Annotated in this window: 56 protein-coding genes and 1 tRNA gene (2 of these 57 only partly in view); 23 read left to right on the forward strand and 34 right to left on the reverse strand. The window is 71.8% G+C overall.

Annotated features, from left to right (window positions below; genetic code table 11):
- Positions 1-513: the 5' portion of an MIP/aquaporin family protein gene (locus DEI93_RS08405; RefSeq protein WP_111009049.1), read on the reverse strand. Its footprint begins 213 nt before the window's first position; the window shows 513 of its 726 coding nt (coding positions 1-513); the start codon lies at positions 511-513; its stop codon lies beyond the left edge, outside the window.
- Positions 514-819: 306 nt separating this feature from the next.
- Between DEI93_RS08405 and dhaK the strand changes: the two genes are divergently transcribed.
- The 7 genes from dhaK (at position 820) to DEI93_RS08440 (ending at position 6,275) form a co-directional block, all read left to right on the forward strand.
- A complete protein-coding gene (dhaK, locus tag DEI93_RS08410; RefSeq protein WP_111013320.1) occupies positions 820-1,821 on the forward strand; it encodes a dihydroxyacetone kinase subunit DhaK in 1,002 nt (333 codons plus the stop codon).
- Between the two features lie 23 nt (positions 1,822-1,844).
- Positions 1,845-2,483: a dihydroxyacetone kinase subunit DhaL gene (gene dhaL / locus DEI93_RS08415; protein ID WP_111119351.1), complete on the forward strand. Its 639-nt coding sequence runs from the start codon at positions 1,845-1,847 to the stop codon at positions 2,481-2,483.
- Complete coding sequence (gene dhaM, locus DEI93_RS08420) at positions 2,480-3,187, forward strand: dihydroxyacetone kinase phosphoryl donor subunit DhaM (protein ID WP_111009052.1); 708 nt, start codon at positions 2,480-2,482, stop codon at positions 3,185-3,187. Before dhaL ends, dhaM begins: the two co-directional genes overlap by 4 nt.
- 110 nt (positions 3,188-3,297) lie before the next feature.
- Positions 3,298-3,612: a DUF4190 domain-containing protein gene (locus DEI93_RS08425; protein WP_111009053.1), complete on the forward strand. Its 315-nt coding sequence runs from the start codon at positions 3,298-3,300 to the stop codon at positions 3,610-3,612.
- Positions 3,613-3,864: 252 nt separating this feature from the next.
- A complete protein-coding gene (locus DEI93_RS08430) occupies positions 3,865-5,241 on the forward strand; it encodes an NtaA/DmoA family FMN-dependent monooxygenase (protein ID WP_111119352.1) in 1,377 nt (458 codons plus the stop codon).
- Between the two features lie 27 nt (positions 5,242-5,268).
- Positions 5,269-5,814 (forward strand): DinB family protein, encoded by a 546-nt coding sequence (locus tag DEI93_RS08435; RefSeq protein ID WP_111009055.1) that lies wholly within the window; start codon positions 5,269-5,271, stop codon positions 5,812-5,814.
- Positions 5,815-5,879: 65 nt separating this feature from the next.
- Positions 5,880-6,275: a VOC family protein gene (locus tag DEI93_RS08440; protein WP_111035869.1), complete on the forward strand. Its 396-nt coding sequence runs from the start codon at positions 5,880-5,882 to the stop codon at positions 6,273-6,275.
- A gap of 5 nt (positions 6,276-6,280) precedes the next feature.
- Here the strand turns inward: DEI93_RS08440 and DEI93_RS08445 are convergent, their stop codons facing one another.
- Together DEI93_RS08445 and DEI93_RS08450 are read right to left on the reverse strand one after the other, a co-directional pair.
- Positions 6,281-6,730, reverse strand: coding sequence for an NUDIX hydrolase (locus DEI93_RS08445; RefSeq protein ID WP_111119353.1), 450 nt, complete (start codon positions 6,728-6,730; stop codon positions 6,281-6,283).
- A gap of 12 nt (positions 6,731-6,742) precedes the next feature.
- Positions 6,743-7,513 carry an SDR family oxidoreductase gene (locus tag DEI93_RS08450; protein ID WP_111009058.1) on the reverse strand — a complete coding sequence of 257 codons (771 nt, stop codon included), beginning with the start codon at positions 7,511-7,513 and terminating at the stop codon, positions 6,743-6,745.
- Positions 7,514-7,697: 184 nt separating this feature from the next.
- On the opposite strand from DEI93_RS08450, the gene DEI93_RS08455 reads away from it, so the two are divergent.
- The 3 genes from DEI93_RS08455 to DEI93_RS08465 all read left to right on the forward strand — a co-directional run bounded on the left by DEI93_RS08455 (position 7,698) and on the right by DEI93_RS08465 (position 9,855).
- Positions 7,698-8,180, forward strand: a complete 483-nt coding sequence (locus DEI93_RS08455; RefSeq protein WP_111071551.1) for an NfeD family protein — start codon at positions 7,698-7,700, stop codon at positions 8,178-8,180.
- Positions 8,177-9,385, forward strand: a complete 1,209-nt coding sequence (locus DEI93_RS08460; RefSeq protein ID WP_111071550.1) for an SPFH domain-containing protein — start codon at positions 8,177-8,179, stop codon at positions 9,383-9,385. Before DEI93_RS08455 ends, DEI93_RS08460 begins: the two co-directional genes overlap by 4 nt.
- Positions 9,386-9,489: 104 nt before the next feature.
- Positions 9,490-9,855 (forward strand): RNA polymerase-binding protein RbpA, encoded by a 366-nt coding sequence (locus DEI93_RS08465; protein WP_111009061.1) that lies wholly within the window; start codon positions 9,490-9,492, stop codon positions 9,853-9,855.
- Positions 9,856-9,912: 57 nt separating this feature from the next.
- On the opposite strand, the gene lnt is transcribed toward DEI93_RS08465, so the two are convergent.
- The 8 genes from lnt to DEI93_RS08505 form a co-directional block, all read right to left on the reverse strand.
- Positions 9,913-11,559, reverse strand: a complete 1,647-nt coding sequence (lnt, locus tag DEI93_RS08470) for an apolipoprotein N-acyltransferase (RefSeq protein WP_111119355.1) — start codon at positions 11,557-11,559, stop codon at positions 9,913-9,915.
- 11 nt (positions 11,560-11,570) lie between these two features.
- Positions 11,571-14,069 (reverse strand): DEAD/DEAH box helicase, encoded by a 2,499-nt coding sequence (locus DEI93_RS08475; RefSeq protein WP_111009063.1) that lies wholly within the window; start codon positions 14,067-14,069, stop codon positions 11,571-11,573.
- Positions 14,066-14,821 (reverse strand): twin-arginine translocase subunit TatC, encoded by a 756-nt coding sequence (tatC, locus tag DEI93_RS08480; protein WP_111009341.1) that lies wholly within the window; start codon positions 14,819-14,821, stop codon positions 14,066-14,068. The genes DEI93_RS08475 and tatC overlap by 4 nt, the downstream gene beginning before the upstream one ends.
- A gap of 129 nt (positions 14,822-14,950) precedes the next feature.
- Entirely contained in the window at positions 14,951-15,919 is a 969-nt protein-coding gene (locus DEI93_RS08485) for a helix-turn-helix transcriptional regulator (RefSeq protein ID WP_111009064.1), read from the reverse strand.
- On the reverse strand, positions 15,912-16,958 hold the full coding sequence (locus tag DEI93_RS08490; protein WP_111119356.1) for a helix-turn-helix transcriptional regulator: 1,047 nt from the start codon (positions 16,956-16,958) through the stop codon (positions 15,912-15,914). Before DEI93_RS08490 ends, DEI93_RS08485 begins: the two co-directional genes overlap by 8 nt.
- Positions 16,959-16,993: 35 nt before the next feature.
- On the reverse strand, positions 16,994-17,905 hold the full coding sequence (locus DEI93_RS08495; RefSeq protein WP_111009066.1) for an FKBP-type peptidyl-prolyl cis-trans isomerase: 912 nt from the start codon (positions 17,903-17,905) through the stop codon (positions 16,994-16,996).
- A 63-nt stretch (positions 17,906-17,968) separates the two neighbouring features.
- Positions 17,969-18,982, reverse strand: a complete 1,014-nt coding sequence (locus DEI93_RS08500; protein ID WP_111119357.1) for a tRNA (adenine-N1)-methyltransferase — start codon at positions 18,980-18,982, stop codon at positions 17,969-17,971.
- Positions 18,979-19,716, reverse strand: coding sequence for an HAD family hydrolase (locus DEI93_RS08505; RefSeq protein ID WP_111119358.1), 738 nt, complete (start codon positions 19,714-19,716; stop codon positions 18,979-18,981). The genes DEI93_RS08500 and DEI93_RS08505 overlap by 4 nt, the downstream gene beginning before the upstream one ends.
- Before the next feature lie 158 nt (positions 19,717-19,874).
- On the opposite strand from DEI93_RS08505, the gene DEI93_RS08510 reads away from it, so the two are divergent.
- Positions 19,875-20,810 carry a proteasome assembly chaperone family protein gene (locus tag DEI93_RS08510; protein WP_111009342.1) on the forward strand — a complete coding sequence of 312 codons (936 nt, stop codon included), beginning with the start codon at positions 19,875-19,877 and terminating at the stop codon, positions 20,808-20,810.
- A 46-nt stretch (positions 20,811-20,856) separates the two neighbouring features.
- Here DEI93_RS08510 and mshC read toward each other — a convergent pair whose 3' ends face one another.
- Together mshC and DEI93_RS08520 are read right to left on the reverse strand one after the other, a co-directional pair.
- Positions 20,857-22,122 (reverse strand): cysteine--1-D-myo-inosityl 2-amino-2-deoxy-alpha-D-glucopyranoside ligase, encoded by a 1,266-nt coding sequence (gene mshC / locus DEI93_RS08515; RefSeq protein ID WP_111119359.1) that lies wholly within the window; start codon positions 22,120-22,122, stop codon positions 20,857-20,859.
- Positions 22,122-23,447, reverse strand: coding sequence for a M20/M25/M40 family metallo-hydrolase (locus DEI93_RS08520; RefSeq protein WP_111119360.1), 1,326 nt, complete (start codon positions 23,445-23,447; stop codon positions 22,122-22,124). Before DEI93_RS08520 ends, mshC begins: the two co-directional genes overlap by 1 nt.
- Before the next feature lie 168 nt (positions 23,448-23,615).
- Between DEI93_RS08520 and DEI93_RS08525 the strand changes: the two genes are divergently transcribed.
- Positions 23,616-23,701, forward strand: a tRNA-Leu gene (locus DEI93_RS08525).
- 99 nt (positions 23,702-23,800) lie between these two features.
- Here the strand turns inward: DEI93_RS08525 and DEI93_RS08530 are convergent.
- From DEI93_RS08530 to DEI93_RS08565, 8 genes are all read right to left on the reverse strand, one after another.
- Complete coding sequence (locus DEI93_RS08530; protein WP_111009071.1) at positions 23,801-24,388, reverse strand: hypothetical protein; 588 nt, start codon at positions 24,386-24,388, stop codon at positions 23,801-23,803.
- A 40-nt stretch (positions 24,389-24,428) separates the two neighbouring features.
- Complete coding sequence (locus DEI93_RS08535) at positions 24,429-25,577, reverse strand: zinc-dependent alcohol dehydrogenase (protein WP_111009072.1); 1,149 nt, start codon at positions 25,575-25,577, stop codon at positions 24,429-24,431.
- 138 nt (positions 25,578-25,715) lie between these two features.
- Entirely contained in the window at positions 25,716-27,044 is a 1,329-nt protein-coding gene (locus tag DEI93_RS08540; protein WP_111009073.1) for an NAD(P)/FAD-dependent oxidoreductase, read from the reverse strand.
- A gap of 120 nt (positions 27,045-27,164) precedes the next feature.
- Positions 27,165-27,368: a hypothetical protein gene (locus DEI93_RS08545; protein WP_111009074.1), complete on the reverse strand. Its 204-nt coding sequence runs from the start codon at positions 27,366-27,368 to the stop codon at positions 27,165-27,167.
- Positions 27,365-29,170 (reverse strand): DEAD/DEAH box helicase, encoded by a 1,806-nt coding sequence (locus tag DEI93_RS08550; protein WP_111119361.1) that lies wholly within the window; start codon positions 29,168-29,170, stop codon positions 27,365-27,367. The genes DEI93_RS08545 and DEI93_RS08550 overlap by 4 nt, the downstream gene beginning before the upstream one ends.
- A gap of 26 nt (positions 29,171-29,196) precedes the next feature.
- Positions 29,197-30,450 carry a DNA polymerase IV gene (gene dinB / locus DEI93_RS08555; protein ID WP_181435990.1) on the reverse strand — a complete coding sequence of 418 codons (1,254 nt, stop codon included), beginning with the start codon at positions 30,448-30,450 and terminating at the stop codon, positions 29,197-29,199.
- Between the two features lie 132 nt (positions 30,451-30,582).
- Positions 30,583-32,964 (reverse strand): FUSC family protein, encoded by a 2,382-nt coding sequence (locus DEI93_RS08560; RefSeq protein WP_111119363.1) that lies wholly within the window; start codon positions 32,962-32,964, stop codon positions 30,583-30,585.
- A gap of 55 nt (positions 32,965-33,019) precedes the next feature.
- A complete protein-coding gene (locus tag DEI93_RS08565) occupies positions 33,020-34,195 on the reverse strand; it encodes an acyl-CoA dehydrogenase family protein (RefSeq protein WP_111119364.1) in 1,176 nt (391 codons plus the stop codon).
- A gap of 23 nt (positions 34,196-34,218) precedes the next feature.
- Between DEI93_RS08565 and DEI93_RS08570 the strand changes: the two genes are divergently transcribed.
- Complete coding sequence (locus DEI93_RS08570) at positions 34,219-35,013, forward strand: SGNH/GDSL hydrolase family protein (protein ID WP_111035953.1); 795 nt, start codon at positions 34,219-34,221, stop codon at positions 35,011-35,013.
- A gap of 13 nt (positions 35,014-35,026) precedes the next feature.
- On the opposite strand, the gene DEI93_RS08575 is transcribed toward DEI93_RS08570, so the two are convergent.
- Both DEI93_RS08575 and DEI93_RS08580 read right to left on the reverse strand, forming a co-directional pair.
- Positions 35,027-36,259 (reverse strand): D-alanyl-D-alanine carboxypeptidase family protein, encoded by a 1,233-nt coding sequence (locus tag DEI93_RS08575; RefSeq protein WP_181434798.1) that lies wholly within the window; start codon positions 36,257-36,259, stop codon positions 35,027-35,029.
- 32 nt (positions 36,260-36,291) lie between these two features.
- Positions 36,292-37,113 carry a TrmH family RNA methyltransferase gene (locus DEI93_RS08580; RefSeq protein WP_111013294.1) on the reverse strand — a complete coding sequence of 274 codons (822 nt, stop codon included), beginning with the start codon at positions 37,111-37,113 and terminating at the stop codon, positions 36,292-36,294.
- Positions 37,114-37,171: 58 nt separating this feature from the next.
- Here DEI93_RS08580 and DEI93_RS08585 point away from each other — a divergent pair, with 58 nt between their 5' ends.
- Both DEI93_RS08585 and DEI93_RS08590 read left to right on the forward strand, forming a co-directional pair.
- Positions 37,172-38,032, forward strand: coding sequence for a Sir2 family NAD-dependent protein deacetylase (locus DEI93_RS08585; protein WP_111119365.1), 861 nt, complete (start codon positions 37,172-37,174; stop codon positions 38,030-38,032).
- Positions 38,033-38,084: 52 nt separating this feature from the next.
- Positions 38,085-38,726 carry a histidine phosphatase family protein gene (locus tag DEI93_RS08590; RefSeq protein ID WP_111009082.1) on the forward strand — a complete coding sequence of 214 codons (642 nt, stop codon included), beginning with the start codon at positions 38,085-38,087 and terminating at the stop codon, positions 38,724-38,726.
- A gap of 73 nt (positions 38,727-38,799) precedes the next feature.
- On the opposite strand, the gene DEI93_RS08595 is transcribed toward DEI93_RS08590, so the two are convergent.
- Both DEI93_RS08595 and DEI93_RS08600 read right to left on the reverse strand, forming a co-directional pair.
- Positions 38,800-39,891 (reverse strand): glycosyltransferase family 4 protein, encoded by a 1,092-nt coding sequence (locus DEI93_RS08595; protein ID WP_111119366.1) that lies wholly within the window; start codon positions 39,889-39,891, stop codon positions 38,800-38,802.
- The gene (locus DEI93_RS08600) at positions 39,888-40,805 is read right to left on the reverse strand and encodes an alpha/beta fold hydrolase (protein ID WP_111009344.1); all 918 of its coding nucleotides are present in this window, start codon (positions 40,803-40,805) and stop codon (positions 39,888-39,890) included. The genes DEI93_RS08595 and DEI93_RS08600 overlap by 4 nt, the downstream gene beginning before the upstream one ends.
- Before the next feature lie 130 nt (positions 40,806-40,935).
- On the opposite strand from DEI93_RS08600, the gene treS reads away from it, so the two are divergent.
- A complete protein-coding gene (gene treS, locus DEI93_RS08605; protein ID WP_181434796.1) occupies positions 40,936-42,684 on the forward strand; it encodes a maltose alpha-D-glucosyltransferase in 1,749 nt (582 codons plus the stop codon).
- Positions 42,685-42,894: 210 nt separating this feature from the next.
- Positions 42,895-43,635, forward strand: a complete 741-nt coding sequence (locus DEI93_RS08610) for an exonuclease domain-containing protein (protein ID WP_111009345.1) — start codon at positions 42,895-42,897, stop codon at positions 43,633-43,635.
- A 217-nt stretch (positions 43,636-43,852) separates the two neighbouring features.
- Here the strand turns inward: DEI93_RS08610 and DEI93_RS08615 are convergent, their stop codons facing one another.
- The 3 genes from DEI93_RS08615 to glgA form a co-directional block, all read right to left on the reverse strand.
- On the reverse strand, positions 43,853-44,101 hold the full coding sequence (locus DEI93_RS08615) for a type B 50S ribosomal protein L31 (RefSeq protein ID WP_111009085.1): 249 nt from the start codon (positions 44,099-44,101) through the stop codon (positions 43,853-43,855).
- 143 nt (positions 44,102-44,244) lie between these two features.
- On the reverse strand, positions 44,245-45,027 hold the full coding sequence (locus DEI93_RS08620; RefSeq protein WP_111009086.1) for an ABC transporter ATP-binding protein: 783 nt from the start codon (positions 45,025-45,027) through the stop codon (positions 44,245-44,247).
- Positions 45,028-45,101: 74 nt separating this feature from the next.
- Positions 45,102-46,298 carry a glycogen synthase gene (gene glgA / locus DEI93_RS08625; protein ID WP_111009087.1) on the reverse strand — a complete coding sequence of 399 codons (1,197 nt, stop codon included), beginning with the start codon at positions 46,296-46,298 and terminating at the stop codon, positions 45,102-45,104.
- A gap of 47 nt (positions 46,299-46,345) precedes the next feature.
- On the opposite strand from glgA, the gene DEI93_RS08630 reads away from it, so the two are divergent.
- Both DEI93_RS08630 and serB read left to right on the forward strand, forming a co-directional pair.
- Complete coding sequence (locus DEI93_RS08630; protein WP_111009088.1) at positions 46,346-47,587, forward strand: glucose-1-phosphate adenylyltransferase; 1,242 nt, start codon at positions 46,346-46,348, stop codon at positions 47,585-47,587.
- 64 nt (positions 47,588-47,651) lie between these two features.
- A complete protein-coding gene (gene serB / locus DEI93_RS08635) occupies positions 47,652-48,302 on the forward strand; it encodes a phosphoserine phosphatase SerB (RefSeq protein WP_111013289.1) in 651 nt (216 codons plus the stop codon).
- Positions 48,303-48,339: 37 nt separating this feature from the next.
- Here serB and fabG read toward each other — a convergent pair whose 3' ends face one another.
- Positions 48,340-49,053: a 3-oxoacyl-ACP reductase FabG gene (gene fabG, locus DEI93_RS08640; protein WP_111025620.1), complete on the reverse strand. Its 714-nt coding sequence runs from the start codon at positions 49,051-49,053 to the stop codon at positions 48,340-48,342.
- A 132-nt stretch (positions 49,054-49,185) separates the two neighbouring features.
- On the opposite strand from fabG, the gene DEI93_RS08645 reads away from it, so the two are divergent.
- Genes DEI93_RS08645 through DEI93_RS08655 form a run of 3 tightly spaced genes read left to right on the forward strand, consistent with a single transcriptional unit; the run spans position 49,186 to position 50,923 of the window.
- Positions 49,186-49,587 (forward strand): DUF3099 domain-containing protein, encoded by a 402-nt coding sequence (locus DEI93_RS08645; protein WP_111035886.1) that lies wholly within the window; start codon positions 49,186-49,188, stop codon positions 49,585-49,587.
- A complete protein-coding gene (locus DEI93_RS08650; RefSeq protein WP_111013286.1) occupies positions 49,587-49,874 on the forward strand; it encodes a hypothetical protein in 288 nt (95 codons plus the stop codon). Before DEI93_RS08645 ends, DEI93_RS08650 begins: the two co-directional genes overlap by 1 nt.
- Entirely contained in the window at positions 49,871-50,923 is a 1,053-nt protein-coding gene (locus DEI93_RS08655) for an SURF1 family cytochrome oxidase biogenesis protein (RefSeq protein ID WP_111035887.1), read from the forward strand. The genes DEI93_RS08650 and DEI93_RS08655 overlap by 4 nt, the downstream gene beginning before the upstream one ends.
- Before the next feature lie 39 nt (positions 50,924-50,962).
- Here DEI93_RS08655 and DEI93_RS08660 read toward each other — a convergent pair whose 3' ends face one another.
- Positions 50,963-52,561, reverse strand: coding sequence for an ABC-F family ATP-binding cassette domain-containing protein (locus tag DEI93_RS08660; protein ID WP_111013284.1), 1,599 nt, complete (start codon positions 52,559-52,561; stop codon positions 50,963-50,965).
- 189 nt (positions 52,562-52,750) lie between these two features.
- Between DEI93_RS08660 and DEI93_RS08665 the strand changes: the two genes are divergently transcribed.
- The gene (locus tag DEI93_RS08665; protein ID WP_111048804.1) at positions 52,751-53,371 is read left to right on the forward strand and encodes a biotin transporter BioY; all 621 of its coding nucleotides are present in this window, start codon (positions 52,751-52,753) and stop codon (positions 53,369-53,371) included.
- Between the two features lie 77 nt (positions 53,372-53,448).
- Here the strand turns inward: DEI93_RS08665 and DEI93_RS08670 are convergent, their stop codons facing one another.
- The 4 genes in view from DEI93_RS08670 to sufD are tightly spaced (at most 17 nt apart) and all read right to left on the reverse strand, a layout consistent with a single transcriptional unit that may run on beyond the window.
- Positions 53,449-53,778 carry a metal-sulfur cluster assembly factor gene (locus tag DEI93_RS08670; RefSeq protein WP_111009105.1) on the reverse strand — a complete coding sequence of 110 codons (330 nt, stop codon included), beginning with the start codon at positions 53,776-53,778 and terminating at the stop codon, positions 53,449-53,451.
- Positions 53,778-54,542 (reverse strand): Fe-S cluster assembly ATPase SufC, encoded by a 765-nt coding sequence (sufC, locus tag DEI93_RS08675; protein ID WP_111009106.1) that lies wholly within the window; start codon positions 54,540-54,542, stop codon positions 53,778-53,780. The genes DEI93_RS08670 and sufC overlap by 1 nt, the downstream gene beginning before the upstream one ends.
- A 17-nt stretch (positions 54,543-54,559) precedes the next feature.
- A complete protein-coding gene (locus DEI93_RS08680; RefSeq protein ID WP_111009107.1) occupies positions 54,560-54,886 on the reverse strand; it encodes a non-heme iron oxygenase ferredoxin subunit in 327 nt (108 codons plus the stop codon).
- A protein-coding gene (sufD, locus tag DEI93_RS08685; RefSeq protein ID WP_111009108.1) for a Fe-S cluster assembly protein SufD crosses the window boundary here: on the reverse strand, positions 54,886-56,102 show its 3' portion. It continues 37 nt past the right edge of the window; 1,217 of the gene's 1,254 nt are visible here — the last part of the coding sequence; its start codon lies beyond the right edge, outside the window; the stop codon is at positions 54,886-54,888. Before sufD ends, DEI93_RS08680 begins: the two co-directional genes overlap by 1 nt.

Below are 56,102 nucleotides of genomic sequence, written 5' to 3' on the forward strand. Positions count from 1 at the left end.
CAGGAAGGCCACGGGGATGGCGCCGAGCTCCGCGGGGGTCTTGCCGTTCGTGAAGGCGATGATGACGAAGACGAGGACGAACGTGCCGATGATCTCGGTCACGAGGTTCCAGGCGTAGTTGCGGATGGCAGGACCGGTGGAGAACACGCCGAGCTTGGCTGCCGGGTCCGGTTCCTGGTCGAAGTGCTGCCGGTATGCGAGCCAGCACAGCACCGCTCCGATGACCCCACCGATCATCTGCGCGAGCCAGTACAGCAGCATCGTGCCGAACGAGATGTTGCCGAGGATGAACTGCGCCAGACTCACCGCCGGGTTGAGGTGCGCACCCGACTTGTACGACACCGTGACGCCGGCGAACACGGCGAAGCCCCAACCGATCGTGACCATCAGGGTGCCGGCCGCGAACCCCTTGGTCTTCGTCAGGGCGACGTTCGCCACGACGCCGGTGCCGAGGAGGACCAGCACCGCCGTGCCCACCACCTCGGAGAGGAACTTGATCCCGATGCCGTCCATCGGCGACCTCCTTGTCATGAGGAGGAGGTGCGGGCGACCCGCCACTCCCCGTTGAGTGATTCTCGCCGAGCATAGCGGCGGGCGAGGGCTCCCAGGATGGCCGATCCGCGGCCGTGCGGACGGGTTGCACGAACGTGCAGGGGGAGGAGTGGGCCGCTCCTGCTCGACGACCGCACGAGGGTCCGACGATCCTGCACGTTCGTGCAGGCAGTCCTGCGGAGCCCTCGCGCTACATTGACGTCCAGCACCGGACGACGACGACCGTGACCACCCTCGTCGTCTCGGGCCGACCACGGGAGGCACCGCATGAAGAAGCTCGTCAACGATCCGCGCGAGGTCGTCACGGAGACGGTCCGCGGGTTCGCGCTCGCCCACGCCGGGGCCGTCGTCCTCCAGGAGGACCCCGTCCACCTCCGCCGCGCCGACGCGCCGGTCGCCGGCAAGGTCGCCATCGTCAGCGGTGGGGGGAGTGGCCACGAGCCGCTGCATGCCGGGTTCATCGGGTACGGCATGCTCGACGCCGCGGTGCCGGGACCGGTCTTCACGTCGCCGACGCCCGACCCGATCGTCGACGCGACGAAGGCGGTGGACGGGGGAGCGGGTGTGCTCCACATCGTCAAGAACTACACGGGCGACGTCCTCAACTTCGAGACGGCCGCCGAACTCGCCGAGGCCGAGGGGATCCGCGTCGTGTCGGTGCTCGTCGACGACGACGTCGCCGTGCAGGACTCCCTCTACACGGCAGGGCGCCGCGGGGTCGCCGGCACCGTCGTCGTGGAGAAGCTCGCCGGAGCGGCGGCGCAACGCGGTGACGACCTCGACGCGGTCGCGGACGTCGCCCGACGCGCGATCGCGTCGACACGGTCCATGGGGTTGGCGCTCGCGCCGTGCACGGTGCCGCACGCGGGGGAGCCGTCGTTCACCCTCGGGGACGACGAGGTCGAGCTCGGCATCGGCATCCACGGCGAACCCGGGCGCGAGCGCATCCCGATGGCCCCGGCCGACGTCCTCGTCGAGCAGGTGATCGAACCGGTGCTCGCGGACCTCGACGCACCGCGCGGTTCCCGCGTGCTCCTGTTCGTCAACGGGATGGGCGGCACGCCGCTGTCCGAGCTGTACATCGTGTTCCGCCGCGCCGCCGAGATCCTGTCGGACCAGGGACTCGAGCTGTCGCGTAGCTTGGTCGGGAACCACGTCACGTCCCTCGAGATGCAGGGGTTCTCGATCACCGTCACGGTGCTCGACGACGACTCCACCGCACTCTGGGACGCCCCGGTCGAGACCCCGGCGCTCCGCTGGGGCCGCTGACCGCCCCGACAGAGAGGAACGACATGCCGCTCGACACCGACTGGGCGACGCAGTGGATCCGCAGGACCGCCGACGTCATCCGGGACAACCGCACCGACCTCATCGCCCTCGACCGCGAGATCGGGGACGGCGACCACGGGGAGAACCTCGACCGTGGGTTCCACGCCGTCGTCGAGTCCCTCGATGACGGCGACCTGGCGACCCCCGGCGCGGTCCTCAAGCTCGTCGCCACGCGGCTCATCAGCACGGTCGGCGGCGCGTCGGGACCGCTCTTCGGCACCGCGTTCCTGCGCGCGTCGCAGGCGCTGGGGGATCGTGAGACGCTCGACGCCGACGCCGTGGTCGCCCTGCTGACCGCCGCGCGGGACGGCATCGTCGCCCGCGGCAAGGCCGAGCCCGGCGACAAGACCATGATCGACGCGTGGACGCCGGCCGTCAATGCCGGCACCGCCGCGGCGGCCGGGGGAGCGACCCCGGAGGCCGTGCTCGTGGCGGCGGCCGACGCAGCGGCCGAGGGCGCGGCGGCGACCGAGCCGCTCGTCGCGCGCAAGGGCCGGGCGAGCTACCTGGGGGAGCGCGCCGTGGGGCACCGCGATCCGGGCGCGCAGTCGACCGCGCTGCTCCTCCGGGCAGCGGTGGACGCATCGGGCGGCCCGGCGTGAGCGTCGGGATCCTCGTCGTCTCGCACAGCGCCAAGATCGCCGAGGGCGTCGTCGAGCTCGCGGCACAGATGGCCCCGGACGTCCGGTTCGCGACCGCGGGCGGCACCGACGACGGCGGCATCGGGACGAGCTTCGAGGCCGTCACCGACGGCATCGCCGCGCTCGGCGACACCGACGGCGTCGTCGTCCTGTGTGACCTCGGTTCGGCCTACCTGACGACCGACACCGCACTCGACTTCTTGACGGACGACGACCGTGGTCGGGTGCACGTCTCGCACGCGCCGCTGGTCGAGGGGACCGTCGCAGCCGCGGTCGCGGCGCAGACCGGAGGCGACACCCACGCGGTGGTCGCGGCCTCGGAGTCCGCCGGGGGAGCGGACACACCGGACGGGCCGGAGTCCCTACCGGACGGTGACACCCCGGCCGGACCGACCACGGGCGTCGTCTCGGCGACGGTCGAGCTCGTGAACGCCTCGGGACTCCACGCCCGACCCGCGGCCGAGTTCGTCAAGACCGCCGCCAAGTACGACGCTTCGGTCACCGTGAACGGCGTGGACGCCAAGAGCCTGCTGGCGATCATGGCGCTCGCACTGCCCCAGGGCGCGACCGTCGCCATCGACGCGACGGGGGAGGACGCGCGGGACGCGGTCGAGGCGCTCGTCGCGCTCACGGCCTCCGGGTTCGGTGAGCGGGACGCCGAGTAACCGTGAGCGAAAATCGGACAACGGCTGGGTCCGGCGACTAGCGTCCGCGGTGACGCGCGACGCCGCACTCCGACGGCCCCTGGGCGCGTCCCGTTCGAGAGGGACCCCGCATGTCCGAGAACTACCCGCCCGCACCGACTGAGCCCGGCGGTCCCGTCACCGCTCCGTCGCGCTCGAACGGTCTCACGATCGCCGCCCTCGTGCTCGGGGTCATCGGTGTCGTGTTCGCGCTCCTCGTCCCCATCATCGGGATCATCTGCGGCGTCCTGGCGCTCGTGCTCGGCCTCGTGGCGCGTCGACGCGGCGCTGCCGCTGGGCGCGGGCGCGGCATGGCACTGGCTGGCGTCATCCTGGGCGCCATCGCCATCGTCGCGGCGATCGTGAACATCATCGTCGCGGCGTCGATCATCTCGCAGCACATGTGACACTCCTGCGGATCGACGGATGGCCTCGGCAGAACGCCGGGGCCATCCGCCGTTCCGAGCAGGGCAGTCCGCGTTCCAAGCCGGCCCAGCACTGGCGCTTACCTGACATAATATGCATTATCGGCGCCCGTCAGAGTCGGCAGACCGGGTGTCCGGTCGGCAGCATCCACGGGTGTCCGGTCAGCAGCATCCACGGGTGTCCGGTCAGCAGAGTTCACCCGGGCGAAACACGATCCATGGCATCAATGGGACATGGACCCGCTCATCCTCGGCATCTTCCAGAGCCTCAGCCCGAACGGCACCGTCGGGTCGGCGTGGCAGCACCCCGACGACCGCTCGGCCGACTTCACCGACCTCGACCACTGGATCCGTCTGGCACGGATGTTCGAGGAGGCACGGCTCGACCTCCTGTTCCTCGCCGACAGCTACGGGTTCCCGGCGCTCGACGGCGAACTCATCCCGGCCTCGGTCAAGGAGGGTCGTGGGATCCCGGGCGGCGATCCGATGCCGCTCGTGACCGCGCTTGCCGCGGCGACCGAGCGACTCGGGTTCATCCTCACGGCCTCCACCACGGTCGAACCACCCGCGGCGAACGCCCGCAGGTTCGCCACGCTCGACCACTTCACCAAGGGCCGGATCGGCTGGAACATCGTCACCGGGTCCTCGGGCGCGACCGCGGCGGACCTGATGGGCAAGGCCCTCGTGCCGCACGACGAGCGCTACGACATGGCGGACGACTACCTGGCGCTCGACCTGGCGCTGTGGGAGGACTCGTGGGCCGACGACGCGCTGGTCCGGGACAAGGCGACGAACACGTACGCGGATCCGGCCGGGGTCCGGATGATCACGCACGACGGGCCGTACTTCCGCTCGCGCGGCATCCTCAACCTGCCGCCGTCGCCGCAGCGAACGCCGCTCCTCGTCCAGGCCGGGACATCGGGGCGCGGGATGCGGTTCGCCGGTGAGCACGCCGAAGCCGTGTTCGTCGCCGGCGGGGCACCGGAGCGGGTCGCACGGAACATCGCCGCGATCCGGCAGGCCGCGGTCGAGGCCGGCCGCTCCCCCAGCGCCGTCAAGGTCCTGGTCGGCGCGCTGTTCCTCGTCGGACCGACCGAGGAGGCGGCGCAGCGGACGCACCGGGAGATGCTCGCGATGTCGACGCCCGAGGGGGCCGCGGCGATCTTCGCCGGGAACACCGGTGTCGACCTCCTGGCGCTCGACCCGGACCAGCCTCTGGCGCAGCAGCGGACCGAGCTCGGGCTGTCGAACCTGCAGCGGTACCTCGGCCGTGACGGTCGCCCCGGCCCCACCGTGCGCGAGATCATCGAGGACTTCCGGGTGACGGGCATCAACGGCAGCGTCTTCGTCGGAACCGGCGCGAGCGTGGCGGACCAGGTCGAGGAGTTCGTGCGGACGACGGGTGCGGACGGGTTCCTCATCCAGCCCCACATGACGCCGGGCACGTACGAGGACCTCATCGAGTACCTGCTGCCGGTGCTCCGTGCCCGCGGTCTCGCCCGGGACGAGTACGTCGGCGACACCCTGCGCGAGCGGTTCTTCGGGCCCGGACACCGGCGCCTCCCCGCCGAGCTGCGCCGGAACGCGGGTGCCGTGACGACGGTGTCCTGACGCCGGGGACCGCGCTACCATCGCGCCATGGACGACGTCGTGGTCGATGCGGTGGGACGCCCCGAGCCGCCGGTCGCGGCCGACGAGGCCGCGACACTCGTCGGGTTCCTCGAGTACCAGCGCGCGACCTTCGCGTGGAAGACGTCGGGCCTCGACGCCGCGGGTCTCACGACGAGCGTCGGCGTCTCGACCATGACGCTCGGGGGGATGCTGAAACACCTCGCGCTCGTCGAGGACGACTGGTTCGACCACGTCGTGCTCGGGCACCCCGACCGCGCTCCCTGGGACGCCGTCGACTGGGACGTCGACCCGGACTGGGAGTGGCGGACCGCCGCGGACGACGACCCCGACGCCCTCCGGTCGCTGTGGACCGAGGCGGTGGAGCGCGCTCGCGGCGCCGTCGCGACCGCGCTCGCGGACGGCGGACTCGACCGGGCGTCGGCCGTGGCGTGGCCGGACGGGCGACGGCCGAGCCTCCGCTGGGTGCTCTGCCACATGATCGAGGAGTATGCCCGGCACAACGGGCACGCCGACCTGATCCGGGAGGCCGTGGACGGACTCGTCGGCGAGTGACGGGCGCGGGCGGAGAGCCGCCGCCAGCGCTTGTCGTCGCCCGCCGTGCTCGGCAGACTCAGGGCATGACCGTTCGGTGGTTCAGCGTCGTCGTGGATTGTCAGGACCTGCACGCGCAAGCGCGGTGGTGGGCGGACACGCTCGACTGGCGACTCGTGTACGAAGCCGACGACGAGGCGGTGATCGTGCCGCCTCACGCACTCGATCCCTCTCGTCTCGTGCCCCTGCACGAGCGGGGTCCGGGCCTCGTGTTCGTCCCGGTCCCCGAAGGCAAGACGGTGAAGAACCGACTCCACATCGACCTCGCGCCAGGACCGGAGGACGACCAGGCCACCGACGTGCAGGCGTTGCTCGACCGCGGCGCGACCCGCGCGGACGTCGGTCAGGACGACGACGTCTCCTGGGTCGTCCTGCGCGACCCCGAGGGCAACGAGTTCTGCGTGCTCTCCCCGCGCGACTGACCGCGTCAGGCGAAGCGGCGCACGAGCGCGGGCAGCTCCGGCGGTTCGAACGGCTCGGTCGTCGCCGCCAGCTCGTCGGCCGTCCACCAGCGCGCGTCGAGGATGTCGACGCGCTCCTCGTCGGTCCACTCCGCGTTCGACAGGGTGAACCCGGTGGTCCGCACGACGTAGAACTCGGAGTGGCCGCGGTCGTGGTCCGCCTCGTCGAAGTCCACCGCGAAGTCCCACGACCAAACGGACTCCCCCGGGTCCTCGATGAGGATGCCGGTCTCCTCGCGGAGTTCCCGGATCGCGGCGTCGCGGTGCGACTCCCCCGGGTCGACACCGCCGCCGGGCGTGATCCAGCGGTGGAAGCCGTCGCTGGACGGCGCTCGCGTGTCCATGAGGAACACGCGGCCGTCGGCGTCGAGCAGCAGGATCCGGGAGGTGCGGCGCAGGCCCGGCAGCGCGGTCACGACCGCGGTCCGCTAGGAAGCCGAGCCGACGAACTCGGACACGTCGCCGACGAGCTTCGTGTGATCGGCCGGGATGGGCTCGACCGCGGCGAGGGCGACCTCGGCCGCGAACTCGGCGACGTTGTAGAGCTTGCCGACGGACTCGCGACGCCCGCTGATCGCACCCGGGTTGATGCGCTCGAGCAGGGTCGCTGTGATCGTGCCCTCGATCATGTCGCCCGAGACGACCACGAACTCGATCCCGGCGGCGTCGAGCTGCGGGATGAGGTCACGGAGCGCGAGTTCCCCGGCCCGCTTGCTCTTGGCGACCGGCACGTACTCGGGCAGGGTCTCGGCGGTCTCGACGAAGTGCGCCTGGTGGCTCGTCACGAACACGACGCGCGACCCCGCCGGCATGAGCGGCACGGCCGTCGTGAGGACGTCGACCTGGGCGTCCCGGTTGAGGCGCAGCGCGTAGTCGTCGCCCATGCCGGCCTCCATACCGCCGGAGGCGTTGAGCACGAGGAGGTCGAGCCCGCCGAAGCGCTCGGCGATCGTGTCGAACATCGCCTGCACGGAGTCGTGGTCCGTGAGGTCGGCGCCGATGGCGATGGCCTCGCCGCCCGCGGCGGTGATGCGCTCCGCGATCTGGTCGGCGCGCTTGGCCTTGTTCCGGTAGTTCACGACCACACGGGCGCCCGCCTCCGCCAGGTAACCGAGGGTGTCCGCCCCGATCCCCCGGGACGACCCGGTGACGAGGGCGCGGGTACCGGCGAGTCGACCGGCGGCCAGGGGGTTGCTCACGTGTGGTGTCTCCTCGGATACGGGCCCGCGCCGCCGTCGGTTGGACCGCGCGTGACCGGGTCCGAGCCTAGCAACGCGGGCCTCCCGTCCCGCTGTCACCCCGCGCTGCTAGCGTGAGCGGCACCTGGATCGGACGGTGCGACGCACGCGCCGTCGGAACGCGACCCGAGGGAGGGCAGATCGCGTGGACGGTGTCATGTGGACCTGGGTGGTCGTGTGGATCGCCCTCGTCCTCGTGTTCCTCGTGGTCGAGGTCTTCACGCTCGACTTCGTGTTCGTGATGCTCGCAGCAGGGTCGGCCGGCGGTCTCGTCGCCTCGCTGCTCGGACTCCCGTGGTGGGCCGCCGTGCTCATCGCGGCGGCGCTGTCCCTCCTGCTCATCGCCCTCGTCCGACCGCGCGTCATCCACGCGCTGGGTCGGGGTGCCGATCCGCACCGCACGAACGTCGACGCACTCACCGGGATGCCGGGCGAGGTCGTCGTCGCGTTCACGGGCTCCGCCCCCGGCCAGGTCCGTCTGGCGAACGGCGAGACCTGGAGCGCGCGCATCGCCGCCGACACCGGCGCCGCGGTCCCGGTCCGCCCGCCCCTCGGCACGCCGGTCGTCGTGACCGGCGTCGAGGGCTCCACGGCGGTCGTCCGCCTCACCGAAAGGACAACACCATGACCGTCTCCACCGGGACGATCCTGCTCATCGCGCTCATCGTGGTGGTGGTCATCTTCGTGATCGTCGTGCTCAGCAGGGCGATCCGGATCATCCCGCAGGCGCGGGCCGGCGTCGTGGAACGGCTCGGCCGCTACCACAAGACGCTCACACCGGGTCTCAACCTGCTCGTGCCCTTCATCGACCGACTCCGCCCGCTGCTCGACATGCGCGAGCAGGTGGTCTCGTTCCCGCCGCAGCCCGTCATCACCGAGGACAACCTCGTCGTGTCGATCGACACGGTCGTGTACTTCCAGGTGACCGACGCCCGGGCCGCGACGTACGAGATCGCGAACTACCTCGGCGCGGTCGAGCAGCTCACGACCACGACCCTCCGCAACGTCGTCGGCGGCCTCAACCTCGAGCAGGCGCTCACCAGCCGCGACAACATCAACGGTCAGCTCCGCATCGTCCTCGACGAGGCCACGGGCAAGTGGGGCATCCGCGTCGGTCGGGTCGAGCTCAAGGCGATCGATCCGCCCGCGTCGATCCAGGACTCCATGGAGCAGCAGATGCGTGCCGAACGGAGCCGTCGTGCCGCCATCCTGCAGGCCGAGGGGACGAAGCAGTCCCAGATCCTCGAGGCCGAGGGCCAGCGGCAGTCCGCCATCCTCCGTGCCGAGGGCGAAGCGAAGGCCCGTGTGCTCGAGGCCGAGGGCGAGGCCCAGGCGATCGCGACGGTGTTCGGCGCCATCCACGCGGGCGACCCAGACGACAAGCTGCTGTCGTACCAGTACCTGCAGACCCTCCCGAAGCTCGCCGAGGGCAGCGCCAACAAGCTCTGGATGATCCCGAGCGAGTTCACCGAGGCATTGCAGGGCATCGCGCGCGGCTTCGGGGCGGGTCCGCTCGGAGGCGGCGGCCGACCCCATGTCGGGAGCGCGGGCAGCGGCGACGCCGGCCAGGACGCCCGCAACCAGGACTCCGGGAACGCTTCGGTCCGCCGCGCAGGCGGAACCGAGGCCGGCGGGTCGGCCGCTCCTGCCCTCATGGACCGCATCTCGGCCCTCGCCGCGGCGAGCCTCGCCGACACGACGCCCTCCTCGTCGGCGCCCGGAGCGGCGCTCGACGCAGCGGACGCCGCGCTCGACGCCCGGTTGGCGGAGTCGGATCGGAGTGTCGACGAGCACCTCGGCGCGAGCGACGGGAGCTCGCCGCAGCACGACTGACGGGCGCGCGGGGACTGGGAAGCCTCTGTGAAAGGCGAACATCGGAAACACCCGGGCGGGTAGCGCGGTTCCCATACACGGAAGCGATGCGGAAGGAGCGAACCATGGCTGATCGCAGTCTCCGGGGCATGCGACTCGGGAGCCAGAGTCTCCAGAGCGAAGAGGGCGTCGAGTTCTCCGAGCGCAGGCGAGCCGTCTACCAGACCGACAAGGGCACGACGTTCGAGGTCGTCTTCGCCGCCGAGGCGGAGATCCCCGACACGTGGCAGTCCCCCAGGAGCGGGCAGGAGGGTCGTCTCCTCGGTGATGACGGCGCTCCCGTCCCGATCGAGGAACACGACACGAAAGCGCCGCGCACCCACTGGGACATGCTGCTCGAGCGGCGGTCCCGCGAGGAGCTCGAAGAGCTCCTGCAGGAGCGCCTGACCTACCTGCGCGCCCGACGTGGCGAACAGAAGATCGGCGCCTGACACCGTCAGCGCCTGCGGACCGGGAGGGCCGTCCTCATCACGAGGGCGGCCCTCCCGTCATGTGCGGCGCCGGCGCCACGGCGCCGCGCCGAGCAGGACGAGCACGCCACCGATGACGACGACGGTCGTCAGACCGGTGCCGATGACGGTCGCCGGCGTGGTGCTCGTCCCCAGCGGCACGTCGGTCACCATCGACGTGGCCGTGTAGGCCGGAACCGAGTCGATGGTGCGTCCGGACGGATCGACGACCGCGCTCGCACCGACGGTCGAGATGTTCACGAGTGAGCGCCCCGTCTCGATCGCACGCATCCGGGCGATCGCGAGCTGCTGCAGGTTCTCGTCGGTGCCGTCGAAGTCGGCGTTGTTCGTCTGGGCGAGGATGAGCTGCGCATGGGCGGCCGTCATCTCGTCGGTCAGGCGGTCGTCGACGATGTCGAAGCAGATCGCGAGCCCGACGCGCACCCCCGCGACGCTGACGGTGTTCGGCTTCGTCCCCGGCGTGTAGTCACGGCCGATCAGCCCGATCAGGGACGGCGCGAGCTTGCTGTAGAACCAGCGGTCGGGCACGTACTCACCGAAGGGCACCGGATGGGCCTTGTCGTAGGAGCCCAGCCAGCCCTTGCCGGCCTGCCAGACGAAGGACGTGTTGTGGTACTGGCCACGGGCGTTCTCGGTGATCGCACCGGCGACGATCGGCGCGTGCGTGGCGGTGCTCAGGGCGTCGAGGGCCGCCGCCACCCCGGGCGAACGCCGAGGGTCGAACTCGGCCGACGCCTCCGGCCACACCACCATGTCGACTCCCTTGGCCGACGTGTCCGTCGCGTCGAGCTGGGACGACAGGACCTCGCCGGGCTGGGCGCCGTCGAAGTACCCCGCCGGACCGTCGCCCTGGACGCTCTCGACGCGGACCATGCCCGATGTCGTCGCGGGCCACGCCGGCACCGCGAGGACGACCACCACGACGCCGACCGCGAGCACGGCCCGGACGAACGGCCGCACACCGACCTCGACCGCGAGGGCGACGAGTGCCGCCACCATGAACACGAGCACGAACGTCAGTCCGAGCACCCCGAGCCAAGCGACGAGCGGTGCGAAGGGACTCTGTGACTGGCTCAGGGCGACGCGACCCCAGGAGAACCCGTTGTACGGGTAGTTCCCGCCGAGCCACTCGCGGCCCGTCCAGAGCGCCGCGACGACCGCAGGCGTGAGGAGCACTCGACCGAGGACGGTCGGAACCGCCCGCGGCACCCACCGGTACGCGAGCGCCATGGCCGCTCCCCCGAGCGCCGGGAACAGCGCCTCGAACAGCGCGAGCGCGAGCCAGGGCACCGGGCCGAGGTACTTCGCCGCCCAGTCCACGTCGACCAGGAAGAACGCGGCGCCGAAGACGTAGCCGAGCCCGAACGCCACCCAGAACCGCTGTCCTCGGACCGCGAGGAGCATCATCGCGACGGCGGGGAACGCCAGCACCCAGACGCCCGCCCCGGGGAACGCGAGGTCGAGGACGAGTCCGCCGAGCGCTGCCAGCGGGTACGCGACGGAGCGCGGGAGGACACCGACCGCGCCCGCGTCGTGACCGGGGCCGTGCCTCCAGACCGGCAGGGGGTGCCGGGGAGGGCGCCGCCGCGGTGTCGGACGGGGCGACTGCACGGCCTCCCCGCCGACGGCGGGCAGGCGCGTCGGACGGTCCTCGGTCGTCGTCATGGGATCGTCCCTCAGACCGTCGCGTAGGCGACGATGCCACGGCGCATGGCGTCGGCGGCACGGGAGGCGGTGCGCGACAACGGCGCGTCGGCCGCGTTGCGGAGCTGGTCGAGCAGGTCGATCACCTGCTTGGACCACCGGACGAAGTCGCCTGCGGCGAGATCGAGGGTCCGGAGGACGTCGTCGAGCGAGGACCCCGACGCCCATCGGAAGACGCCGAGCGCGATCGCGGGCGTGGGCGGCATCGATCCCGCCAGGCGGTGGTCCCGCTCGAGGTCGTCGAGGCGCGCCCAGATCGTGAGCGTCTCGTCGAGGGCCGGACGGAAGGCGCCGCGGGGCAGCGCGTGTTCCGTGCCGGGAGCGTCCTCGCGGCGGGGCTCGTAGACGATCGTCGCCGCCATCGCCGCGAGCTGCGCCGGTGTCAACTCGTCCCAGACGTGCGCCTCGATGCACTCCGCGACGAGCAGGTCGCGGTCGCCGTAGATGCGCTGCAACCGGCGCCCACCGGCGGCGACGCGCACCTCGTCCCGTCGGGCCCCCGCGGACTCGGACGTCGGCACCGGGACGCCGTCCACGTCCTCCGGCGCGTCGCGGGTCAGGTAGCCGAGTGCCAGGAGGACGTCGGTCACCCGGTCGAACACGATCGCCACCGCACCGGTGCGCGAGCGGATCTGCGCGAGCAGCTTGTCGGTGGAGCGGGACAGGCGGTACCAACGCTCGGCCCAGCGCGCGTGCGCCTCGCGGTCGGGACACGCGTGGCAGGGATGCCGCTGCATGCGTCGCCGGACCTCGCTGATCGCGGCCTGCCGCTCCTGGCGTGCACCGTGTGAGGACTCGCGGCCGCCCGGGATCGTCGACCGCTCCAGGTCGGAGAGCTCGCGTCGGAGCGCCGCGTACTCCGTGAAGTCCCCGAGGTGGCACTCCATGGACCGGCGGTAGCCGTCGAGCGACTCCTGCTGCGATCGGGCCTTCCGGGCGAGATCGACGACCGAGCGGTCCGCCTGGAACTGCGCGAACGACGTCTCGAGGACCTCGCGCGTCCGCTCCCGCCCGAACTGCTCGATGAGGTTGACGGCCATGTTGTACGTCGGCTTGAACGCGGAGTTGAGCGGGTAGGTCCGGCGCGAGGCGAGCGACGCCACCGCCTGTGGTTCGAGGCCGTCGGTCCACTGGATGACCGCATGGCCCTCGACGTCGATCCCGCGGCGACCGGCGCGGCCGGTCAGCTGCGTGTACTCCCCCGGCGTGATCGGGACGCGCGCCTCGCCGTTGAACTTCTCGAGCTTCTCGAGCACCACCGTGCGAGCGGGCATGTTGACCCCGAGCGCCAGGGTCTCGGTGGCGAGCACGACCTTGAGCAGCTTGCGCTGGAACAGGTCCTCGACGACCTCCTTGAACGCTGGCAGCAGCCCCGCGTGGTGCGCCGCGACGCCCCGCTCGAGGCCCTCGAGCCACTCCCAGTAGCCGAGCACCGCGAGGTCCTCGTCGAGCAGCGTGCGGCAGTGGTACTCGGCGGTCTCGCGGATCTCGCGGCGCTCAGCGGCGGTCGTCAGCGAGATCCCGGAGCGGAGGACCTGGCGCACGCCCTGGTCGCATCCGTTCCGGCTGAACACGAAGAAGATGGCCGGCAGCAACCGCCGCTCGTCGAGCATGTGGACGATGCCCTCGCGGTGCATGCGTTCCTGGCGCGGCCCGCGATGGTCGTACGCCGGACCGCGTCCGCGGCCGCGGCCTCGACCGCCGTTGCGGTCGCCACCCCGCGAGGCCCCACCGACCAGTCGCATGAGCTCCGGGTTGACACGGTTGGTCGCCGCCGCACCCGACGAGTCGAACAGGTCGACGAGCTTCGGACCGACGAGCACGTGCTGCTCGAGCGGCACCGGACGCTCCTCCGACACGATGACGTCCGTGTCCCCGCGCACCGCCTGCAGCCAGTCGCCGAACTCCTCGGCGTTCGACACGGTCGCCGACAGGGAGACGAGCCGGACCTCGCTCGGCAGGTGCAGGATCACCTCTTCCCACACCGGCCCGCGGAACCGGTCGGCGAGGTAGTGGACCTCGTCGAGCACGACGTAGGCCAGGTCGTCGAGCAGGTCGGACTCCGCGTAGATCATGTTGCGGAGCACCTCGGTCGTCATCACGACCACGCGCGCCCTCGGGTTGACGTTGGTGTCGCCCGTGAGCAGCCCGACCTCCGACTCGCCGTACGCGTCGACGAGTTCGCCGTACTTCTGGTTCGACAGCGCCTTGATCGGCGTGGTGTAGAACACCTTCGCCGTCGGGGAACGCATCGCGAGCCACACCGCGAACTCGGCGACGACCGTCTTGCCGGCACCGGTGGGCGCGGCGACGAGCACGCTGCGGCCCTCGTCGAGCGCCAGGCACGACGCCATCTGGAACGGGTCGAGGTCGAATCGGAGCTCGGTGCGGAACAGCTCGAGGTTCCGTGACCGCGCCCGCGCGCGGGCGGCGGCGAACCGGGCGGCCGGGGTCAGTCCCGTGTCGGTCACAGGCCGTACTCCGCGTCCACCGCTGCCTGACGTCGCGCTGCGCGCCGGTCGTGGAACCACGAGACCGCGCAGGCAGCGATGTACAGCACGACCATCGGCACGGCGAGCAGGAACATCGAGATGACGTCGGCCGACGGCGTGACCAGGGCGGTGAACACGAGGATGCAGAGGATCGCGATGCGCCAGGAGCCGATGATGGCCGCGGCGGAGAGCACCCCGACGAAGTTGAGGAGCACGAGGAACACCGGGAGCACGAACGCGATGCCGATGGCGAGGACGAGCTTGATGACGAAGTCGTAGTAGGTCTTGGCGTCCACGATCGAGGCGTCCTCGTGCGACACGAAGCTGCCGAGGATCCCGACGATGTGCGGCAGGACGTACCACCCGCAGAAGCAGCCGCCGAGGAAGAGCGGGATCGCCGAGCCGAAGAAGCCGATGACGTAGAGCTTCTCGCGGCGGACCAGCGCCGGCACGATGAAGGCCCACACCTGGTAGAGCCACACGGGGCTCGAGATGACGATGCCGATCGTGATCGCGATCTGCAGACGGAGGTCGAACGCACCGGTGATCACCGGGAAGTTCAGCTCGGCGACGTGCCCGCCGCCGGCACGGGCCAGGTTGCGGACCGGCGCGCGGAGGGCGTCGAGCACCCACGGCGTGAGGAACCACCCCGCCACGGCACACACGGCGATGGCGAGCACGGCGCGGAACAGGCGCTTGCGGAGCTCGACGAGGTGCTGTCCGAGGGACATCCGCCCCTCGGGGTCCTTCTTCGGCATCCCCGGGCGAGGCTGGCGTCCGCGCGCAGTCGTCGAGGCCATGGCTGTGATCCTACGTCCTCTCCGCCGTGGACCGACATGGCGGACGACGCTGGGGGCGGCTCAGTCCGCGGGGGCGAGCGCTGCCGCGGCGAAGGCGCGGAGGGCCGCGCGCGCGGCGGGTGGGTGCAGCACGACCGCACGGCCGGGCAGCCCGGCGACGAGGCGGACGACGCCGTCGAACCCGGTCGCGGCGAGCCGGATGCGGACGCGGCCCTGGTCGTCCGGGTCGTCCGCGGTGTCGGCGAGGTAATCCGCGACGAGCGGCAGGGACGAGGAGTCGAGCTCCACGGTGACGATCGTGTCCTCGGGCCCACGTTGGAACAACGTGTCGGGGATCTCGACGTCCTCGATCCGTTTCGTCGCCGGACGGTCGTCCACGGCGACGCCCGACATGCGGTCGAGTCGGAAGGTCCGGAGCGCATCGCGATCGAGGTCCCAGGCGCGCAGGTACCAGTCGGTGTCGATGGACTCGACCCGGAGCGGGTCCACGCGGCGTTCACCACGGGGCGCCCGCGGCCCCGCGTAGTCGAACCGGAGGCCCCGACCGGCCGACATCGCCCGCCGGATCACCTCGAGGGTGACGTCGTGCGCGTCCTGCCCGACCGCGACCGAACTGGAGGCGCCACCCGCCCCACGGGACAGCTTCGCGATGAGCGCGTGGATCGCCTCGGGGTCCCCGGCCTCGGGTAGCGCCGACAGGTACTGCAGGCCGGCGATGAGCGCCGAGGCCTCGCGGGCCGAGAGCCGCGGGGAGTCGTCGATCGCGACGAGGTTGGTCAACACGATCATGTCGTTCTGCTCGAAGTCGTCCCAGGCGATGTCGAACAGGTCACCGTGTTGGTACTGCATGGTCTCGCCCGGGACCCCCGACACGGCGATGAGCTCGACGGCGCGGCGGATCCGAGCCGCGGGGACCCCGAAGTGTCGTGCTGCCTCGGTGACCGACACGCGCTCGCGGTCGATGAGGTACGGCACGAGCGACAGGAGGAACGCGAGCTTGTCCTGCGCCTGGAGCGGCTGCTCAGCCACGGGCAGCCTCCCCCGGGGTGTCGTCGTGGTCCTGCACGAGTCGCTCGAGACGGGCACACACGAGGTCCCGCACGGCCGACGGCTCCACGACACGGACCTCCGGCCCGAAGGCGGCGAGCTCCTCGGCCAGGATCTGGGGATCCACGAAGTGCAGGACGAGCCGACCGTCGGCGTCCGTGGTGGTGCCGCGTCGGCGGGCGAGTCGCCGCTCGGCGTCACTGCCCGTGGCGACCTGGATCGTGGCGGTCCGGTTCGCCCAGACCCGGTCGAGTTCCGCGAGGGCACGCTCCCCGGCGTCCGCCGGCGCCTCGTGCTGGCCGACCTCGTACGTCGTGACCGGACCGACGACGCGGGAGAGCAGGTAGTTCTTGTCGGAGTCGGTCGCGAACTCGTGCGCGGCGAGCATCCAGCGTCCGCCGTGCTGCACGAGTGCCAGTGGCGCGACCTGCCGCGTCCGGGCCTTGGTGCTGCCCGGTGTGATGTAGTCGAACCGGACGGCGGCGGCGCGGTCGAGCGCGGCGCGCAGTGGTTCGAACGCGGCGTCCCTGGCCCGGAGCCGAGGAGCGTAGGCGTCCACGGCGCGGCCGTCCGCGAGCGCGTCCTCGCCGTCGTCGTCGGTACCGCCGACGGACCGCAGCTTGAGCAGGGCGCGACGGGAGTCGGCGGAGAGCGCGCCCTCACGCCAGGCCATCGCCGCCAGGGACAGCAGCGCGGACTCGTCCGGGGTGAACCGGACGTCCTCGGGCAGGTCGTACTCGCCCTTCGGGATCCGGTAACGCAGCGTCTGGTTGTTGCCGGTCGCACCGGGCGTCTCGATGGTCTCGAGCGGGACACCGAGTTCGCGGACGTCGTCCTTGTCGCGCTCGAACTGACGCTCGAGCGAGGCGTTGTCACCACCCGGCGTGTACCGCTGGCGGTATCCCTGCACGTTCGCGAGGATCTCGCCCTTCGTGAGCCCCGACTCCGTCGACAGGAGCGCGAGCACGAGGCTGAACAGCCGTTCCTCCGCCGGGACACGCGGGGATCGGGTCGCTGGCACGACCCGATCCTACGGCAGCGGGCGTACCCCCGGGATCAGCGTGGCATCACGCCGAGCAGGTCGAACACGTACGCGTACGTCGTGCCGTTCTGCTTGACGACGGCGAGCACCTGGTCGCCGACCTGCTTGCCGATCAGGGCCTTGCGGATCGATGCCGCGATCTGGTTGCCGGGCGCCAGCGGGACCGTCACGGCACCCGATCCGTCGGTCCAGCTCGACCCGGCGACAGTCGAGTTCGTGCCCCAGTTGACCGCGGTGTACTTGACCACTGCCGTGTCCTTCGCGGTGATCTCGCGGCCGGACCCCTTGCGGAGCAGGTGCACCTGGTCAGTCGACGGTGCAGCGGTGGCGGGCACGGTGATCCCGGGCGCACCGTTCGGGGCGAGCACGACGGCCGGCATACCGTCGGCGGCGACCTGTGGCCGTCCGTCGGCACGCGAGGCGAAGCCGTCCACGACGTCCGCAACGACGACCGCGGCGTCCTGTTGGACCTTCGCCGTGGTGGTGCTGCCGTTCTGGAGCGCCTTCTTCGACACCACGATCGCGAGGCGGTCACCGACCCGCGCGCACTCGAGCGCGTTGCCCAGTGCACCGCCGTTCGTCGACCCGACGGTGATGGGACTCGTCGTCCCCTTGTACCCGCTGGTCTGCAGGGTCTTGCCGGTCGCGCCGTCCACCACCGTGTACTCGATGACCGCCGGGGAACCCTCGCCGAGGACACGGCCGGACCCCTGGTGGAGCACGGAGACCTCGGTCCGCTTCGTGGTGAGCGGCGACGGGACGTGGACCGTCGGCTTCGCACCGATCGCGCCGGACGCCGACACGGCCTCGGACGCGTTGCCGGGCGCGGGTGCCGTGCATCCCCCCGCGGACGCCGAGCCCGACGCGCACGCTGTGAGCGACGCGACGAGGCCGACCGTGACCAGGAGTGCGGGGATGGTGCGCACGGACCCTCTTTCCACTCGTTCGGGGGTTCGCGCCCGGATGACGCCGGACGACTCCGGTAGAGCTTAGCGGTCGTCCGCTGGCGCCTCGTCCGCCCGGGGCCCGTCCGCCGCGGCGACCTTCCGGGCCTGCGCGGCCGCCTGCCGGGCGACCTTCCGGAGCTTCTTGTCGCTCGTCGCCCGCTCGCCCACGGCGCCGGGCGTCCACAACTCGACGTCCTCGTCCGCGAACTCGGGCTTGCGACGGCGCCGGTGGTCGGGCAGCACGACGCCGTCCGCGAGCCGTCGGGCCGTCACCAGGAACCCGGTGTGGCCGACCATCCGGTGGTCGGGACGCACGGCGAGTCCGTCGACGTGCCAGGTGCGGACGAGCGTCTCGCTCGGCTCCGGCTCGGTGTAGCGGCCGGTGTCGCGGATCGCCTCGCACACGCGGGAGAGCTGCGTCACGGTCGCCACGTAACAGACGATGAGTCCGCCGGGCACGAGTGCGTCGGCGGCGTCGTCCACGCACTCCCACGGCGCGAGCATGTCGAGCACGACCCGGTCGACGGATCCGGCGTCGACGTGCTGCGCCAACTCCTCGACGAGGTCGCCCACGGTGACGGTCCAGTTGTCCGGATCGCCCCCGAGGAACGTGGCGACGTTGCCGCGGGCGATGTCGGCGAACTCGGAACGACGCTCGAACGAGTGCAGGGTCCCCTCGGCGCCGATCGCCCGGAGCAACCACAGCGAGAGCGCGCCCGAGCCGACGCCGGCCTCGACGACCCGGGCCCCCGGGAACACGTCCGCGAAGGCGACGATCTGGGCCGCGTCCTTCGGGTAGACGATCGCGGCCCCGCGGGGCATGGACATGACGTAGTCGTTCAGCAGGGGGCGGAGGGCCAGGTACTCGTCGCCGCTCGACGAGGCGATCACGGAGCCGTCCTGCTGGCCGATCACGTCGTCGTGGCGGAGGACGCCGCGGTGCGTGTGGTACTCGCCGCCGGTCTCGAGCGAGAGCGTGGTCAGCTTGCCCTTCGGGCCGGTGAGCTGGACGCGGTCGCCGGCACGGAAGGGACCGCGGGCTGGCGCGCCGGTCATCGCGCGCCCTCGCCCGGGAGCTGCGCCGCCGCCGCCCCGGAGGACGCCGTGGTCGCCGCGGCGGCGTGCGCCGAGAACGCGGGCGCCGTCAGTGCGACGAGCCGGTCGACGTCCACGCCGTCCAGCGACTCGAGCCGGACGTCGGCGCTGCCCTCGGCGATCGGCACGACGTGCTCGACCGCGACCGTGACGGCCCCGGAGGCGAGCGCCGCGGCGACACCCGTCGGCGAGTCCTCGATCGCGACGCAGCGGGCCGGGTCGACGCCGAGTGCTGCCGCAGCACGGAGGTACGCCTCGGGGTGCGGCTTGGCGTGCTCCACGTCGTCGCCCGCGACGACCACGCGGAATCCCCTCGCGCCGAGCAACTCGGCCACGTCGACCGCCATCCGCCGGCGGGACATCGTCACGAGTGCGGTCGGGACGCCGCGGTCGTGGAGCTCCTCGACGAGCTCGCGGGCCCCGGGACGCCACGGCATGGCGTCGTGCATGTGCTCGACCACGTAGGTCGTCATCCACTCGACGATCTCCTCCACGGTCAGGTCCACGCCGTGCTCACGGAGGATCTCGCCGGAGCGCTCGAGGCCACTGCCGACGAGGGACAAGCCGTCCTCGTGGGTCCACGGGGCGTCGTACTGCGCGGTCAGCACCATCTGGGACCGCTGCCAGATCGGCTCGGTGTCCACGAGGGTGCCGTCCATGTCCCAGAGGACCGCGGCGGGGAGTTCGGAGGTCACGGCCCCCGAGTGTAGCGGCGGGCACCCGAACGCCCGTTCGCTCCGGGCACGACGCCGGGAGCACGGGCCGCGGTGCCCGCGAGGACGCACGTCCTATTGTTGGTGTGCAGGTCGCGGCGCCCCGCGTCCCTCGGCAGATCGACCAGGAGGTCCCCTCCGTGCCACAGCACTCCCCCTTCAGCGACGGGCGCCTGCTCGTCGTCGCGTTCGAGGGATGGAACGACGCGGGCGAGGCCGCGAGCGGACTCGCCCGACGCATCGTCGACGCGCTCGACCTGGAGGAACTCCGGGAGCTCGACGGTGAACGGTACGTCGACTACCAGTTCAACCGCCCGACGATCGGCACCGACGACGACGGCGTGCGCGGCGTCATCTGGCCGCGGATCGTGCTCCACGGTCCGGCGTCCACCGGCACCACGCCCGCCGTCTCCCAGGTCGTCGGTGCCGGCGGCACCACGAGTGAGCGCGGGGTGTACGTGCTCGTCGGTCCCGAGCCGTCGCGGACGTGGCGCGGGTTCGCGGCGGAGATCGTGGACCTGGTGGACGTGCACGCGATCGACGCCGTCGTGTTCGTCGGCGCCATGCTCGCGGACGTCCCGCACACCCGCCCGATCTCGGTCTTCGTGTCCAGTGAGGACGAGGACGTCCGCACCGCGCTCGGCGTCGACCACTCGACGTACGAGGGCCCGGTCGGCATCATCAGCGTCTTGTCGGACGCGATGGACACCGCCGGCGTGCCCACGATCTCCCTCTGGGCCTCGGTCCCGCACTACGTCCACAACGCCCCCTCGCCGAAGGCGACCCTCGCGCTCCTCGACCGCATCGAGGACCTCACCGATGTGACGGTGCCGCGCGGGTCCCTGCTCGACGACGCCGCGAACTGGGAGCAGGGCATCGACGCGCTGGCAGCCGACGACGAGGACATGGCGAGCTACATCACGCAGCTCGAACAGGCGCGCGACACGGTCGACTCCCCGGAGGCCAGCGGCGACGCGATCGCCCAGGAGTTCGAGCAGTACCTCCGCCGACGCGACGGCAAGGACGGCGCCCCGGGTGGCCCCGGCGAGGGTCCCTGGCGCCCACCCCAGTCCTGAAGGCGGGACGGCCGACGGACCCCGGACCCCCGGTCCGGGTCCTCCGTCAGTGTCGTCCGATCCGGATCCCGAGCACGGCGTCGACGAGCGCGACGAGCTCGCCCGTGCACGTGCCACCCGCCGCGATCGCGGTGTCCACCGCGGCGACCGCCCCCGGCGTGTCGAGGTCGTCCGCGACCCGCTCGCGGATCCGAGCCGTGCTCGCGACGGCCACCGACGTGTCGGCGTCGCCCCGGTCCTCCAGATCGACGCCGCGAGCCCAGGCGTCCCACGAGGCGAGCCGCGTGGTCGCGCTCGTCAGCTCGCTGTCGAACCACTCCCAGTCGTCCGAGTAGCGGTGGGACAACAGCGCGAGGCGGACGACCCGCGGGTCGGCGCCGTCGTCGAGCAGGCCGCGGACGGTCACGAGGTTGCCGAGCGACTTCGAGATCTTCGTGCCCTGGTAGGCGATCATCCCGGTGTGGACGTAGGCGCGTGCGAGTGGTGCGTGCGCGAGCGCCGCCGTGTGGCCCGCGCTCATCTCGTGGTGCGGGAACACGAGGTCGCTCCCCCCGCCCTGCACCGAGACGGGCGCACCGAGGCGGTCGCCCGCGATGACGCTGCACTCGATGTGCCATCCGGGCCGCCCGGTGCCCACAGCGGTGTCCCAGGTCGGTTCGCCGGGTCGTGCCGCACGCCACAGCAGCGGATCGAGCGGGTCACGCTTGCCGGGTCGATCCGGGTCGCCACCGCGCTCTGCCGACAGCGCGAGCATGGTGTCGCGGTCGAGGCCGCTCTCGGCACCGAGCGACCAGGCGTCGGTCGCGCGCTGGACGTCGAAGTACACGTCGTCGCCGTCCGCGCCCTCCGTCGGCACCCGGTAGCCGTGGCCGGACTCGAGCAGGAACGCGACGGCCTCGCCGATGCGCTCGACCTCGTCGGTGACCGCGACGTACTCGTCCGGCGGGAGCACCCGCAGCGCCTCCATGTCGCGCCGGAACAACGCGATCTGCGAGGCGGCGAGCTCGCGCCAGTCGACGCCGGTCGCCGCGGCGCGCTCGAGGAGCGGGTCGTCGACGTCGGTCGTGTTCTGCACGTACTCGACGTCGAGTCCGGCATCCCGCCAGGCCCGGTTCAGGGTGTCGAAGGCCAGGTAGGTGGCCGCGTGCCCGAGGTGGGTCGCGTCGTACGGGGTGATGCCGCACACGTACATGGTCGCGCGCTCGCCGCCGTCCGTCGGGTCGACCGGGCTGCCGGTGGCGGTGTCGTGCACGCGAGGCCGGCTGCCGACGCCGGAGACCTCGGGGACGTCGGGGTGCTCCCAGGCCCGCATCAGTAGGTCGCCAGGAGGTCGGCGAGGACGCGGCGCCCGAACACGAGCGACGCCAGCGGGACCCGCTCGTCGACGCCGTGGAACATCGCGGGGAAGTCCATGTCACCGGGGAGCTGCAACGGGACGAACCCGTACCCGGCGATGCCGAGGGTCGACAGCGCTTTGTTGTCGGTCCCGCCGGACAGCAGGTAGGGCAGCACCGGCGCGCCTGGGTCGTGCCGGTCGAGGACCGCGCGGACGGTGTCGACGAGCGGACCGGCGAACGCGGTCTCGAGACCGACGTCCCGGTGCGTCGTCAGCACCTCGACGTCGTCCCCGGCGAGTTCACGGACCTCGGCGAGCACCTGCTCCTCGTCGCCGGGCAGGCACCGGATGTCGACGAGCGCCTCGGCGGTGTCGGGGATCACGTTGTGCTTGTAGCCGGCGTGCAGGAGCGTCGGGTTCGTCGTCGTGTGCAGGGCCGCGTGGATGAAGCGCGAGGCCGAACCGGTCGCCAGCGCGACCTCGTCCGGTCCCGTCCGCGTGGGGTCCACCCCGAGGAACCGGGCGACCTCGCGCACCATCGCGTCGGTCGTGTCGGACATCCGGACCGGCCACTCGCGGCTCCCGATGCGCGCGACGGCCGCGGCGAGCTTCGTCACGGCGTTGTCGCGCATCACGTGCGACCCGTGCGCGGCGGTGCCCCGCGCGACGAGCTTGATCCAGATGAGCGCCTTCTCGCCCGTCTGCAGCAGGTAGGCCCGGCGATCGCCGAGGGTGATCGAGTAACCACCGACCTCGCTGATGGCCTCCGTCGCCCCGGCGAAGACCTCGGGGTGTTCCGCGACGACGTGGTGCGCGCCGAGAACGCCGCCGGCCTCCTCGTCCGCGAAGAAGCCGATCACCAGGTCGCGCTCGGGTGCGCCCTGCCGCTCGATGACGTCCCGCAGGGCGGTGAGCATCATCGCGTCCATGTCCTTCATGTCGACCGCGCCGCGACCCCAGAGCGCGCCGTCCTGGACGACGCCACCGAACGGGTCCACGGACCAGTTCGCGGGATCGGCCGGGACGACGTCGAGGTGCCCGTGCACGACGAGCCCCGGCTTGTCGCGGTCGCGCCCGGGAACCCGTGCGACGACGCTGACCCGGCCCGGCTCCGACTCGAACAGCTGCGGCTCCAGCCCGAGGTCCCGGAGATGCGCCTCGACGTACTCCGCCGCGTCGGCCTCGCCGTTCGAACGCCCCTCGCCGTGGTTCGTGGTGTCGAACCGGATGAGGTCACGGGCGATGGCGGCGGTGGCCTCGAGCTCCGTGTCGACGTCCGCCGGTCGCTGCACATCGGTCATGTCCCCAACGGTACCGTCCGCGTACGACCACGGTGCCCGCCGGTGCGGGCAGGCCGGGCGGGCGCGCCCGGGATGCGCGCCCGTGTGCGGTCGCGCCGCCGATCCGTGCTACTGTCGTTCCTCGGCAGCGGGACCGGCCGGAAGGCCCAGGACCCGCGTCGACACCCTGTCCGGGTGGCGGAATTGGTAGACGCGCTAGCTTGAGGTGCTAGTGCCCGTATTAGGGCGTGGGGGTTCAAGTCCCCCCTCGGACACGACGAGCGGCTGGTCCCATCGGGACCAGCCGCTTCTTCGTTCGGTGGCCGTCCCCGCTCGTGCACCGCGTCCTGGCTCCGCCGCTGGCGGACCCGGCTTCAGCGCCGACGCACCAGGCCCCGGACCAGCGAGGTCGCGACGAGGCCCACGAGCACGTACGGCCCCATCGTCAGCAGCGGGTCGATCCACGTGTGGTGCGTGTCCGACCGCGACGAGCGCAGCCGTTCGGCGATCCCCCGGCCGCCCCGTTCGGCAGCGATCCCGGTCTCGTGCACGACCCGGTCCGGCGACCCCTGCAGGGCCGCGGCGATCCGCGCCTCCGCGACGTTGACGCGGTCCCCGGCGATGAGGAGCAGCCAGTGCGCCGCACGCCCTTCGCTGAAGAACCCGTACGCAGCGCGGCGGATCAGACCCGAGACACCGGACAGCGGCTGCGCCGTCCCGAACACGGGCGTCACGAAGGCGTGCTCGATCGAGCGCTCGCGGCCCTCGGCACCCGGCTGTCGCTCCGGGAACGTCCAGTGCGCACCGGTGGCGGACGGGTCGAACCGGAGGCGCGGCACGGCCGGCCGGTCGGCGGGATCGAGGTCGGCGCCCCAGCCTGGGATCCGAGCACGCAGCTCCTCGGGCGTGGGGACGTCGCGGGGCTTGTCCGGCAGGTAGGCGAGCGGTTCGTCGTCGGTCATGCGGTCCTCCTCGTGTTCGGCGATGTCCGGTCGCCGCCGGTCACGCGCCCTCCGGCACGATCACGGTCTTGATGCAGTCGTCGAGCTTTGCCGAGAACAGGTGGTAGCCCTCGGCGATGTGCTCGAGCGGGATGCGGTGGGTGATGATCTCGCTCGGCTTGAGGTACCCGGCGCGGATGTGTTCGAGCAGCCGCGGCCACTGGCGGATCACCGGGGTCTGGTTCATGCGCAACGTCAGGCCCTTGTTCATCGCGTCACCGAACTTCACCGCGCTGAAGATCGGCCCGTACGCGCCCATGACCGAGATCGTGCCGCCCTTGCGGACGCCGTCGATCGCCCAGTTGAGCGCGATGGGCGAACCGCCCTGGAGCTTCAGCTTCGTCGCGGTGACGTGCTGCAGCAGGTTGCCGTCGGCTTCGGCTCCGACGGCGTCGATGCAGACGTCCGCACCGAGGAAGTCGGTCGTGCGCTTCAGCTCGAGCACGACGTCGGCGACCTCGGCGAAGTTGATGGTCTCGGCCTGCGCGAACGTGCGGGCCTTCTCGAGTCGGTACTCGAGCTGGTCGATGACGATCACCCGGCCGGCACCCATGAGCCAGGCGGACTTCGCGGCGTACAGACCGACCGGGCCCGCGCCGAACACGACGACCGTGTCGCCCTCCGCGATGTCGCCGAGTTGTGCACCGAAGTACCCGGTGGCGAGCGCATCGGTCATCATGAGCGCGTCCTCGTCGTCGAGCCAGTCGGGGATGACCTGCGGACCGACGTCCGCGAAGGGCACCCGGACGTACTCCGCCTGGCCGCCGTCGTAGCCGCCCGTCGTGTGGGAGTACCCGTAGATGCCGCCGACCGCGGTCGCGTTGGGGTTGACGTTGTGGCAGTTCGAGTACAGGCCGCGGGCGCAGTACCAGCAGGTGCCACAGAAGATGTTGAAGGGGACCATCACCCGGTCGCCGCGTTGGAGCCGCTCGACCGAGGACCCGACCTCCTCGACGACGCCGATGAACTCGTGACCGAAGGTGTGCCCGATGCGCGTGTCCGGCATGAGGCCGTGGTACAGGTGCAGATCGGAGCCGCAGATGGCGGCTCGGGTCACGCGGACGATCGCGTCGTTCGGGTGCTCGATCCGAGGGACGTCCTTGTCCTCGACTCGGATCCGGTAGGGCCCCCGGTAGGTCATGGCGCGCATGCGTCTCCTCTCGACGTCCCGAGTCCACCCCACGCCCGCTGGGCGGCGATCCAGGAACGTACCCCGCCCACGGACGGGAGGGACGGCGCCGACCGGCACCGTCCCTCCCGTCCGTCTCCCGCGTCAGCGGAGCGTGACTCAGCTGTTCGCGGCGTCCACGAACTCACGCCGCGGGTCGGTCTCCTTGATGAGCGACGTCGAGTCGCGACCCGACACGGCACCGGTGAGCCAGCCGATGACGATGCGCGCCTTCCGGTTCAGGGTCGGCATCGCGTACACGTGGTACGCGCGGTGCGCAGCCCAGGCCGGGAGGTTCGTCATCTTGATGCCCTTGATGTTGGCCGCGCCCTTCGCGATGCCGTACGAGGCGACCGATCCGATCGACACGTGGCGGTACTCGCGGATGGGCTGCCCGGTGATCGTCGCGACGATGTTGTCCGCGACGACGACCGCCTGCCGGACCGCGTTCTGCGCGTTCGGCGGGTAGTACGCCGGCTGCTTCTCCGCCGTCAGGTCGGGCACCTGTGCCGCGTCGCCGAGGCCCCAGGCCCCCTCGACCACCTCGTGGGTCTGCTCGTCCTCGACCTGGAGCTTCGCGTTGCACGCCAGGTGGCCCTTCGGCCCGCGCGGCAGATCGGTGTTGTCGAGCACCGGGTTGGGCTTGACGCCCGCCGTCCAGACGATGAGGCCGGCGGCGAACTCGTCGCCGTCGCTGAGCTTGACGACCCCGCCCTCACAGCTCGGCATCGTGGTCTTGAGGCGGACGTCGATCCCGCGGGTGCGGAGCGACTCGAGCGTCCACTTCGACAGGTCGGGGCCGACCTCGGGCGCCACGCGGTCGAGCGCGTCGATGAGCACCCATCGGGGCTGCTCGCCGGCGAGCGACGGGTAGGTCGCGATGGCGGCCTGCGAGACGTCGAACAGCTCCCCGATCGCCTCGACACCGGTGTAGCCACCGCCGATGAAGATGCTGGTGAGGAGCTTGCGGCGCTCCTCCTCGTCACGCGTGGCCGCGGCCTTGGCGATGTTGTCGAGGAGCTTGGCACGCACGAACGCGGCCTCCTCGACGCTCTTGAACCCCACGGCGTGCTCCTCGAGACCGGGGGTCGGGAACACGCGGGTGACCGAACCGAGGGCGACGACGACGTGGTCGTAGCCGAGCGTGCGGTCGTCCCCGCCCGCCGTGGCGACCGAGACGGTCTTCGCCGTGCTGTCGATCCCGGTCACCTTGCCCTGGATGACCCGGGTGCGCCGCAGCGCACGGCGGAGCTCCACGGTGACGTCGCGGGGTGCGATGTGCCCGCCGGCGACCTCGGGCAGGAACGGCAGGTACGTGTAGTACGTGTTCTGGTCGACGAGGGTGATCCGCATCGGGACCGTGGTGGCCTGCTTCTGCAGGTGCAGGACGGTGGAGTAACCGCCGGAACCGCCGCCGAGGACGAGGACGTGTGGGATCGAGTCAGCCATGCATACGGTCTACGCCAGATCGGCTCGGACGGTCACCATTTCCGACGGCCCGGCGTACGTCCCGGGAGGCTCGGATCGCGTCGTCGGCGCGCGTCGCCGCCGAGCCGTGGTCGACCTGCGTCACCCGCGCCGCTGACGGAGTCGCCACCAGGCCGCTTCGGCGATGTCGAGGCCGGTGTAGACGCCGTGCGCGGTCCGTCGCGCCTCGGTCAGCGAGAAGCGACGGAGTCGGTACCCGCCGCCGAACCGGTCGATGATGGCCTCGGGCGAGGCGTCCGGCTCGCGCTTGACGAACCAGGTGCGCTCGTCGACGGGCTCGATCACCGGCGGTTGCCGATCCGGGACCGGAGGATGTCGATGCGTTTCTGGATCTGCTCGGTGCTCGCCTGGGCCACTGCCGGTCCCCCGCTGATCCGACGGAGCTCGGCGTGCACGGCGCCGTGCGGCTCGTTGCTGTGCCGGGCCCAGATCGACACGAGCCGGTGGAGCTCAGACCGCTGCTCCTTGATCGTCATGTACATCGGTCGGTGCTCGGGCTCCGGGGGTCGCGGCTGGCCGTCCTTCCCCCGTCGCGCGCGCTTGGCCTGCGTCGCCTGACGCTGGCGGAGCAGTTCGCGGACCTGGTCCGGCTCGAGGAGCCCGGGGATCCCGATGAAGTCGAGTTCCTCGAGGCTGCCGATCTCGCCGCCCGACCCGAACTCGCCGCCGTCGTAGAGGACGCGGTCGAACGACGCCTGCGAGTCGAGGGCCTGGAACGGCTGCAGGTCGAGGAGGCTGTCCGAGGCCTTGGAGTCCTGGTTCGCCTCGGCCACCATGGCGTCCTCGGGGTTGTACATGCCGTCGTCCGTGCCCTTGGGGCGGTCGAGGGCGTGGTCACGCTCGAGTTCGAGGCTCGCCGCGAGGGCCATGAGCCCGGGCACGCTCGGCAGGAACACCGAGGCCGTCTCACCACGACGACGTGCCCGCACGAAACGACCGATCACCTGAGCGAAGAACAGCGGGGTGCTCGCGCTCGTGGCGTACACGCCGACACACAGACGCGGGACGTCGACACCCTCGGAGACCATCCGGACCGCGACCATCCACCGGGTCTCGTCGGCCGCGAACGCGCCGATGCGGCTGGAGGCCGCGGCCTCGTCGGAGAGCACCACGGTGGGTCGCTCGCCGGTGATCCGCTGGAGGATCCGGGCGTAGGCCCGGGCGGTCGTCGTGTCGGTGGCGATGACGAGACCGCCGGCGTCGGGGACCCCACGCCGGACCTCGGTGAGCCGCTTGTCGGCGGCCGACAGCACGGCGGTCATCCACTCGCCGTCAGGAGCGAGTGCCGTGCGCCAGGCCTGCGCGGTGATGTCCTTCGTGACCTGCTCGCCGAGCGAGGCCGACATCTCGTCCCCCATGCGGGTCTTCCAGCGCATCTGGCCCGCGTAGGCCATGAACAACACGGGGCGGACGACGCCGTCCTGCAGCGCTCGGCCGTAGCCGTAGCTGTAGTCCGCGATGGAGGTCCGGATGCCCTCGTCGTCCGGTGCGTAGCTCACGAACGGGATCGGGTTGGTGTCCGAGCGGAACGGCGTGCCACTCAGCGACAGTCGTCGGGTCGCGGCTCCGAAAGCCTCGCGGATGCCGTCGCCCCAGGTGAGGGCGTCACCGCCGTGGTGGACCTCGTCGAGGACGACGAGCGTGCGCCCACCCTCGGTGATCCGGCGGTGGACCTCGGGGTTCATGCCGACCTGGGCGTAGGTGATCGCGATGCCCTGGTAGTGCCGACCGAACATGCCGTCGCCGTTCTTGAACATCGGGTCGAGCCGGATGCCCACGCGGTCGGCCGCGTCCGCCCACTGCCGCTTCAGGTGCTCCGTCGGGGCGACGACCACGATCCGGTCGACGGTGTTCCGCGCCAGGAGCTCGGTGGCGAGTCGGAGGGCGAAGGTCGTCTTGCCGGCGCCCGGTGTCGCGGCGGCGAGGAAGTCACGCGGCTCGGTCTCGAAGTACTTGGTCAACGCCTCGACCTGCCAGGCGCGGAGCTTCGACGCGGTGCCCCAGGCGGCACGGTCCGGGAACGCGGGCGACAGGTGCTCGGCCGCTGCGTTGCCCGCGGCCTCCTGGCTCGACTCCCCTGCACTCACTCCACGGGAGTCTACCGGCCGTGCCGTCACGCCTCGCCGTCCTGTCGGGCGTGCGGAGCGTGGGGCGCCGCTTGCGGACGCACGAGGGAGGCGGGCCGGACCATCCCCGCGCCGAACCGCGCGGCCACCGCATCGACGGTCGTCTCGGTCTCGCGCCACGGCGCGTCGTCGTCCCACAGCGCGTTGCTCGCGCCCGCGGGCGCGAGGTTCTCGCCCCGCACACCGATCAGCCGGATCCGGTGTCCGGGCCGGTGCAGGGCGTCGTAGAGGTCGACGGCCTCGCGGTGGATGCGGCGCGCGACGTCCGTGGGTTCGGGCAGGGTGCGCGACCGTGAGAGCGTCGTGAAGTCCGTGTACCGCACCTTGAGCGCGATCGTCCGCGCGCGCAGGCCCGCCGCCCGCAGGCGAGCGGCCACCCGGTCGGCGAGGCGCAGGAGCTCCCGGGCGAGCTCGTCGCGGTCGGTGACGTCGGTCGGGAAGGTGACCTCGTGGCCCACGGACTTCTCGACAGAGCCGCTCTCGACCACCCGCGGGTCGCGCCCCCACGCGAGCTCGTGCAGGCGGTTGCCCATCGCGGGCCCGACGGCGGACACGAGCGACGCGACCGGGGTCGTCGCGAGGTCCCCGACGGTGCGGATGCCGCGCCGCTCGAGCACCTCGGCTGTCTTGCCGCCCACACCCCAGAGCGCGGACACCGGCTGCGGGTGCAGGAACGCGACGGTGTCGGCCTCCGGGACCACGAGGATCCCGTCCGGTTTCGCGCGGCTCGACGCGAGCTTCGCCACGAACTTGGTGGCGGCGGCGCCGACGGAGCAGCGCAGGCCGGTCTCGCGGTGGACCTCGGCGCGGATGGCGGTGCCGACCTGCCACGGGGTGCCGTGCAGGCGGAGCGCCCCCCGGACGTCGAGGAATGCCTCGTCGATCCCGAGGCGTTCGACCCGCGGCGTGTAGCGATCGAGGATCTCCATGACGCGTCGCGAGTTCGTCCGGTACTTCTCGAAGTGCGGCTCGACGACGATCGCCTGGGGGCAGCGGCGGCGGGCGATCGCCATCGGCATCGCGGAGTTCACCCCGAACCGACGCGCTTCGTACGTGGCGGCCGTGACGACCGAGCGCTCGGCGTCGTGCCCGACGATGACCGGCTTGCCGACGAGGTCGGGACGGTCCAGCAACTCGACCGAGGCGAAGAAGGCGTCCATGTCGACGTGCAGGACCGACGCGGTCGTGTCGTCGGTCGGGGCCTCCGTGACGAGGCGGGTGCTGCCGTCCTGCTTGCTCACGCCACGTCCTTCCGCGATCGACATCGGCCGAACGCGCGACCATGGTGGCATGCGCCGCCGACAAACTCCGGGGCGCTCAGCGCTCAGCGCTCAGCGCCCAGCGCCCAGCGCCCAGCGCCCAGCGCTCAGCGCTCAGCGGTCGGTGGCGAGCAGGTGTCGTTCGACGAGCGCCGCGGCCCGGCGTGCTCGGGCGCTCGTGCTCGTGGCTCCGGAGGCGACGCCGGCGACCGGGAGTCCGTTCCGCTCGGCCAGGACCGCGAGCGCGTCGTCGACACGACCGAGCGCCAGGACCCGGTCGTGCACCCACTCGTGCGCGGGTCCGGGTGGCGTCGCCGCGACGGCGGCGTCGAGCGCGTCGCTCGCACGCACCCACGCGTCGTCGCCGCGTCGGATCTCCCCGCGCTGACGACCGCTGCCCACGGCGCCGGAGAGCGCGTCGATCGAGGTGGCGAGCACCCCCGCGGCGTGCGCGAGGGCCTCGACGACCGGGACGGGTGGTCGCGCGATCGGAGCGGGCCTCCCGGCGAGTTCGCGCGCGAACACGGCGACCGACTGCAGCGCCGCCCGTGTGCGCGCGTCGGTGCGGGCCGCACCGCCGGACGGGAACCGCACCATGGGCTTCATGACCGCGTCGAGCTGGTAGGTCGCGGCGTCGACGGCGCGTGACCGGCGCCGCAGGTCGAAGGCATCCGGATCCGAGGGGTCGGCGTCGCGCGGACCGTCCCCACCGACATCGACGAGACCCGCGGACAGGACGAACGAGCGCACGGCCGCGAGCTGGCGTCGCACGGCGCTCCGGACCATCCTGCCCGACGCCACCGGGAGGACGACCACGCTCACGAGGACGGCGACCGCGGCGCCGAGCAGGTTCTCGGCGAGCCGGAACGGGATCAGCGTGTCCGTGAAACTGCCGCCGTACGCGTACACCTGGCAGAGCACGACCACGAGCGCTGTGACCCAGATCGCGTAGACGCCGCCGAACCCGTAGGTGCCGACCGCGAGGGCGAACACCGCGATGCCGGCGGTCCACCACGGGTGGTGCGTGCCGAGCAGGTGCACGAGGACGATCCCGAGCGCACCGCCGAGCACCGTCCCGACCCCGCGGTGGAGTGCCTTCCGCACCCGCTCGTGCGTCGAGTTCGTGCCGGCGAGGACGATCATGACGCCGATCACACCCCAGTAGAACCGGCTGCCGTCGAGCAGGAGCGCGAGCGGCTCCACGACCGCGACCGCGACCGCCGCCTGGATACCGGTGCGGAGGGACGCCGAGACGTGCCACCGTCGCCAGGGGCCGGTCATGCCGTCGGCGAGTGCGTCGTCGAGGACGGGGACCGCGCCGGACGGACGTCCGCCGACCAGGACGACCGGTGTCCGGAACGGGACCGCGTCACCCTCACGCGGCAGCGCGGCGCGGAGTGTCCCCCAAGCGCGGGCGGCGGCGGCGAGGTCGGCGAGCTGCAGGGCGGCGCGGTGCACGACGTGCGCCAGCGCCGACCCGTCCGCCCGGGCGGACGGCGTGACCCCGAACCGGGCGAGCATCCCTTCAGCCGCCGTCGCCCCCTGCGCGCCGCCGCCGCGGACGACCGTACGGATCGCCTCCGCGACCGCGGCTCGGACGTCGTCGGGCGCCCCGCTCCCGGCGAGCGTCTCGGCGGTCCGGCCGAGTCCGTCGACGGCGAGGTGGGTGTCGAACAGCAGCCGGTGCAGCGTCTCGGCGGTCGCGCCCGTCGGTCCCGCACCCGGAGCGGCGAGCATGCCGTCGGCGGTGAGCGCGACCTCCTGGAACCGGTCGAGCCGTCGGCGCAGGCGACGGGCGGCCCGGACCCGCTCCCGGGACGCGTCGGGTCCGACCGCGAGCAGGTCGACGGCGGCACGGAGGACGGCGGTCGCCCAGGCGAGCAGGGCACGCCGGGTCCACAGCAGGGACCGGAACGGCATGGGCCGCAGGAACACACCGCGGATCACGACGGTCACCGCGAGGGAACCGGCACCGATGAGTGCCAGACCGGCCACGCTCGCCGCTGGCAACGGGGTCAGGAGCCCGCACAGGTACCCGGAGAACACCACCGCGGCGGCGTCGGTCGCCCACGGTCCCCAGCCCATCGCGGCGAACTGCACGAACAACAGCACCACGATCAGCGCGAGCTCGAGCACGTGGAACCGATCGAGCGCGACGCTCGCGAACAAGGCGACGACGAACGGCACGACCACAGCACCCGTCCGCGCGGCGATGCGCCCGGCACTGACGTCGTTGATGATGAGGCAGCTGATGAAGGCGGGCATCGCCCCGATGAGCACGCCGAGGACGCCGGGCAGGCCGACCGCGGAGGCGAGGGCGAGACCGACCGCCATCCCGGCGGGCACGCACAGCAGGGTCCGCAGCGCGCTCTGGGTCCGGACGAGGCCGACGTCGAGCATGAGGACGCGGTCGACGACCCGCCGTCGGCGACCGGGACGCGCGATCCGCTCGGGTGCGAGCCGGGAGGCCCGGGATCGGTCGGTCGCGCTCGTCACCCGGTGCCGCCTCCTGTCGTGGTCCCCTGGCAATGGTACCGGACCGGAACGACCTTCAGTGCGGCGCCGGGACCGGCCCGAGCAGGGCCGCCGCGATCGTCCGGGCGGCGGAGTCCCGGGAGGACGGGTGGTACTGCCCCGCGCGGACGTCCCGCGCCAGCCGCGCGAGTTCCGCCCCGGCCCGGTACGCGCCCCCGCCGACGACGCGCATGGCCTCGTCGACGACGTGAGCCGCGGTGTCGACGGAGCGCGCCTTCGTGCCGACGAGCAGCGGGAACCACCGGGGTCCGTGGTCGACGAGGTCGTCGACGTCCCGCGTCAACGCATCGATCTGCAGGACCACCGCGTCCACCGCGCCCTGCGCATCGGCCAACGCCCGACGGACGTCCGGATCGGACGACCGGGGCGAGCCGTCGAGCGCGGTCCGTCGCCCGACGCCCTCGACGGCGAGGGCCAGCGCCCGCTCGGCGATGCCGGCGTAGACCGCGGCGACGAGCAGTTCGAACGCCGCGAAGATCCCGAAGACCAACGGGTCCGCGGAGGGCCCGACGGGCAGCACGCGGACGATCCGGTCGGCGGGCACGTGGACGCCGTCGAGCTCGGTGGCGTCGCTCCGCGTGGCCCGCATGCCGAGCGTGTCCCAGTCCCCGAGCGCGCGGTGCCCGGGCTGCTCCCGCTCGACGAACCCGTGCACGAGCACCGGGGCGCCCGGGTCGCTGTCGTCCCGGCCGAACACGCTGAGCAGGTCCCACGCCGGCGCGAGGGACACCGTCGACTTCCGACCGGTGAACCGCCATCCCCCGGCACCGTCGGACTCGGCACGCGTCGTCGAGTCGAACAGGACCGCGTCGTTCCCCGCCTCGCTGACGCCGAAGGCGAGCAGCCGGTCGGCGGCCGCCGCGTCCGTCACGATCTGGAGGAACGACTCGCCCCTGGCGCCCACGGCGCGGGCGGCCTGCACCCACACCTGGTGCATGCCCAGCCCGAGCGCGGTGGCCGGTGCCGCCGCGGCGAGCCGTCGTTGGATCCGCGCGGTGTCCCGGAGACCCAGCCCCCCGCCTCCCGAGCCGACCGGCACGCCCACGCGCAGGTACCCCGCGTCGCGGAGCTCGGCCAGGTCCTCCGTGCAGAACCGGCCGTCACGGTCGTACCCGGGAGCGCGGGCGGCGATGCGGGCGAGCAGGGCGTCGTCGAGCTCCCAGCCCGGACTGGACGCGGTGGTGTCGGTCACGAGGACGAGACTATTTTGTGGTCGTGACAGATCGGCATCCGTGGTCCAGGTACGTCGCCATCGGTGACTCGTTCACCGAGGGCATCGGGGATCCTGACCCGAGCGTCCCCGGTGGCCATCGAGGGTGGGCGGATCGCGTCGCCGAGGTGCTCGCGAACCAGACCGTCGACTTCGCGTACGCGAACACGGCGATCCGCGGGCGGCTCCTGCAACAGATCATCGACGAACAGGCCGAACACGCGTTGGCGTTGCGGCCCGACCTGATCACGGTCTCGGCGGGCGGCAACGACATCATCCGTCCCGGCAGCGACCCGGACGAGGTCGCCGAGCGCTTCGACGGGCTCATCGCCACCCTGCGGCGGGACGGCGCGACCGTCGTCCTGTTCACCGGGCCCGACGTCGGGACCACGCCGGTGCTCGGACTCGTCCGCGGCAAGGCGGCGATCTACAACGAGCACCTGCACGCGATCGCGCTCAAGCACGGCGCACTCGTGGCCGACATGTGGGCGCTCCGCGTCCTCCGGGACCCGCGCATGTGGGCGCCCGACCGCCTCCACCACTCCCCCGTCGGGCACGCCACCGTCGCCGCGGCCGTGCTCGACACCCTCGGGGTCGAACACGAGCTGGCGCCGTGGCAGCCGGAGCCCTTGGCGGCTCGGCCGTGGCGCGAGGCGCGGGTCGAGGACCTCGGCTGGGCGCGGGAGTACCTCGTGCCGTGGGTCGTCCGGCGGATCCGGCACACGTCCTCGGGCGACGGAGTCGAGCCGAAGCGGCCCGAACTCCAGACGGTGCTCGAGCACCGCTCCGACACGCCCTGACGCGCTGACGGCCTCAGGCCCCCTGGAACGGGTTCGTCCAGCGCCACCACAGGTCGGGCTCCGTGATCGACGCGTCGAGCTCGAGCGGCACCGTGACGGGGGCGTGGTGGTCGATCGTGAACCGCACGGTGCCCACCCGCTCGCCGCGACGGCCGAAGGTCACCTGCTCGAGGCGAGTGCGTGCCGTCACCGTCGTCCGCCCCCAGACGAGCACCGACCGCGCCGAGGCGGCGACCGCGTCCGTCCGCGGCCGCCAGGGGGTGGCGTAGTGGCCGAACGTCTGCCCGCGGTTCGTCAGGGTCACGACGTGGAAGTTGTCCGCGACCGAGTCGAGCAGCCGCCGCACGTCGACGTCGAGCGAGTCGTGGTCCCTCCCGCCGAGCATCGCTCCCACGACCGTGACGGTGCGTCCGCCGCGCTGGTACGTCGCGGCGAACAGCAGGCACGCACCGGCCTGGTCGAGCGTCCCGGTCTTGATGCCCTCGACACCGTCCATCCCGAGCAGCTTGTTCGAGTTCTCGATCGGACCGACCGTGGGGATGGTCGTGCGCTGCGTGCCGACGATCTGCTTCACCACGGGGTTCGCGATCGCCAGCTCGCCGAGGTGCACGAGGTCCGACGCGGTCGCGGTGTTGTGCGGGTCGAGTCCCGTCGGCTCCTCGATGGTCGTGTGGTCCAGGTCGTGCGCCGACAACCAGGCGTGGACGGCCGTGCGGTACGCGTCCATCGACCCGAACGACCACAGGGCCAGCGCCCCGGCGTAGTTGTTCGCGGACTTCATGAGCATGACCTCGAACGCCTGCCGCTCGCTCAACCGGAGACCGACCGGCATGGCCGCGACCTCGCCGTCCAGGGCGAGGTACTGGTCGTACAGGGCGTGCTGCGCGGCCGTGAACGTGATCGTCGGCCCGTCGTCCGAGGTCGTCAGTGGGTGCGCTTGCAGCACCACGAGGGCCGTCACCACCTTGCTGATGCTCGCGATCGAGCGTTGACCGGTGTCGCCGCTCGTCTGCAGGCTCCCGGCGAAGCCCGGGGCCTCGACCGCGGTCGCGCCGTAGCCCGGGAACGACAGCGCCGGCAGCGTCGCCGTGGGTGCGGCGTAGGTCGCGCGCGAGACGGTCGCCGGCGCGAAGGGCACGACGGCCGCCGCGACCAGGTACGCGACCGCGACGAGCACCACGGCGACCACGGTGATCAGGACGGGACGCCGGACCGCGGAGCGGGGCCGGTGGACGACACGTGACACGGCACAGCAGCCTAGGGGTGGGCGGCGATGGATCAGCTGCGCGCCGCGCGCTGGGCGTGTGCGACCGCCCACAGGCCCACGGCGCTCGCCGCCGCCACGTTGAGCGAGTCGACCCCGTGCGCCATCGGGATCCGCACCACGGTGTCGGCGGTGGCCACGGCACGCGCGCTCAGGCCGTCACCCTCGGTGCCCATGACGAGTGCGACGCGCTCGGGCACGTCCTGGACGAACGCGTCGAGTGGGACGGAGTCGTCCGTCAGGGCCATCGCGGCCAGGTGGAACCCCGCGGCCCGGAGCGCGGGCCCGGCGTCCGCCCACTCGCCGATCCGTGTCCACGGGACCTGGAGGACCGTCCCCATGCTCACGCGCACGCTCCGGCGGTAGAGGGGGTCGGCACAGCGCGGCGAGACGAGGACGGCGTCCGCCCCGAGTCCGGCCACCGACCGGAAGACCGCACCGACGTTCGTGTGGTCGACGATGTCCTCGAGCACGACGACGAGACGCGCGTCCCGGACGACGTCCGCCAGTGCGGGCTCGGCGGGTCGCTGCATCGCCGCGAGCGCACCGCGGTGCATGCGGAACCCGGTGAGCTCCTCGAGCAGGGCGTCGGGACCGACGAACACCGGACCGTCGTGCTCAGCCAGCATCGGCAGGACCTCGGGCAGCCACTTCTCCTGCACGAGCACGCTCCGAGGCACGTGCCCAGCGGCGAGGGCACGCTCGATCACGGTGTTCGACTCGGCGATGTACAGCCCACCCTCCGGCTCCCGCACGCGTCGGAGCGCGACGTCGGTCAGGCGGGCGTAGTCGTCGAGTCGCGGGTCGTCGAGGGCGTCGATGCGCACCGTCTGCACGGGATGGTCCTCCGGGAAGCGATCGGGGTCGTGGGCTGTTGAGGGTACCGTGGAGCCGATGGAGCGGGTGGAGGCGGGCGACCTCGAGCGAGGCGCACCCCAGCAGGGTGACGACCTCGACCGCGTCGTCGAGACGCTGCGGGGCAAGCGCATCGCCGTGCTCTCGGGGGCCGGGATCAGCACGGACTCCGGGATCCCCGACTACCGGGGTGCGGGCCGCGTGGCGCGCACGCCGATGACGTTCCAGGAGTTCTCCGCCGACCCGGCGAGGCGCCGGCGGTACTGGGCCGGGAGCCACCTCGGTTGGCGCACGTTCTCGTCCGCCCGGCCGAACGACGGGCACCGGGTGCTCGCCGACCTCGAGGCGGCCGGTGTCGTGAGCGGGATCGTCACGCAGAACGTCGACGGTCTCCATCTCCGGGCCGGGTCGCGCCGCGTGGTCGAGCTCCACGGGTCCATGGACCGCGTGGTGTGCCTGCGCTGCGGGCAGGCGTTCGCACGCTCGGATCTCGCAGCGGTGCTCGACCGGGAGAACGCCTGGATCGACGAACCCGGCACGGTGACGCTCGCGCCGGACGGCGACGTCGACATCACGGGTGCCGACCGGTTCCGTGTCCCCGCGTGCTCGGTGTGCGGCGGCGTGCTCAAGCCCGACGTCGTGTTCTTCGGCGAGTTCGTGCCGGTCGAGAAGTTCCACGAGGCCGTCTCGATCGTCGCCGGCGCGGACGCGCTCCTCGTGGTCGGGTCGTCCCTCGTCGTCAACTCGGGCGTCCGGCTGGTCGACCACGCTGTTCGTCGCCGCAAGCCCGTCGTCATCGTGAACCGGGGTGCCACGCGCAGTGACCGTCGGGCGGTGGCTAGGCTCGACGCAGGCACCACCGAGACATTGACGGCGCTGCGCCACCGACTCCTGCACTGACCGCGTCGCCGACGCCACCACGGACGGCGCATCGCCGCGGAAGGGACGAACGGTGACGACCCTCCTGTACCTCGTGCGGCACGGCGAGACCGACTGGAACAAGCAGCGCCGCATCCAGGGGTCGACCGACATCCCACTGAACGAGACCGGGCGCCGACAGGCAGCCGCCGCCGGTGCGTTGCTCGTGCGTCGCCGGTTCGACGCCGTGCTCGCGTCCCCGCTGTCCCGGGCGTTCGAGACGGGCGCGATCATCGCCTCCCGGCTCGGACTGCCCACTCCGTCGACGGACGACGGTCTCGTCGAGCGGTCGTACGGCGAGGCCGAGGGCCTGACGGACGTCGAGATCCGCGAACGGTTCCCGGACGGATCGGTGCCCGGCCGCGAGTCGCGCTCGGCGTTGCTCGCCCGCGTGCTCGAGTCGCTCGGCGAGATCGCGATCCGGTTCGATGCCGGCGCGGTCGTCGTCGCGACGCACGGAGCGGTGATCCGTGCCGTGGTGAACGAGCTCGCCCCGGGTACCGCCGACTCCTTCACGACGCCGATCCGCAACGGGTCGATCCACTCGTTCCGTTGGGACCCCGAGCGCTTCCGCGGGGAACTCGTCCGGTTCGACGACCCGATCGAGGACCAGTCCGAGGCCCCCGGGCGGTACGAGTTCGCGTACCAGAACCCGCTCGAGGCCGAGGGCGACTGACGGCCGCCGGGCTGGCGCTCCCACCTCGGTCCGGCGGTCCTCCACGTCCGCCGAACGGGGCGTCGGGCGTCGGTCAGGCGCGGCGGTCGGCGACGGCGCGCTCGACGGACGCGACGACGCGCTCGGCGGACGTGGTCCAGTCGAAGCGGCGGACCCGCTCGAGGGAGGCCCGGTGCAGGTCGTCCCAGCGCGCCTCGACCCGTCGCACCGCGGCCGCGACCGCGGCGGGCGAGGTCGGGTCGAAGTACTCGGCGGCCGCGCCGCCGATCTCGCGGAAGATCGGGATGTCGCTCACGGCGACGGGCGTGCCCACGCCCATCGACTCGACGAGCGGGATCCCGAAGCCCTCGTCGTGCGAGGCGCTGACGAGCGCCGTCGCGGTCCGTAGCACCGCGCGGTACTCCTCGTCCGACGCTCCGTCGTGGAACACGAGCGAACCCGCGGGGGCGAGCCGCTCGAGCCGCTCCCGGTCCGCAGCTCGCACGCGCGACATGCAGTGCAGCCGCCAGTCGGCCTCCCCGGGCCCGCGGAGCAGCGGGATCGCGGAGGCGAGGGTCTCGACGTTCTTGTAGGGCATGAACGTGCCCATGTAGACGAGGTCCCGCGTCCGCAGGCCGTCCGCCGCGCGCGGCGCCACCGGGTCCGCGGCGTTGTACGCGACCGTCACGGGCCGACGCGTCAGCCGGTGGTCCCGGATGAGTCCGGCGGTCGTCTCGCTCACCGTGACGATGCCGTCGGCGCCATCGAGCAGCATCCGCTGCGGCCACCACGCGAGGTGGAACGCACGCCACCCCAGCCGCAGCGGCCACGAGAACTCACGGGGCGGTGTGCGGTTGCGGTAGTAGATGAGGTCGTGCAGCGTCAGCACGAGCGCGTAGTGGCGTCCGCGGGATCCCATGGTCTGCATCGGCGAGAACACGGCGTCGAGCCCCAGCCGGTTCACCTGCCGCGCGACCAGGGGCTCCGCGGCGCTCGTCGGTGGACTGATGCGCTCCCAGGGCATCCCGTCCGGCAGCGAGTCCCGCTGTCCGTCCTCGCTCACCAGGAGCACGTAGTCGTGCCGGTCCGGCAGATGTGCCGCGACACCGGCCGTGAACCGGCTGATGCCGTCATGGCGCCCCACCCGGACGTAGCGGCAGTCGATGCCGATGCGGAGACGGCTCATCGGCGCATCCCGCCGCGGTCCGGTTCGGGCGTCGCCAGGGAGGCACGGATCGCGTCCGCCGCGGCGGCCGGCGTCTCGTAGTGCACGAGGTGGCCGACGCCGGGGATCACGACGAGGGTCGCGTCGGGCAGCCGGTCCGCCAGCGCTTCCTGTTCCGGCACCGCGGTGATGTCGTCACGTTCGGCGGCGATGAGGAGCACCGGTACGTCGATGCGGTCCGCGTACGCGGCGACGTCGTGCGTCACCGACGTCCGGAACGCGTCGAGGACGACGTGGCGGTCGGCGAACGCCGAGAAGTACCGGTCGTGCTGGTCGTGCACCCATCGGCGCAACCGCGGTTCGCGGGACTTGAGCATCGCGACGCTCATCGCCCGGACGATCCCCCGGTTCCGGAGGAGGGCGAGCCCGAGCGCCCGGGGCAGGACCGCACCCAGCCGGTAGTAGGCGATCGCGATCGCGGTACCCACGGCGCGCGGGCCCTGCAGTGCGGGAGCGGCGATCGGGTTGACCAGGACCAGACGCCGGGTGTCGAGCCCGTCGGCGACCGCGGCTGCGGTGACGATGCTCCCGAAGGAATGCCCGAGCACGACGGCCCGTCGGTCGAGCCCGAGGGCGCGGTGGAACGCTCGGAGCCACCGCACGAAGCCGTCCATGTCGGACCGCGGGAGCGCGTCGGACACCCCGAAGCCCGGGAGGTCCGGCACGATCGTGCGGACCTCGGGCAGGTGCGCGGCGAGCGACTCGAGCCCGTGGTGGTCGCCACGGAAGCCGTGCACGGCGAGCATGGTGGTGTCCGCGTCCTCGGGGCCGTACACCCAGTAGTGCGTCGCGCGACCGTCGACGAGGACCGACCGGTGCACCACGGGCAGCCCGGCCATGAGCCGCTGGTACGGGGAGACGATCGGGGCACGCATCCCGCCGAGTCTACGGGCCGGACCCGTCGCGCCGGACGGATGCCGCGCCTCCCGGTCGGCGGGCCGTGCGGTCGTCCGTTCCCTCCGGACACGGATACCCGGGGCGACATAGAGTGGGCCGACGGGCGCCATGTCGGCCCCGACGCCCGACGGATCCACGAGGAGCACGGTGACGTTCACTGCCCCCATCCAGCTGCCCGGACTGACCCTGGACCCGCTCTGGTACAAGCGGTCGGTGTTCTACGAGTGCATGATCCGCTCGTTCGTCGACTCGAACGGGGACGGCACCGGCGATCTGTCCGGACTCATCAGCCGCCTGGACTACCTGCAGTGGCTCGGCGTCGACGCGCTGTGGCTGCCGCCGTTCTTCCAGTCGCCGATGCGCGACGGCGGCTACGACATCTCCGACTACAAGGCGATCCTGCCGGAGTTCGGCACCCTGGACGAGTTCCGCGACCTCGTGACGAAGGCGCACGAACGGAACATGCGCATCGTCATCGACATGGTGATCAACCACACCTCCGACGCGCACGAGTGGTTCCAGCAGTCCCGCGAGGACCCGGACGGGCCCTACGGCGACTTCTACGTCTGGAGCGACAGCCCGGACAAGTACGAGAACATCCGCATCATCTTCGTCGACACCGAGGAGTCGAACTGGACGTTCGACCCGATCCGACGGCAGTTCTTCTTCCACCGGTTCTTCTCGCACCAGCCGGACCTCAACTTCGAGAACCCCGCCGTGGTCGAGGCCGTCTACGACGTCGTCCGGCACTGGCTCGACATGGGCGTGGACGGGCTGCGGCTCGACGCGATCCCGTACCTCTTCGAGTCCGAGGAGGGCAACGGCGAGGGCGAGCCCGCGACGCACGAGTTCGTCAAGGGCCTCCGCGCGATGGTCGACGAGGAGTACCCCGGGCGCGTGCTCATCGCCGAGGCGAACCAGTGGCCGCGCGAGACGGCGGCGTTCTTCGGCACCGACGACGAGCCCGAGTGCCACATGGCCTTCGACTTCCCGGTGATGCCCCGCATCTACTACTCGCTCCGCGCGCAGCACGCGACGGAGCTCCAGCGGATCCTCTCGGAGACCACCGAGGTCCCGGAGAGCGCGGCGTGGGGTGTGTTCCTGCGGAACCACGACGAGTTGACGCTCGAGATGGTGAGCGAGGAGTACCGCCAGGCGATGTACGGCTGGTACGCGTACGACCCGCGGATGCGGTCGAACATCGGCATCCGTCGACGCCTCGCGCCGCTCCTCGACAACTCCCGGGCGGAGCTCGAGCTCGTGCACGCGCTGCTGTTCTCGCTCCCCGGCTCGCCGTTCCTGTACTACGGCGACGAGATCGGCATGGGCGACAACATCTGGCTGCCCGACCGCGACTCGTCCCGCACCCCCATGCAGTGGACGCCGGACCGCAACGCCGGGTTCTCGACGGCCGACCCCGGCAAGCTGTACCTGCCGGTCGTGCAGTCCCTCGTCTACAACTACAACCTCGTCAACGTCGAGTCGCAGCTGGCGCAGTCCCGCTCCCTGCTGCACTGGATCCGCAACGTCATCCACGTGCGGAAGGCGCACCCGGTGTTCGGGCTCGGCACGCTCACCGTGCTCGAGAGCGACAACGACTCGGTGCTCACGTTTATGCGGTCGTACGAGGGCACGGGCACCCAGTTCGGTGACTCCGCCGAGGACGTCCTCTGCGTCTTCTCGTTCGCGCACAACCCCACCGCGGTCACGATCACGGCGCCCGAGCACGCCGGTCTGCCCCTGTACGACCTCTTCGGCGGCGGGTCGTTCCCGTCGTTCGACGAGGACGGCACGGTGACGATCACCCTCGGGACGCAGGCGTTCTACTGGCTGCACGTGGGACGGCCGCGGGACTGACGGTCCGTAGGGGTCTCGGGATCGGCACCGCGTCACGTCGCTCGGCCCGGCCGCCTCGGGTCGCCCGGACGGCCGCGTCACGTCGCCCGGACGGCCGCGTCGGGTCGCTGGGACGGCCGCCTCGGGTCGCCCGGCCGGCCGTGTCGCGTCCGCGGTGTCGGCGGCCGCCGCTAGCCTGACCGCGTGACCAGCTCTCCGCTCGCAGCGCCGATCGACGCCACCCTCGGAGCCCCCTCGGCGGCACCCCGCTCCCCTGCGGAACGCCCCTGGTGGCACGCGCTCGGCGTGTTCGACCTCGAGACCACGGGGATCGACGTCGAGACAGCACGGATCGTCAGCGCCCATGTCGGGCTCATCGACATGACCGGCGCGAGCATCGCCGCCGGCTCGTGGCTGGCCGACCCGGGCGTCCCCATCCCGGAGCAGGCCGCTGCGGTGCACGGCATCACGACCGAGCGCGCCCGTGCCGAGGGGCGTGCCGCCGACGTCGTCGTCGCCGAGATCATCGCCGCGGTCGAGGCCGTGTTCGCCCGCGGGATCCCGCTCGTGGTCTACAACGCGCCGTACGACCTCACCGTCCTCGACCGCGAGGCCAAGCGCCACGGCCTGGCGGCACCCGTGATCGGGAACGTCGTCGATCCGCTCGTCATCGACAAGGCCGTCGACACCTACCGCAAGGGCAAGCGCACGCTCGAGGTCTGCTCCGCGCTGTACGGCGTGACCCTCGCGGACGCGCACGACGCCGGTGCCGACGCGATCGCCGCCGGACGCGTCGCGCAGGCGATCGCGAGCCGCTACCCGGACCAGCTCGGCATCAGCGCCGAGGAGCTCCACCGACTGCAGGTGGCCTGGTGCTCCGACCAGGCGGCGTCGTTCCAGGACTACATGCGGCGTGAGCGCAATCCGCAGTTCGTCGCGGACGGCCGCTGGCCGCACCGCAACCCCGCCTGATCGTCCCCGGCCCCGGTGTCGGCACGCGCGCACGGGGCATGGCACAGGCACAGGCACAGGCATAGGCACGGGCACACACCTGAACCAGGCGGTCCTCGGCAACGGCTGCCCCGGAGACGCAGCAACGGGCGGCCACCCGGAGGTGGACCGCCCGTTGCTCGCTCGCCGTTCCCGACGAGGTCGCGTCAGCGTTGCCGCCGCGACCGAGGGCTCGGACTTACTTGCCGAAGCCCTTGAAGCGCTGGTTGAACTTCTCGACGCGACCGGCCGAGTCGAGGATGCGCTGCTTGCCCGTGTAGAACGGGTGCGAGGCGCTCGAGATCTCGACGTCGATCACCGGGTAGGTGACACCGTCGAGCTCGATGGTCTTGTCGCTGGTCGCGGTGGAGCGCGTCAGGAACGTCTCACCGGAGGCCAGGTCGCGGAAGACGATGGCGTTGTACTCGGGGTGCGTGTCGGTCTTCATGGTGTTCCTCGTCGTGGATGTGGTGGTTCGGAGTGCGCGAGCGCGCGCAAAACTGTGGCGTACGCCAGCGACCGAGTTTAGCAGACCGTCAGCGCGGACGGGAGGCACCGCTCGTCTCCGGCATCGGCGGCTCGGTCGTCACCTCAGCTGGCGCGGGCGGTGTAGCGACCCGCGTCCGCCGTCACGACGAGGCCGATCCCGAACGCGTCCGAGAGCACCTCGCTCGTCACGACGTCAGCGATCGGTCCGGCGGTGTGCACGCGCCCCTCGGCGAGCACGAGCGCGTGCGTGAAGCCCTTCGGGATCTCCTCCACATGGTGGGTGACGACCACGATGGCAGGAGCCTCGGCGCTCTCGGCATACCCCCCGAGCGTCCGGACCAGACTCTCGCGTGCCCCGAGGTCGAGCGATGCCGCCGGCTCGTCGAGGAACAGGACCTCGGGATCGGTCATGACGGACCGGGCGATCTGGACGCGCTTCTGCTCGCCGTCGCTCAGTTCACCGAAGGTCCGGTCGGCGAAGCCGCCGAGGCCCCACTCGTCGAGGACCCGATGGGCACGTCGGACGTCGATGTCGTCGTACTGCTCGTTCCACCGACCGGTGACCGAGTAGGCGGCCGTGAGCACGACGTCGAGCACCTGCTCGGTGACCGGGATCCGCCGGGCGAGCGCGGTCGACGCGAACCCGATGCGCGGACGGAGTTCGAACAGGTCGGCGCCACCGACCTCCGTGCCGAGGACCTCGACCGTGCCCGAGGTCGGGAACGACTGCGCCCCGGCGACCTGCAGCAGGGTCGTCTTCCCCGCGCCGTTCGCGCCGAGGACGACCCAACGGTCCGCCTCGTCGACCTGCCACGACACCTGGTCGAGGATGCTGACCCCGTTCCGGACGACGGACACGTCTTGCAAGCGCACAACCGAGGGCATGCCCTCAGCCTACGCGGTCGGCCGTCGGCGAGGAGGCGCGGCACACGTCCTGTGGACGGCCGCCGCCGGCGTCCTCAGCGACCGGCGAGGACGGCGTCGTAGACCCGACGGGTCTGGGTCGCGATGGCGGACCAGGTGAACTCGCCCTCGACACGCAGACGCCCGGCCCGACCCATGAGGGCGGCGAGCCCGGGGTCGGCGAGCACCTCGCGCAAGGTCGCGCCGAGGTCCGCCACGAAGCGGTCCGGGTCGACCGGCGTCCCGGACCCGTCCTGCACCTGCTCGATCGGCACGATGCGCCCGGTCAGTCCGTCGGCGACGACCTCGGGGATGCCGCCCGTGGCCGTGCCGACGACCGGCAGCCCGCACGCCATGGCCTCGAGGTTGACGATCCCGAGCGGCTCGTACACCGACGGACACACGAACACGCTCGCCGCCGACAGCACCCGGACGATCTCGTCGTGGGAGAGCATCCGGTCGACCCACACCACGCCCGAGCGGCGGGTCCGGAGGTCCTCGACCAGGCCCGTCACCTCGGCGAGGATCTCCGGGGTGTCCGGCGCTCCGGCGCAGAGGACCACCTGGACGTCCGCCGGCAGCCCGTCGAGCGCACGGAGGAGGTACGGCAGACCCTTCTGGCGGGTGATGCGACCCACGAAGACGACGGTGGGCCGATCGGGGTCGATCCCGAGCGCGCGGACCGCTTCCGGGTCGACCACGCGCTGCCAGGCGTCGATGTCGATGCCGTTGTACACGACGTGCAACCGGTCCTCGGGGATCGACGGGTAGGAGCGGGCGATGTCGGCGCGCATGCCCTTCGACACCGCGATGACCGCGTCGGCGTTCGTGTACGCCTCGCGCTCGATCCAGCTCGACAGCCGGTACCCGCCGCCCAGCTGCTCGGCCTTCCAGGGGCGGAGCGGCTCGAGGCTGTGTGCCGTCACGACGTGCGGCAGGCCGTAGGTGAGCTGCGCGACACGTCCTGCGGCGTTCGCGTACCAGGTGTGGGAGTGCACGAGGTCCGAGCCCTCGATGTCGGGGACCATCTGCAGGTCGGTGGCGAGCGTGGTCACGGCGCCGTTCGCGTGCTCGAACCCCGCGGGGGCGCGGTAGGAGGTCACGCCGTCGGCGTCCCGATCGGCTCCGAACGCGCGGACGCGCACGTCGGTGTCCGTCCCGGATCGGAGCGCCGCCGTCAGTTCCGCGACGTGGACGCCCGCACCTCCGTAGATCTCCGGGGGGAATTCCTTCGTCAGCAGATCGACTCGCACGTCCCCCAACGTAACGAATGGCCCGGTCGCACGCCTACTCTTGGGGCATGCCATCGAAGAAGATCTTCGGCATCGTCCTCGCAGGGGGCGAAGGGAAGCGGCTCATGCCGTTGACCGCCGACCGAGCCAAGCCCGCCGTCCCGTTCGGCGGCAACTTCCGTCTGATCGACTTCGCGTTGAGCAACCTGGTGAACTCCGGACTGCAGCGCATCGTGGTCCTGACCCAGTACAAGTCCCACAGCCTCGACCGCCACGTGTCCCAGACGTGGCGCATGGAGGGGCTGCTGGGCTCGTACGTGGCGTCGGTCCCGGCGCAGCAGCGACTCGGCAAACGGTGGTTCGCCGGGTCCGCCGACGCGATCCTCCAGAGCCTCAACCTCCTCCGGGACGAACGGCCCGACATCGTCGTCGTGGTCGGTGCGGACCACGTGTACCGGATGGACTTCTCCCAGATGGTCGAGGCGCACATCGCGTCGGGCCGCAGCGCGACCGTCGCCGCGATCCGACAGCCCATCGCGCTCGCCGACCAGTTCGGCGTCATCCAGGTCGACGACGAGGACCCGACGAGGATCGGCGCGTTCCTGGAGAAGCCGAAGGACGCGGTGGGACTCCCCGACTCCCCCGGTGAGGTCCTCGCGTCGATGGGCAACTACGTCTTCGACGCGGACGCGCTCATCGACGCGGTCCTGCGCGACGGTCAGATCGAGTCCTCGAACCACGACATGGGCGGTGACATCGTGCCGGACTTCGTGACCCGGGGCGACGCTGGCGTCTACGACCTCAACCGCAACGACGTCCCGGGTGCCACCGAGCGCGACAAGTACTACTGGCGCGACGTGGGGACGATCGACTCGTTCTTCGAGGCGCACCAGGACCTCATCGCAGCGCTGCCGGTCTTCAACCTCTACAACGTCGACTGGCCGATCTTCAACCAGCAGATCAACTCGCCGCCCGCCAAGTTCGTCCGTGACGCCAAGGGCGTCAGCGGTACCGCGGTCGACTCGATCGTCTCGCTCGGGTGTCTGCTGTCCGGGGCACAGGTGGAGCGCAGCGTGATCGGGCCGTGGTGCACCATCGAGTCGGGCGCCCAGGTCGTCGACTCCGTGGTGTTCGACCGGGCGATGGTCGGCCCGGACGCGGTCGTGCGCCGCGCGATCCTCGACAAGGACGTCGTGATCGAGGCCGGCGCTCAGGTCGGGGTGGATCGCGGCGCGGATCTCGCCCGCGGGTTCACGGTCACGGACTCCGGCATCACCGTGGTCGGCAAGGGGGTGCGGGTCGAGGCCTGAGGCCGCGAGGCCCGGTCCGCGTCATCCGCCGTCTCGCGCCCGCGACCGCCACTAGCCTTGGCGCGTGCCGCGTTTCCTCGTCGTCCTCGATGCCGATTCCACACTGCTCGAGGACGAGGTGATCGAGCTGCTCGCCGACGCCGCAGGAGCGCGTGATCGCGTCGCCGCCGTCACCGAGCGGGCGATGCGCGGTGAGATCGACTTCGCCGACAGCCTCCGCGACCGCGTCGCGACACTCGCGGGGTTGCCCGTGAGCGTTCTGGAGGACGTCCGTCGCGCCGTCCGGGTCACGACCGGCGCCGTCGAACTGGTCGAGGGCGTCCACGCCGCCGGCGGCAGCGTCGGCGTCGTGTCCGGCGGCTTCCACGAGGTGCTGGGCCCGATCGCGGCGGCACTCGGGCTCGACCACTGTCGCGCCAACCGACTCGAGGCGTCCGGCGGCGTGCTCACCGGCCGGGTGCTCGGGGACGTGGTCGACGCGGCCGCGAAGGCCGACGCGCTCCGGGCCTGGGCGGCCGCGGACGGTGTGGACGCGCGGCGGCACACCGTGGCGGTCGGCGACGGCGCCAACGACCTCTCCATGATGCGCGAGGCCGCGCTCGCCGTCGCCTTCGTCGCGCGGCCGGGCGTCCGCGACGCCGCGGACGTCGTCGTCGACCGGCGGGACCTCACACCCGTCCTGGCGTGCCTCGGGGTGCCCGTCCGGGCCTCCTGACCGACCGGTACCGGCAGGAGCCGCGTCCGGGATGGGCTCAGTCGCCCATCCCGACGCCGCCGTCCACCGGGATGACCGCCCCGGAGATGTACCCCGCGTCGTCGCCGGCGAGGAACAGGGTGGTCGCGGCGATGTCCTGCACGCTCCCGTACCGACCGGCGGGGATCTGCTTCTTGTACTGCGCCTGGACGTCCTCGGGCAGCGCCGCGGTCATCTCGGTCTCGATGAACCCGGGCGCGATGACGTTCGCCGTGAGGCCGCGGCCCCCGAGCTCACGCGTGAGCGACCGCGCGAACCCGATGAGCCCGGACTTCGACGACGCGTAGTTGACCTGTCCGGCGGAACCGAGCGTCCCGACGACGCTGGAGATCAGGATCACCCGGCCGAACCGGGCACGCAGCATGTTCTTGGAGGCGCGCTTCACGACGCGGAACGCTCCGGTCAGGTTGGTGTCCACGACCGAGGTGAAGTCCTCTTCGCTCATCCGGAGCAGCAGGGTGTCGTGCGTGATGCCGGCGTTCGACACGAGCACCTCGACCGGTCCGAGCGCTGCCTCGACGGCGGTGAACGCGGCGTCGACGCTCGCGGCGTCCGTGACGTCCGCGGCGACGGTGAGTGCGCCTTCGGGGCCGCCGTCGCCGCTGCGCGACGTCACCGCGACCCGGTGCCCGGCGGCGACGAACTCCTGGGCGATGGCGTGGCCGATCCCGCGGTTCCCTCCGGTGACGAGGACGGTACGGGGCGTGGTCATGAGTGCTCCTGGTGCTGAACGGGGGCGGTACGGGGCGCCCGTCGGATCACCGCGGTGCGCCGAACGGACCATGCGAGCCTACCGTCGGTGGTGAGGCTTAGGCTTGAGCCGGGGAAGCGGAGAGACCATCGCATGAAGACGAACAGCATCACCTCGCTGCCGGCATCGCCCGCCGATGACCGGCGCGGCCGCCTCAGGCGGTACGTGTTCACGATGTCCGTGCGCGTGGTGTGCTTCGTCGTGGCGGTCTGCCTCCACGACGTCTGGAGCATCCTCCCGCTCGTGCTCGCCGGCGTCATCCCGTGGGTGGCCGTGGTCGTCGCCAACGCGGGGAACCGCCGCGCCGACGACCTCGTCCGACCGGGCGGCGAACTCGTCCGCGTGCTGCCCGACGACGACCGCGAACGCATCGAGCAGGAGCGCGAGGAACGCTACCGCGAAGACCAGCGCGCCCGAGCCGCGTGGGCACACGCCGAGCAGGAGCGTGCGGAGCGCGAACGCGCCGCGGCGAGCGGCGGACGGAGTCGGCGCTGATGGCGACCTTCGACCTCCACACCGATCCAGGAGCGCCGGTGTGCTCGCGGGCCGGATGCTCGAACAGGGCGTCCTGGCGGGTCAACTGGCGCAACCCGAGGATCCATGCGGTCGACCGCGTCAAGATCTGGGCGGCGTGTGACGACCACTGTGCCTTCCTCGCGGACTACCTGCGGTCCCGGGCCTTCCCGGTGACCGTGACCGGCATCGACGAGGACGTCGAGCGGCTCGAGGACGTCGCGGACTCCCTGACCTCCGGAGGTGCCGAGGGCGGCTCCCTCGGATGACGCTGCACGACCCCCGGACGGACCACGACCGCACCGACGACGAGCCGACGGCCGGCCTCCGCGACTTCGACCCGACGGCCCGCTACGGGCGCCGGGGCGCGGAGCGCCTCCGCCGCGCCGAACGCGAGGCCCACGCGGCCCGGCTCGGCACCGCCGACGAGCACGAGACCGACCGGGACCCGGACGAACCCTTCGTCGGTTGGGGCTTCGTGATCGGCCGCCGTTGGGTCGGGTACTTCGCGATCGCGGTCGGCTTCGCGATCCTCTGCGCGTTCTTCGGCATGTGGCAGTGGGACCGCCGCAACGAGGCGGTCCGCGAGAACGACCAGATCGCCGAGAACTACGACCACACCCCCGTGCCCGTCGACCGCGCACTCCCGACACGGTCCGCGTTCGACGACGACCAGACGTGGCTCCAGGTCCGCGTGACCGGGCACTACGACGTGGCGGAGCAGCTCCTCGTGCGCAACCGCGTCCACAACGGTCAGCCCGGGTTCGAGGTCCTGACGCCGCTGGTGACGTCGTCGGGGCGCGCGTTCATCGTCGACCGCGGATGGGTCCCGACGGGCAACGACCACGACTACCCCGACTCCGTGCCCGCACCGCCGAGGGGCACCGTCGACGTCGTGGTGCGCCTCCAGCAGACCGAGCCGCACATCCCCGGTCGGACCGACCCGGCCCACACCGACGAGATCCAGTCGGTCACCCTGTCGGACGTCGCGGGCCGCGTCGCCCAGCCGATCTGGACCGGCGCGTACGGCCAGCTCAAGAGCGAGGACCCGGCGCCCGCACAGGCCCGGCCCCTTGGTTGGGATCGCCCGTCGGCCGACACCGGCCTCCACTTGTCGTACTTCATCCAGTGGTTCATGTTCGCCGCCGGCGGCTTCGGCTTCCTCGCCTACCTGATGGTCCAGGAGTACCGGAACCTCAACCAGGACGACCCGGAGGAACGCGAGCGCGCGCTCGAACGCAAGCGGCGGCGTGAAGCCCGTCCGAAGACCGACGCGGAGATCGAGGACGGCCTCCTCGACGACGTCCGGGTCGGCTGAGCCGGAGAGCGGCCGGACGACGAGCGTCGGCGGCCCCGGTCAGGCGAGTTCGATGAGCTCCGCGTAGTCCTTGTTCCAGTGGTCCTCGACCCCGTCGGGCAGCAACAGCACCCGCTCCGGACTGAGGGCCTCGACCGCACCCGCGTCGTGGCTCACGAGCACGACGGCGCCCTCGTACCCCGCCAGTGCGCCGAGGATCTCCTCGCGCGATGCCGGGTCCAGGTTGTTCGTCGGCTCGTCGAGCAGGAGCACGTTCGCCCCGGACACGACGATCATCGCCAGCGACAGACGGGTCTTCTCGCCGCCCGAGAGCACGCCCGCCGGCTTGTAGCCGTCGTCCCCGGTGAACAGGAACGAACCGAGCACGCGTCGGGCCTCGGTCTCGGTGAGCGCCGGGGACGCCGAGACCATGTTCTCGATCACGGTCCGGTTGACGTCGATGTTCTCGTGCTCCTGCGCGTAGTAGCCGATGCGGAGGCCGTGGCCTGGCTGGACCTCGCCCGTGTCCGGGCGGTCGGCGCCCGCGAGGATGCGGAGCAGGGTGGTCTTGCCGGCACCGTTGAGGCCGAGGATGACGACCCGCGATCCCCGGTCGATCGCGAGGTCGACCCCGGCGAAGATCTCGAGCGACCCGTACGACTTCGAGAGGCCTTCGGCCATCAGCGGCGTGCGCCCGCAGGCGACCGGCGTCGGGAACCGCAGCTTCGCCACGCGGTCCTGCTCGCGGACGTCCTCGAGCCCGGCCAGGAGCTTCTCGGCGCGCGCCACCATCTGATGGGCGGCCGCCGCCTTCGTCGCCTTGGCGCCGAACCGGGCGGCCTGCTTCTGCAGCTCCCCCGCTTTCTTCTCGGCGTTGGCGCGTTCCTTGCGGCGCCGTTCCTCGTCCGCGACGCGCTGGCGCTGGTAGTGCTTCCAGCCCATGTTGTAGATGTCGATGACCTGGCGGTTCGCGTCGAGGTAGAAGACGCGGTTCACGACCTCGTCCACCAGTTCGACGTCGTGCGAGATGACGATCACACCGCCCGCGTACGTCTTGAGGTACTCCCGCAGCCAGACGACCGAGTCCGCGTCGAGGTGGTTCGTCGGCTCGTCGAGGATCATCGTGTCGGCCTCGGAGAACAGGATCCGCGCCAGTTCGATGCGCCGCCGCTGCCCGCCGGACAGCGTCTTCAGCTGCTGGTCGAGGATCCGGTCCGGCAGCGCCAGGTTCGACGCGATCGACGCCGCCTCCGCTTCGGCCGCGTACCCACCGAGCGCGGTGAAGCGGTCGTCGAGTCGCGCGTACTTGGCCATCGCCTTCTCGGCGACGGCCGGGTCGCTGCTCCCCATGTCGAGCGAGGCGGCGCGCAGTCCCTCGACGATCTCGCCGAGTCCACGGGCGTCGAGGATCCGCTTGCGCGCCGTGTCCTCGGGGTTGCCGGACCGCGGGTCCTGCGGCAGGTACCCGATCTCGCCCGAGCGGGTGATCTCGCCGCCGGTCGGCATGGTCTCGCCCGCCAGCGCCTTCGTCATCGTGGTCTTGCCGGCACCGTTCCGCCCGACCAACCCGATCTTGTCGCCCTTGTCGACGCGGAAGGTCACGCCCTCCATCAGGAGGCGCGCTCCGACGCGGATCTCGAGATCGTGCACGGCAAGCACAGCGGACGTCCAATCGGTTGGTGGGGTGGTCACAACGGTGTGCAGGCGGGGGTGGCCCGTAGGATCGAGGGGAACCCGGCTCCGGCGCCGCGCTCCCGCACACAGGAGCGGACCAAGGACGAGAACGCCCGCAGGCCATGGCGGATTCCGAGCGGCGCCCGCGACCACCGACCCATTCTAGGAGACTCCATGACGAACGCCGTTCCCGGCCGCGTCCACGCGGGCGCCAGCCGACCCGTGCTCGCGGACCGTATCCGCTCCCGCGGCCTCGCGACCGACGCGGCACTCGTCGCGGGCGGCGCGCTGTTCACCGCGGCCATGGCGCAGGTCGAGGTCCCGATGTGGCCGGTGCCCATCACCGGGCAGACGCTCGCCGTGGTGCTCGTCGGTGCGACCCTCGGCGCCCGCCGCGGTGCGATCTCGATGCTGCTCTACATGGTGGCCGGGCTCGCCGGAGCGCCGTTCTTCGCCGACATGACCGGTGGCCTGCACGCGCTCGCGGTGCCGAGCTTCGGGTACGTCATCGGCTTCGTCCCCAGCGCTGCCGCGATCGGGTGGCTTGCGCGCCGGAACTGGGACCGTCGCTTCGTCCGCGGCGTGATCGCCTTCACGCTCGCGAGCGCCATCCCCTTCGTGACCGGTCTGCCGTACCTGGCGGTGGTCCTCGGCCAGCTGGGTGCGCCGCACGACCTCGCTACCGTGTTCCGCCTCGGACTCGCCCCGTTCGTCGTCGGTGGCATCGCCAAGGCGGTCATCGCCGCCGGCGTCCTCCCCCTGGCGTGGCGCGCCATCGGCCGCCGCTCCCGCTGATCGGCCCGACACGGACGGACGGGAGGCCCGGTACCAGCTGGTACCGGGCCTCCCGTCCGTTCGTATGTCGGCTGACGTCAGATGGCGAAGCCGAGCGCCCGCATCATCTCGCGACCGTCGTCGGTGATGCGCTCCGGCCCCCACGGCGGCATCCAGACCCAGTTGATGCGGAAGGCGTCGACGATGCCGTCGAGCGCGTTCGCGGTGTCGTTCTCGATGACGTCGGTGAGCGGGCACCCGGCGCTCGTGAGCGTCATGCTGATGATGAGGGCGTTCGCGTCGTCGTCCCACGCGAGGTCGTAGACCAGACCGAGGTCGACGACGTTGACGCCGAGCTCCGGGTCCGAGACCTCCTTGAGCGCCTCGGCGACCTCGTCGAACTTCTGCGGTGACAGTGTGGTGATCATCAGGCCCTCGCGGCGGCGGCGACGTAGCGGTCGTAGCCCTCGTTCTCGAGGCGCTCAGCGAGCTCTGGCCCGCCCTGTTCCGCCACCCTGCCCGCGACGAACACGTGCACGAAGTCGGGCTTGATGTACCGGAGGATGCGCGTGTAGTGCGTGATGAGCAGGACGCCCATGTCGGTCGCGGCCTTCGCGCGGTTGACGCCCTCCGAGACGATCTTCAGCGCGTCGACGTCGAGGCCGGAGTCGGTCTCGTCGAGCACGGCGAACTTCGGCTTGAGGAGCTCGAGCTGCATGATCTCGTGGCGCTTCTTCTCGCCGCCCGAGAAGCCCTCGTTCACGTTGCGCTCGGCGAAGGCGCTGTCCATCTTGAGGTCCGCCATGGAGCGACGGAGGTCGGACACCCAGCCGCGGAGCGCCGGAGCCTCACCGTCGATCGCCGTCTTCGCGGTGCGCAGGAAGTTCGACACCGTGACACCGGGGATCTCGACGGGGTACTGCATGGCGAGGAACAGACCGGCGCGAGCACGCTCGTCCACGCTCATCTCGAGGACCTCCTGCCCGTCGAGGAGGATCGAGCCTCCGTCGACGTTGTAGCGGGGGTGGCCGGCGATCGTGTAGGCGAGCGTCGACTTGCCGGATCCGTTCGGACCCATGATCGCGTGGATCTCGCCCTCGTTGATGGTGAGGTCGACGCCCTTGAGGATCTCCTTCTTGCCCTGATCGGTGTCGATCGAGACCTGGAGACCGCGGATTTCGAGAGTGGACATGCGTGTTCCTTCGGTGGTCAGTTGTCGGCGCGGACGTCGGACGTGTCGACGTACACGTCGCCGTCGATGATCGAGACCCGGTAGACGGGCACCGGTTCGTACGCCGGGAAGTTGAGGGGCTTGCCGCTGGTGAGCTCGAACTTCGAGCCATGGGCCCAGCACTCGAGCGCGCCGTCCTCGACGAAGCCCTCGGACAGCGAGATGTCGCCGTGCGTGCAGGTGTCACCGATGGCGTGCACGGTGCCCGCCGAGTCCTTGACGACGGCGACGGGAGCGCCGTCGACGACGACCCGCATCGGGCTGTCGACCGCGATCTCCGACTCGGAGCAGACCTTCGTGGCCATCAGGCGAGGTCCCCGTGCTCCGTGCGGCCGCCGGCGAGCTCCTGTTCGATGGCGCGGACGAGGCGTTCCTCGAGGTCGGGGTCCCCGATCTTCTGCACGACGTCGACGAGGAACCCGAGCACGACGAGGCGGCGGGCCTCGTCCTCGGTGATCCCGCGGGACTGCAGGTAGAACAGGTGCTCGTCGTCGAAGCGTCCCGTGGCGCTCGCGTGCCCGGCGCCCTGGATGTCGCCGGTCTCGATCTCGAGGTTCGGGATGCTGTCGGCCCGCGTGCCCTCGGAGAGCACGAGGTTGCGGTTCTGCTCGTAGCTGTCGGTGCCCGCGGCGGGACGCCCGATGAGCACGTCGCCGATCCAGACGGTGTGCGCGCCCTCGCCCTGCAACGCGCCCTTGTAGTTGACGCGGCTCCGGGTGTTCGGGGCGTCGTGGTTCACGTACACCTGCTGCTCGATGTACTGCCCGGCGTCGGCGAAGTAGACGCCGTACATCTCGGTGTCGCCGCCCTGCGCACCGAGGCGCGTCGACGGGTTGATCCGGACCACGTCCCCGCCGAGCGAGACGACCACGTGCTTGAGGAAGGCGTCGCGCCCGACCTGGGCGAAGTGGGTCCCGACGTGGACGGCGTCGTCGTCCCAGTCCTGCACGGCGACGACGGTGAGCCGCGCGCCGTCCTCGACCACGATCTCGACGTTCTCGCTGAGGAGCGCCGAGCCCGTGCTGTTCACGATGACGATGCCCGTGCTGTTCGCCTCGGCGGTGATCACCGTGTGGGCCGCGCGGGGCTCCGAGCCCATCGCCGACCGCGTGATCGTGACGTGCCCCGGCTCGTCGCCACGCACCGTGATCGCGAGCACCGCGTCGCGTGCACTCCACGCCGCCGCGGACGCCCGGTCCTCCGGGAGACCCGCGCTGCCGACCCGCTCGTCGTCGCTCCGGACCCAGTCGATGTGTGTCCCGCCCGACTCGCGGGCGAGGAAGGGGTACGCCGCACCGTCGAGATCACCGTCGAGGAGCGGCCGGATCTTCGCGAGGGGTGCGAACTTCCAGTTGACCTCGCGACCGGTGACCGCCGGGAACGCGTCGACGTCTGCCGACGCGAACCGCTCGGACCGCGTCTGCACCGGGACGCGCGTGTCCCACCCGCCGTCGGAGTGGGCTCGCGCTCCGTGTTGTTCGGTCCCGCCCGCAGGCTCGACCGGCTGGTCGATACGCGGCT

It is taken from the genome of Curtobacterium sp. MCBD17_035 (assembly GCF_003234815.2).
Classification (GTDB): Bacteria; Actinomycetota; Actinomycetes; order Actinomycetales; family Microbacteriaceae; genus Curtobacterium.

Bases quoted from the DNA above. Each gene is read 5' to 3' on its own strand.
- dhaK (WP_111013320.1), top strand. From the start codon at position 820: ATGAAGAAGCTCGTCAACGATCCGCGCGAGGTCGTCACGGAGACGGTC.
- dhaL (WP_111119351.1), top strand. From the start codon at position 1,845: ATGCCGCTCGACACCGACTGGGCGACGCAGTGGATCCGCAGGACCGCC.
- DEI93_RS08425 (WP_111009053.1), top strand. From the start codon at position 3,298: ATGTCCGAGAACTACCCGCCCGCACCGACTGAGCCCGGCGGTCCCGTC.
- DEI93_RS08430 (WP_111119352.1), top strand. From the start codon at position 3,865: ATGGACCCGCTCATCCTCGGCATCTTCCAGAGCCTCAGCCCGAACGGC.
- DEI93_RS08435 (WP_111009055.1), top strand. From the start codon at position 5,269: ATGGACGACGTCGTGGTCGATGCGGTGGGACGCCCCGAGCCGCCGGTC.
- DEI93_RS08440 (WP_111035869.1), top strand. From the start codon at position 5,880: ATGACCGTTCGGTGGTTCAGCGTCGTCGTGGATTGTCAGGACCTGCAC.
- DEI93_RS08460 (WP_111071550.1), top strand. From the start codon at position 8,177: ATGACCGTCTCCACCGGGACGATCCTGCTCATCGCGCTCATCGTGGTG.
- DEI93_RS08465 (WP_111009061.1), top strand. From the start codon at position 9,490: ATGGCTGATCGCAGTCTCCGGGGCATGCGACTCGGGAGCCAGAGTCTC.
- lnt (WP_111119355.1), bottom strand. From the start codon at position 11,559: ATGACGACGACCGAGGACCGTCCGACGCGCCTGCCCGCCGTCGGCGGG.
- tatC (WP_111009341.1), bottom strand. From the start codon at position 14,821: ATGTCCCTCGGACAGCACCTCGTCGAGCTCCGCAAGCGCCTGTTCCGC.
- DEI93_RS08500 (WP_111119357.1), bottom strand. From the start codon at position 18,982: ATGACCGGCGCGCCAGCCCGCGGTCCCTTCCGTGCCGGCGACCGCGTC.
- mshC (WP_111119359.1), bottom strand. From the start codon at position 22,122: ATGCGGGCCTGGGAGCACCCCGACGTCCCCGAGGTCTCCGGCGTCGGC.
- DEI93_RS08520 (WP_111119360.1), bottom strand. From the start codon at position 23,447: ATGACCGATGTGCAGCGACCGGCGGACGTCGACACGGAGCTCGAGGCC.
- DEI93_RS08530 (WP_111009071.1), bottom strand. From the start codon at position 24,388: ATGACCGACGACGAACCGCTCGCCTACCTGCCGGACAAGCCCCGCGAC.
- DEI93_RS08535 (WP_111009072.1), bottom strand. From the start codon at position 25,577: ATGCGCGCCATGACCTACCGGGGGCCCTACCGGATCCGAGTCGAGGAC.
- DEI93_RS08540 (WP_111009073.1), bottom strand. From the start codon at position 27,044: ATGGCTGACTCGATCCCACACGTCCTCGTCCTCGGCGGCGGTTCCGGC.
- DEI93_RS08585 (WP_111119365.1), top strand. From the start codon at position 37,172: ATGGAGCGGGTGGAGGCGGGCGACCTCGAGCGAGGCGCACCCCAGCAG.
- DEI93_RS08595 (WP_111119366.1), bottom strand. From the start codon at position 39,891: ATGAGCCGTCTCCGCATCGGCATCGACTGCCGCTACGTCCGGGTGGGG.
- DEI93_RS08600 (WP_111009344.1), bottom strand. From the start codon at position 40,805: ATGCGTGCCCCGATCGTCTCCCCGTACCAGCGGCTCATGGCCGGGCTG.
- treS (WP_181434796.1), top strand. From the start codon at position 40,936: ATGTCGGCCCCGACGCCCGACGGATCCACGAGGAGCACGGTGACGTTC.
- DEI93_RS08615 (WP_111009085.1), bottom strand. From the start codon at position 44,101: ATGAAGACCGACACGCACCCCGAGTACAACGCCATCGTCTTCCGCGAC.
- DEI93_RS08620 (WP_111009086.1), bottom strand. From the start codon at position 45,027: ATGCCCTCGGTTGTGCGCTTGCAAGACGTGTCCGTCGTCCGGAACGGG.
- DEI93_RS08630 (WP_111009088.1), top strand. From the start codon at position 46,346: ATGCCATCGAAGAAGATCTTCGGCATCGTCCTCGCAGGGGGCGAAGGG.
- fabG (WP_111025620.1), bottom strand. From the start codon at position 49,053: ATGACCACGCCCCGTACCGTCCTCGTCACCGGAGGGAACCGCGGGATC.
- DEI93_RS08645 (WP_111035886.1), top strand. From the start codon at position 49,186: ATGAAGACGAACAGCATCACCTCGCTGCCGGCATCGCCCGCCGATGAC.
- DEI93_RS08650 (WP_111013286.1), top strand. From the start codon at position 49,587: ATGGCGACCTTCGACCTCCACACCGATCCAGGAGCGCCGGTGTGCTCG.
- DEI93_RS08655 (WP_111035887.1), top strand. From the start codon at position 49,871: ATGACGCTGCACGACCCCCGGACGGACCACGACCGCACCGACGACGAG.
- DEI93_RS08665 (WP_111048804.1), top strand. From the start codon at position 52,751: ATGACGAACGCCGTTCCCGGCCGCGTCCACGCGGGCGCCAGCCGACCC.
- DEI93_RS08670 (WP_111009105.1), bottom strand. From the start codon at position 53,778: ATGATCACCACACTGTCACCGCAGAAGTTCGACGAGGTCGCCGAGGCG.
- sufC (WP_111009106.1), bottom strand. From the start codon at position 54,542: ATGTCCACTCTCGAAATCCGCGGTCTCCAGGTCTCGATCGACACCGAT.
- DEI93_RS08680 (WP_111009107.1), bottom strand. From the start codon at position 54,886: ATGGCCACGAAGGTCTGCTCCGAGTCGGAGATCGCGGTCGACAGCCCG.